Origin of the sequence: Caulobacter sp. BE254 (assembly GCF_031457295.1) — a bacterium.
Lineage (GTDB): Bacteria > Pseudomonadota > Alphaproteobacteria > Caulobacterales > Caulobacteraceae > Caulobacter.
Map to the genome: position 1 here is coordinate 55,553 of NZ_JAVDWJ010000016.1, position 57,671 is coordinate 113,223.

The 57,671-nt window shown below is 68.0% G+C and carries 48 protein-coding genes, 1 tRNA gene and 1 pseudogene (2 of these 50 running past the window's edge); 30 read left to right on the forward strand and 20 right to left on the reverse strand.

The annotated features are described in order from the left end of the window. From J2X41_RS21915 to mdoH, 14 genes and pseudogenes are all read left to right on the forward strand, one after another. Window positions 1-833, forward strand: the 3' portion of a protein-coding gene (locus J2X41_RS21915) for a DUF6624 domain-containing protein (protein ID WP_310085895.1). It extends 157 nt beyond the left edge of the window; the window shows 833 of its 990 coding nt (coding positions 158-990); its start codon lies beyond the left edge, outside the window; its stop codon occupies window positions 831-833. Window positions 834-954: 121 nt separating this feature from the next. Beyond that, on the forward strand, window positions 955-2,229 hold the full coding sequence (locus J2X41_RS21920) for a glutamate-5-semialdehyde dehydrogenase (protein ID WP_310085898.1): 1,275 nt from the start codon (window positions 955-957) through the stop codon (window positions 2,227-2,229). Continuing rightward, window positions 2,195-2,848 carry a nicotinate-nucleotide adenylyltransferase gene (locus J2X41_RS21925; RefSeq protein ID WP_310085903.1) on the forward strand — a complete coding sequence of 218 codons (654 nt, stop codon included), beginning with the start codon at window positions 2,195-2,197 and terminating at the stop codon, window positions 2,846-2,848. The genes J2X41_RS21920 and J2X41_RS21925 overlap by 35 nt, the downstream gene beginning before the upstream one ends. 71 nt (window positions 2,849-2,919) lie before the next feature. Then, complete coding sequence (locus J2X41_RS21930; protein ID WP_310085906.1) at window positions 2,920-3,420, forward strand: type II toxin-antitoxin system antitoxin SocA domain-containing protein; 501 nt, start codon at window positions 2,920-2,922, stop codon at window positions 3,418-3,420. Then, window positions 3,392-3,841 carry a hypothetical protein gene (locus tag J2X41_RS21935; protein ID WP_310085908.1) on the forward strand — a complete coding sequence of 150 codons (450 nt, stop codon included), beginning with the start codon at window positions 3,392-3,394 and terminating at the stop codon, window positions 3,839-3,841. Before J2X41_RS21930 ends, J2X41_RS21935 begins: the two co-directional genes overlap by 29 nt. Before the next feature lie 93 nt (window positions 3,842-3,934). Next, window positions 3,935-4,363 (forward strand): ribosome silencing factor, encoded by a 429-nt coding sequence (gene rsfS / locus J2X41_RS21940; RefSeq protein WP_310086008.1) that lies wholly within the window; start codon window positions 3,935-3,937, stop codon window positions 4,361-4,363. A 120-nt stretch (window positions 4,364-4,483) separates the two neighbouring features. Further along, window positions 4,484-4,948: a 23S rRNA (pseudouridine(1915)-N(3))-methyltransferase RlmH gene (gene rlmH, locus J2X41_RS21945; protein WP_310085911.1), complete on the forward strand. Its 465-nt coding sequence runs from the start codon at window positions 4,484-4,486 to the stop codon at window positions 4,946-4,948. 15 nt (window positions 4,949-4,963) lie between these two features. Next, the gene (locus J2X41_RS21950) at window positions 4,964-6,019 is read left to right on the forward strand and encodes a peptidoglycan DD-metalloendopeptidase family protein (protein ID WP_310085915.1); all 1,056 of its coding nucleotides are present in this window, start codon (window positions 4,964-4,966) and stop codon (window positions 6,017-6,019) included. A gap of 113 nt (window positions 6,020-6,132) precedes the next feature. Beyond that, entirely contained in the window at window positions 6,133-7,527 is a 1,395-nt protein-coding gene (locus J2X41_RS21955) for a S41 family peptidase (RefSeq protein WP_310085917.1), read from the forward strand. Window positions 7,528-8,021: 494 nt separating this feature from the next. Further along, a complete protein-coding gene (locus J2X41_RS21960) occupies window positions 8,022-9,203 on the forward strand; it encodes a divergent polysaccharide deacetylase family protein (protein ID WP_310085919.1) in 1,182 nt (393 codons plus the stop codon). Next, window positions 9,200-9,697, forward strand: a complete 498-nt coding sequence (locus J2X41_RS21965; protein ID WP_310085921.1) for an RNA pyrophosphohydrolase — start codon at window positions 9,200-9,202, stop codon at window positions 9,695-9,697. The genes J2X41_RS21960 and J2X41_RS21965 overlap by 4 nt, the downstream gene beginning before the upstream one ends. A gap of 26 nt (window positions 9,698-9,723) precedes the next feature. After that, window positions 9,724-11,268: an alpha/beta hydrolase gene (locus J2X41_RS21970; RefSeq protein WP_404979973.1), complete on the forward strand. Its 1,545-nt coding sequence runs from the start codon at window positions 9,724-9,726 to the stop codon at window positions 11,266-11,268. 43 nt (window positions 11,269-11,311) lie between these two features. Next, window positions 11,312-12,061, forward strand: coding sequence for an alpha/beta hydrolase (locus J2X41_RS21975; protein WP_310085924.1), 750 nt, complete (start codon window positions 11,312-11,314; stop codon window positions 12,059-12,061). 328 nt (window positions 12,062-12,389) lie between these two features. Next, window positions 12,390-14,105, forward strand: a pseudogene (gene mdoH, locus J2X41_RS21980) (glucans biosynthesis glucosyltransferase MdoH); the annotation flags it as partial. An 11-nt stretch (window positions 14,106-14,116) separates the two neighbouring features. Here the strand turns inward: mdoH and sugE are convergent. The 14 genes from sugE to J2X41_RS22050 form a co-directional block, all read right to left on the reverse strand. After that, a complete protein-coding gene (sugE, locus tag J2X41_RS21985; RefSeq protein WP_310085926.1) occupies window positions 14,117-14,440 on the reverse strand; it encodes a quaternary ammonium compound efflux SMR transporter SugE in 324 nt (107 codons plus the stop codon). 123 nt (window positions 14,441-14,563) lie between these two features. Next, window positions 14,564-15,268 (reverse strand): hypothetical protein, encoded by a 705-nt coding sequence (locus tag J2X41_RS21990; protein ID WP_310085929.1) that lies wholly within the window; start codon window positions 15,266-15,268, stop codon window positions 14,564-14,566. 169 nt (window positions 15,269-15,437) lie between these two features. Then, window positions 15,438-15,962 carry an NMCC_0638 family (lipo)protein gene (locus J2X41_RS21995; RefSeq protein ID WP_310085932.1) on the reverse strand — a complete coding sequence of 175 codons (525 nt, stop codon included), beginning with the start codon at window positions 15,960-15,962 and terminating at the stop codon, window positions 15,438-15,440. Window positions 15,963-16,034: 72 nt separating this feature from the next. Next, a complete protein-coding gene (locus J2X41_RS22000; RefSeq protein WP_310085935.1) occupies window positions 16,035-16,988 on the reverse strand; it encodes a metallophosphoesterase in 954 nt (317 codons plus the stop codon). An 8-nt stretch (window positions 16,989-16,996) separates the two neighbouring features. Then, entirely contained in the window at window positions 16,997-17,257 is a 261-nt protein-coding gene (locus J2X41_RS22005; RefSeq protein ID WP_028038864.1) for an ATP synthase F1 subunit epsilon, read from the reverse strand. Then, the gene (locus J2X41_RS22010; protein ID WP_029910885.1) at window positions 17,257-17,505 is read right to left on the reverse strand and encodes a hypothetical protein; all 249 of its coding nucleotides are present in this window, start codon (window positions 17,503-17,505) and stop codon (window positions 17,257-17,259) included. Before J2X41_RS22010 ends, J2X41_RS22005 begins: the two co-directional genes overlap by 1 nt. Beyond that, window positions 17,505-19,133, reverse strand: a complete 1,629-nt coding sequence (gene atpD, locus J2X41_RS22015; protein ID WP_310085939.1) for a F0F1 ATP synthase subunit beta — start codon at window positions 19,131-19,133, stop codon at window positions 17,505-17,507. Before atpD ends, J2X41_RS22010 begins: the two co-directional genes overlap by 1 nt. Before the next feature lie 57 nt (window positions 19,134-19,190). After that, window positions 19,191-20,066, reverse strand: a complete 876-nt coding sequence (locus tag J2X41_RS22020; protein ID WP_310085941.1) for a F0F1 ATP synthase subunit gamma — start codon at window positions 20,064-20,066, stop codon at window positions 19,191-19,193. 34 nt (window positions 20,067-20,100) lie between these two features. Next, entirely contained in the window at window positions 20,101-21,633 is a 1,533-nt protein-coding gene (gene atpA, locus J2X41_RS22025; protein ID WP_028038868.1) for a F0F1 ATP synthase subunit alpha, read from the reverse strand. A 50-nt stretch (window positions 21,634-21,683) separates the two neighbouring features. Next, entirely contained in the window at window positions 21,684-22,238 is a 555-nt protein-coding gene (locus tag J2X41_RS22030) for a F0F1 ATP synthase subunit delta (protein WP_310085944.1), read from the reverse strand. A gap of 280 nt (window positions 22,239-22,518) precedes the next feature. Further along, on the reverse strand, window positions 22,519-22,764 hold the full coding sequence (locus J2X41_RS22035; protein ID WP_310085946.1) for a hypothetical protein: 246 nt from the start codon (window positions 22,762-22,764) through the stop codon (window positions 22,519-22,521). Between the two features lie 138 nt (window positions 22,765-22,902). After that, the gene (locus tag J2X41_RS22040; RefSeq protein ID WP_310085948.1) at window positions 22,903-23,238 is read right to left on the reverse strand and encodes a CC_3452 family protein; all 336 of its coding nucleotides are present in this window, start codon (window positions 23,236-23,238) and stop codon (window positions 22,903-22,905) included. A 215-nt stretch (window positions 23,239-23,453) separates the two neighbouring features. After that, on the reverse strand, window positions 23,454-24,668 hold the full coding sequence (locus J2X41_RS22045; protein WP_310085951.1) for an FAD-dependent oxidoreductase: 1,215 nt from the start codon (window positions 24,666-24,668) through the stop codon (window positions 23,454-23,456). A 117-nt stretch (window positions 24,669-24,785) separates the two neighbouring features. Beyond that, window positions 24,786-25,211, reverse strand: a complete 426-nt coding sequence (locus J2X41_RS22050) for a hypothetical protein (RefSeq protein ID WP_310085954.1) — start codon at window positions 25,209-25,211, stop codon at window positions 24,786-24,788. Window positions 25,212-25,487: 276 nt separating this feature from the next. Between J2X41_RS22050 and J2X41_RS22055 the strand changes: the two genes are divergently transcribed. The 4 genes from J2X41_RS22055 to J2X41_RS22070 all read left to right on the forward strand — a co-directional run bounded on the left by J2X41_RS22055 (window position 25,488) and on the right by J2X41_RS22070 (window position 28,289). Next, window positions 25,488-26,132 (forward strand): LemA family protein, encoded by a 645-nt coding sequence (locus tag J2X41_RS22055; RefSeq protein WP_310085956.1) that lies wholly within the window; start codon window positions 25,488-25,490, stop codon window positions 26,130-26,132. A gap of 165 nt (window positions 26,133-26,297) precedes the next feature. Next, window positions 26,298-27,080, forward strand: a complete 783-nt coding sequence (locus J2X41_RS22060; RefSeq protein WP_310085958.1) for a TPM domain-containing protein — start codon at window positions 26,298-26,300, stop codon at window positions 27,078-27,080. A gap of 13 nt (window positions 27,081-27,093) precedes the next feature. Next, window positions 27,094-27,789, forward strand: coding sequence for a TPM domain-containing protein (locus J2X41_RS22065; RefSeq protein ID WP_310085961.1), 696 nt, complete (start codon window positions 27,094-27,096; stop codon window positions 27,787-27,789). A gap of 77 nt (window positions 27,790-27,866) precedes the next feature. Beyond that, on the forward strand, window positions 27,867-28,289 hold the full coding sequence (locus J2X41_RS22070) for a DUF4440 domain-containing protein (RefSeq protein WP_310085964.1): 423 nt from the start codon (window positions 27,867-27,869) through the stop codon (window positions 28,287-28,289). 51 nt (window positions 28,290-28,340) lie between these two features. On the opposite strand, the gene J2X41_RS22075 is transcribed toward J2X41_RS22070, so the two are convergent. Further along, a complete protein-coding gene (locus J2X41_RS22075; protein ID WP_310085967.1) occupies window positions 28,341-30,716 on the reverse strand; it encodes a TonB-dependent receptor domain-containing protein in 2,376 nt (791 codons plus the stop codon). A 331-nt stretch (window positions 30,717-31,047) separates the two neighbouring features. Here J2X41_RS22075 and J2X41_RS22080 point away from each other — a divergent pair, with 331 nt between their 5' ends. Continuing rightward, on the forward strand, window positions 31,048-32,235 hold the full coding sequence (locus tag J2X41_RS22080; RefSeq protein ID WP_028038878.1) for an acetyl-CoA C-acyltransferase: 1,188 nt from the start codon (window positions 31,048-31,050) through the stop codon (window positions 32,233-32,235). Window positions 32,236-32,289: 54 nt separating this feature from the next. On the opposite strand, the gene J2X41_RS22085 is transcribed toward J2X41_RS22080, so the two are convergent. Continuing rightward, window positions 32,290-33,516 (reverse strand): MFS transporter, encoded by a 1,227-nt coding sequence (locus tag J2X41_RS22085; RefSeq protein WP_310085970.1) that lies wholly within the window; start codon window positions 33,514-33,516, stop codon window positions 32,290-32,292. 104 nt (window positions 33,517-33,620) lie between these two features. After that, window positions 33,621-34,058 carry a hypothetical protein gene (locus tag J2X41_RS22090; protein ID WP_310085973.1) on the reverse strand — a complete coding sequence of 146 codons (438 nt, stop codon included), beginning with the start codon at window positions 34,056-34,058 and terminating at the stop codon, window positions 33,621-33,623. Between the two features lie 46 nt (window positions 34,059-34,104). Here J2X41_RS22090 and J2X41_RS22095 point away from each other — a divergent pair, with 46 nt between their 5' ends. The 3 genes from J2X41_RS22095 (at window position 34,105) to J2X41_RS22105 (ending at window position 36,817) form a co-directional block, all read left to right on the forward strand. Further along, window positions 34,105-35,247, forward strand: coding sequence for a DNA cytosine methyltransferase (locus J2X41_RS22095; protein ID WP_310085976.1), 1,143 nt, complete (start codon window positions 34,105-34,107; stop codon window positions 35,245-35,247). Window positions 35,248-35,325: 78 nt separating this feature from the next. Beyond that, a complete protein-coding gene (cysK, locus tag J2X41_RS22100) occupies window positions 35,326-36,312 on the forward strand; it encodes a cysteine synthase A (protein ID WP_310085977.1) in 987 nt (328 codons plus the stop codon). Between the two features lie 46 nt (window positions 36,313-36,358). Next, the gene (locus J2X41_RS22105; RefSeq protein ID WP_310085979.1) at window positions 36,359-36,817 is read left to right on the forward strand and encodes a DNA mismatch endonuclease Vsr; all 459 of its coding nucleotides are present in this window, start codon (window positions 36,359-36,361) and stop codon (window positions 36,815-36,817) included. A gap of 92 nt (window positions 36,818-36,909) precedes the next feature. Here the strand turns inward: J2X41_RS22105 and J2X41_RS22110 are convergent, their stop codons facing one another. From J2X41_RS22110 to J2X41_RS22120, 3 genes are all read right to left on the reverse strand, one after another. Continuing rightward, window positions 36,910-38,613 (reverse strand): ATP-binding protein, encoded by a 1,704-nt coding sequence (locus J2X41_RS22110; protein WP_310085982.1) that lies wholly within the window; start codon window positions 38,611-38,613, stop codon window positions 36,910-36,912. A gap of 239 nt (window positions 38,614-38,852) precedes the next feature. Then, window positions 38,853-39,155 (reverse strand): DUF167 family protein, encoded by a 303-nt coding sequence (locus tag J2X41_RS22115; RefSeq protein WP_310085984.1) that lies wholly within the window; start codon window positions 39,153-39,155, stop codon window positions 38,853-38,855. 7 nt (window positions 39,156-39,162) lie between these two features. Continuing rightward, on the reverse strand, window positions 39,163-39,489 hold the full coding sequence (locus J2X41_RS22120) for a YggT family protein (RefSeq protein ID WP_310085988.1): 327 nt from the start codon (window positions 39,487-39,489) through the stop codon (window positions 39,163-39,165). 124 nt (window positions 39,490-39,613) lie between these two features. Here J2X41_RS22120 and J2X41_RS22125 point away from each other — a divergent pair. From J2X41_RS22125 to J2X41_RS22160, 8 genes are all read left to right on the forward strand, one after another. After that, window positions 39,614-39,689, forward strand: a tRNA-Ala gene (locus tag J2X41_RS22125). Window positions 39,690-40,108: 419 nt separating this feature from the next. Beyond that, window positions 40,109-46,207 (forward strand): DUF3320 domain-containing protein, encoded by a 6,099-nt coding sequence (locus tag J2X41_RS22130; protein WP_310085991.1) that lies wholly within the window; start codon window positions 40,109-40,111, stop codon window positions 46,205-46,207. 29 nt (window positions 46,208-46,236) lie between these two features. Next, entirely contained in the window at window positions 46,237-46,842 is a 606-nt protein-coding gene (locus J2X41_RS22135) for a BRCT domain-containing protein (RefSeq protein ID WP_310085993.1), read from the forward strand. A 105-nt stretch (window positions 46,843-46,947) separates the two neighbouring features. Further along, window positions 46,948-48,198, forward strand: coding sequence for a DNA repair exonuclease (locus J2X41_RS22140; protein ID WP_310085996.1), 1,251 nt, complete (start codon window positions 46,948-46,950; stop codon window positions 48,196-48,198). Further along, window positions 48,198-51,659, forward strand: a complete 3,462-nt coding sequence (locus J2X41_RS22145; protein ID WP_310085997.1) for an AAA family ATPase — start codon at window positions 48,198-48,200, stop codon at window positions 51,657-51,659. Before J2X41_RS22140 ends, J2X41_RS22145 begins: the two co-directional genes overlap by 1 nt. Window positions 51,660-51,680: 21 nt before the next feature. Next, window positions 51,681-51,947 carry a hypothetical protein gene (locus tag J2X41_RS22150; RefSeq protein ID WP_310086000.1) on the forward strand — a complete coding sequence of 89 codons (267 nt, stop codon included), beginning with the start codon at window positions 51,681-51,683 and terminating at the stop codon, window positions 51,945-51,947. Between the two features lie 29 nt (window positions 51,948-51,976). Further along, the gene (locus J2X41_RS22155; protein WP_310086003.1) at window positions 51,977-52,525 is read left to right on the forward strand and encodes a hypothetical protein; all 549 of its coding nucleotides are present in this window, start codon (window positions 51,977-51,979) and stop codon (window positions 52,523-52,525) included. A gap of 950 nt (window positions 52,526-53,475) precedes the next feature. Next, window positions 53,476-57,671 carry part of the coding region annotated (locus J2X41_RS22160) for an FG-GAP-like repeat-containing protein (RefSeq protein ID WP_310086005.1) on the forward strand (this coding region is incomplete at its 3' end). Its footprint extends 1,536 nt past the window's final position, so 4,196 of the 5,732 annotated nt are shown.

Below are 57,671 nucleotides of genomic sequence, written 5' to 3' on the forward strand. Positions count from 1 at the left end.
GTCCCCAGGCGCTGCTTACCGCGACACGATCCGCCATCAAGCAACGTCACGGCGGCCAGGAAGAGAGTTGCCGGACGACAGCGGAGGTGTGGGTTGAACAGGGCCTGACCACGGCTTCGCGGGGCGACGACAGCGAAGGCTGGCGTCGCGATCGAACGGCGGCCGAGAAGCTCATGATGCGGTTTCAGACCTTACGCCAGACAGTCCTGGACGGCGGACAGACCGGCGACGCCGAGATGGATAGAGAGATGGCGGTCATCCAACGCGATGTCGCCGCCGCCCCTACCCCGCGCGCCAAAGCATTAGAGCGTCGCGTACTGTCCGATCAGTTCAACCGCCGTTTCGGCATGGGTCTACAAAAGGAATTCACAAAAACGCTTCCACCCACGACCCACAACCTTTTTGACGCGCTGCTCTTGTCCAATATCTGCGATGATGATCATAGAAATCTGGAGTGGATAAAAGATCAGATTGAACAAAGCGGCTGGTTCTCGATCTCTCGAGACGGACCTACCGCCGACCAGGACGCCTGGTTGCTGGTCCAGCACGCCGATGACGACGTCGCGTACCAGGAAAAAATTCTGTCCTTGCTGACCGACCTTAGGGCGCATGGCGACACCAGCGCCAAGGACTACGCCTATCTCTACGATCGTGTCGCGGTGAACCGTGAACGGCCGCAACGCTATGGAACCCAAGGCGGCTGCAAAAACGGCGAACGGTTCACAGCCCCTTTGGAGGACCCGACCAAGGTGGACGCGCTACGGGCCGAGGTCGGGTTAAAGCCCCTTGCCGAATACAACGCCCTGTTCAGATGCCGTAAGCCGACCGGCTGACACCGCCCCAGCCCCGCTAACACCGCCCGCACCCTTTCCCCATTCCCCCGCCGCCGCAAAGCGCCTAGGTAAGCCTCACTCTGAGCATATCGGGGGAGCATATCCGGGATCGGAGGATGGCATGGACGACGCGGGCATGAGCTTGCAGGCGACGATGACGGCGATGGGACAGGCGGCTCGGCAAGGGGCGCAGGCCCTGCGCGTGGCCACGCCAGCCCAGCGCACCGCCGCCCTGCACGCCATGGCCGCCGCCCTCCGCGCCGACGCCCCGGCCATCCTGGCCGCCAACGCCCGCGACCTGGACAAGGCCGGGGCCGGCGGCCTGACCGCGCCGATGGTTGAGCGGCTGATGCTGAACGCCGAGCGCCTGGAGGGCGTGGCCGCCGGGGTCGAGGCCGTGGCCGCCATCCCCGACCCGCTGGGCGTGGAGACCGCCCGCTGGACGCGTCCCAACGGCCTGGACATCGCCCGGGTCCGCACCCCGATCGGCGTGATCGCCATGATCTTCGAGAGCCGGCCCAACGTCACCGCCGACGCCGCCGCCCTGTGCGTGCGCTCGGGCAACGCGGTGATCCTGCGCGGCGGGTCCGAGTGCCTGCAGTCCAACCTCGCGATCCACGCGGCCATCGCCAAGGGGCTGAAGGCGGCGGGGATCTCGGCCGACGCGGTGCAGATCGTCCGCACCCCCGACCGCGACGCGGTGGGGGCGATCCTGTCGGGCCTGGACCGGACGATCGACCTGATCATCCCCCGGGGCGGCAAGAGCCTGGTGGCCCGGGTCCAGCAGGAGGCCCGGGTGGCGGTGCTGGGCCATCTGGAGGGCCTGAACCACGTGTTCGTCCACGCCGCCGCCGATCCGCGCAAGGCCGTCGACATCGTGCTGAACGCCAAGATGCGCCGGGTGTCGGTCTGCGGCTCGGCCGAGACGCTGCTCGTCGACCGCGCGGCGGCCGGCAAGCTGCTGCCGCCGATCGCCGACGCCCTGATCAGGGCCGGCTGCGAGCTGCGCGGCGACGGGCCCTCGCGGGCCATCGAGCCGACCATGAAGCCGGCGGTCGAGGCCGACTGGTCGACCGAGTACCTGGCGCCGGTGATCTCGGTGGCCGTGGTCGACGGGGTGGAGGGCGCGGCCGCCCACATCGCCGCCTATGGCTCGGGCCACACCGACGCGATCCTGACCGAGGACGCCGCGGCGGCCGAGCGGTTCATCGCGCTGGTCGACAGCGCCATCGTGCTGGTCAACGCCTCGACCCAGTTCGCCGACGGCGGCGAGTTCGGCTTCGGGGCCGAGATCGGCATCGCCACCGACAAGCTACACGCCCGCGGCCCGGTCGGGGCCGAGCAACTGACGACGTTCAAATATGTGGTTCGCGGGACCGGCCAGACTCGTCCCTGAAGCGGGCCGCCCTTCGGCGCAAAGGCTGGGCTTCCACCTGGAGCCCGGCATGCGCGTGGGCCTGTTCGGCGGCAGCTTCAACCCGGCGCACGAGGGCCACGCCCACGTCGCCGAGACGGCCCTGCGACGCCTGGAGCTGGACCGGGTGATCTGGCTGGTCTCGCCGCAGAACCCGCTGAAGTCGGCGCACGAGACGCGGCCGCTGGAAGAGCGCCTGGCCGGGGCCCGACAGTGGGCGCGCGGGGCCGACATGATCGTCTCCGACGCCGAGACCCGGCTGGGCTCGCAATACACCATCGACACCCTGCGGGTGCTGCGGGCGCGGTTCCCGGGCGTGAAGTTCGTCTGGATCATGGGGGCCGACAGCCTGGCCAGCTTCCACCGCTGGCGCGGCTGGACCCAGATCATGCGCGAGGTGCCGGTGGCTGTGATCTCGCGGCCCTGGGCGGCCCTGAAGGCCCGCACCTCGCCGGCCGCCCGCCGCTTCGCCTGGGCCCGCAAGCCGTCCAGCGCCGCGGCGATCCTGGCCGACGCCACCGCCCCGGCCTGGGTCTACCTGACTGGCCCGCTGAACTTCGCCTCGTCGACGGCTCTGCGCGGGCGGCAGACCAGGGGCTGAAACAGCAGCGCGGTTGCGGGTTTTCCTTCGCGCGTCGCGGGTGTATGGTCGGAACACAAGCGGAACAGCTCATGCCCTACAAGGCCGTTGAAATAGCGAACGAGTTCCTGCGCCTGCCCGGGGCGGCCGAGCGCCTGACCCAGATGCAGTTGCAGAAGCTCACCTATATCGCCCATGGCTGGAACTGGGCGATCAATGACGCGCCGCTCATCGTCGACGACATAGAGGCCTGGAGCTTTGGGCCTGTCGTCCGGGATCTCTACGAGCATACCAAGTTCTTTGGCAGCGAGCCGATTGGCCGGCTGATCAGCCCCGATGACAGCAAGATTTCCAGTTTCTTTGGCAAGACGGGAGAGGCCGCGCCCTATCGCGCCGATCTGACCCCTCGTGAGCGCGAAGTGATTGCTCAAGTCTGGTCGCGGTACGGCGACCTTAGCGCCGCTCGGCTCTCCGCATTGACTCACCAGCCGGACACGCCTTGGTTCAAGGCCTTTCAGCGAGGACGCAATACTCGGATCGAAGACGATGTGATCCGCACCTATTATGACGCGCTGGCTCAACGTGCCGCCTAGATCCAAGGGGCCGAGGCTTGATCCGTCCATTATCGGCGGGGCTCCGACCTTTCCGGACCCCCAGGACTTCGATGCCGCTCAGAGCCAGATCTATCTGGAAACGATCGCCGAACTATCGGCCGAGAATGAACGCCTCCGCGCCGAAAACGAAGGCCTCAAGGGTCAGCAAACCTACGACGACGTCCGCACGAGGATGATGGAACCGTATGCCGGCAAGGTGTTCCGTTTCCTGATCGGCTATTGCGCGTTCGTTGGCGTGATCATCCTGCTGAGCGGTTTCAAGATTGGTGGCTTTGCCATATCCGACACGGTGTTGGGGATCATCGCCGGCAGCACCGCCGCGTCCGCGATCGGTCTCGTCGGCTTCGTCGTCAGCGGACTTTTCGGAGCCGCAAAAGCAACGCGCACAGCGTCTCGCTGATCCCTGAATCGCCCATCTCCACGTTCCCCCTCATCTTTTCGGTTCATCCGTGCTATGGGAGCTATTGCGCGAACCCATCAAGGAGCATTTCCGCTGCGTAGCGACCCCGCGCCCCAGGCGCACGAGGGAACGGTTTCCCCCGATACCTCGACCAAGAACGAGTCCGAGCTGGACCTGAGTATCAAGGCCCTCGAGACCCTGATCCTGTCGCGTCTGGACGACGACAAGGCCCAGGACATCGTCCACATCGACCTGACGGACAAGAGCTCGGTCGCCGACAGCCTGATCGTGGCGTCGGGCCGGTCGCATCGTCACGTCGGCGCCCTGGCCGACCACATCATCCGGGCGCTCAAGGAGAGCGGCTTCGGCAAGGCGCGGGTCGAAGGCCTGCCGCACTGCGACTGGGTGCTGATCGACGCCGGCGACGTGGTGGTCCACCTGTTCCGCCCCGAAGTCCGCTCGTTCTACAACATCGAGAAGATCTGGGCCGTCGACGCGCCGCACCGGATGGCGTCGAACTAGGCTGTCTGCGGGTCCGCCCTCGTCCTTCGACAAGCTCAGGATGAGGGCTACTTTGCCCATTTTGCCATTGAAACCTCATCCTGAGCTTGTCGAAGGACGGGGTTTCAACGCGGGCCTCTGATGAAGATCACCCTCCTCACCGTCGGGAAGCTCGGCCGCATGGTCGAGGCGCAGCTGGCCGTAGACTACGCGTCTCGGGCCACGGCGTCCGGCCGCGCCCTGGCCCTTGGACCGGTCGAGATCGTCGAGGTCGAGGCCCGCAAGCCCGGCAAGGCCGCCGAGGCCGAGGTGCTGCGCCCGCACCTGGAGGGCGCCTACGTCATCGCCTGCGACGAGCACGGCAAGGTGCGGCCCAGCCGCGCCTTCGCCGAGCACATCGGCCGGCTGCGCGACGACGGCCATCGCAAGGTGGTGTTCCTGATCGGCGGGGCCGACGGGCTGGATCCCGCGATCCTCGCCGCGGCCGACGAGACCCTGGCCTTCGGTCCCCAGACCTGGCCGCACGCCCTGGCCCGGGCCATGCTGGCCGAGCAGGTCTATCGCGCGGTCACCATCCTGGCGGGCTCGCCGTATCATCGCGATTGAGGCATTGATCGGCATATGTCGCGCCGCGTCGTCCTGATCACCGCCAGCCTCCTGGTCGCCCTGCTGGGCGCGGGCGGCCTCGTCGCGGCCCAGGTCGGCCCGCGGGCCCCGCTCAGCCAGAAGGCCAAGGACCAGCAGGCCGCCGCCGACACCCGCCGCGAGATCGCCGACCTGCGCGGCGAGCTGGACGCCCTGGGCCGCCAGCGGGTCGACGCCGGCGACGACGTCTCGGCCAAGCGCGCCCGGCTGGAGGCCCTGCACCAGCGCGAGTCGGCCCTGGTCGGCGAGCTGGGCCGTGATCGCGGCCAGCTGGCCCGGCTGCTGTCGGCCCTGCAGCTCTTCCGCCGCGACCCGCCGCCGGCCCTGCTGGTCAGCCCCGACGACGCCCGCGACGCGGTGCGGGCCGCGATCCTGATCCGCGCCATGACCCCGGAGCTGCAGGCCCGGGCCGACGGCTACGCCCGCCAGGCCCGCGCCGTCTCGGCCCTGCGCCGCCAGGCCGCCGCCGCCTCCGAGGACCTGTTCACCGCCGAGAGCCTGGTCGCCGACCGCCGGGGCGACCTGGAGCGGATGATCGTCGAGAAGACCCAGCTGGAACGGGCCTACGCGCAAGAAGCGCTGACTGGAGACGACCAGGGCACGCTGGGCGCCTTGACCGACGGCCTGGCGCCGCGACCGGCCACCGGGCCGCTGGTCCTGGTCTCGCCCGCCCCCGGCCCGCTGGCGCGTCGCTTCGGCCAGGCCATGCCGGTCGGCGGCCGCGCCGCCGGCCTGACGATCCGCACGGAAAAGGGTCACACCGTGGCCAGTCCCGCCGCCGGCGTGGTCGAATACGCCGGACCGCTGAACGGCTGGGGCACGGTCTTGATCCTGCGCGCCCAGGGCGCCTACCATCTGGTGCTGGCCGGCCTGGACCAGGTTTCGGTGGCGCCCGGACAATCTGTCGCACCCGGCGCGACGGTTGGCCGGATGGCGGACCATGGCGCCTCGGAGCCAGAACTCTATTTCGAGGTTCGGGAAGACGGCGTTCCGGCCGATCCGGAGCGCTGGCTGAAACAGGGATCGCGATAGACGGCTTTTTCAGCGATGATGGCCGTCAAATGAACAAGGGTCCGCTCTAGTCAGGCGGAACGACGAGTTTTTAACGCGGCGCGACGGCGTCGTCAGGGAGCCATTTCGGCCACATGCGCAAGTATCTGCTCATCGGTGTTTCGGCCTTCGTCCTCGGCGCGGGGACCATGGCCTATGTCAGTCCCATCGCCCAGGCGACCAGCGCAAGCAAGGGCGAGACCTACAAGATGCTGGAGCTGTTCGGCGACGTCCTGCAGACGGTCGACAACCAGTACGTCTCCGAGGTCGACAACAAGAAGCTGATCGAGGCGGCCCTGGACGGCATGCTGACCAGCCTCGACCCGCATTCCGGCTACCTGTCGCCCGACAGCTTCGAGGACATGCAGGACACCACCCGCGGCGAGTACGGCGGGCTGGGCATCGAGGTGACCAGCGAGGACGGCGTGGTCAAGGTGATCTCGCCGATGGACGGCACGCCCGCCTCGCGCGCCGGCATCCAGGCCGGCGACTACATCACCGCGGTCAACGGCCAGTCGGTGCTGGGCCTGACCGTCAACGAGGCGGTCAAGCAGATGCGCGGCGCGGCCGGCGAGGTGGTCACCCTGACCATCGCCCGCGAGAAGACCGACCCGTTCGACGTCAAGCTGACGCGCGAGGTGATCAAGCCCAAGGCCGCCATCGCCCGGATGGAGGGCGACTACGGCTATGTCCGCCTGCCCGGCTTCAACGAGAAGGCCACCGACGCCCTGACCGCGTCGATCAACGAGCTGAAGGCCAAGAACCCCCAGATGAAGGGGCTGATCTTCGACCTGCGCAACAATCCCGGCGGCCTGCTCGACCAGGCCGTGGGCGTCTCCAGCGTGTTCCTGGACGGCGGCGAGGTGGTCAGTCAGCGCGGCCGCGACCCGCGCGACATCCAGCGCTACAACGCCAAGCCGGGCGGCGACATCCTGAAGGGCCTGCCGGTGGTGGTGCTGATCAACCAAGGCTCGGCCTCTGCCGCCGAAATCGTCGCCGGCGCCCTGCAGGACCGCCATCGGGCCGAACTGGTGGGCATCACCAGCTTCGGCAAGGGTTCGGTCCAGACCGTGATCCCGCTGCGCGGCGGGGCCGACGGCGCCCTGAAGCTGACCACGGCCCGCTACTTCACCCCGTCGGGCCGCTCGATCCAGAAGACCGGCATCGCGCCCGACCTGGAAGTGGCCCAGACCAAGGACCAGGCCCAGGACATCGCCAACCGCGTGTGGTTCAGCGAGGCCAGCTTCAAGAACGCGCTGAACGCCGACGAGGGCAAGAGCCGCCAGGGCGTCCACACCCCCGCCGAGGCCCCGCCCACCGGCTTCGACGACAAGAAGGGCGACTTCCAGCTGCAGCGCGCCATCGCCGTGCTGAAGGCCGGCTCGGTCGAGGCCGTGCCGAAACTGCCCAAGCCCCAGGCCAAGATCGCCGAAGTCACCGCCAAGGCCGCGGCGGCCGCCGGCAAGGGCCCGCCGGTCGAGAAGAAGTAAGGCTTTTCGCCCCGAACCTCTCCCTTATGACCGTCGTCATCCCGGGCCTTGTGCCCGGGACCCCTTTGTCCGCCGCAGGTGCGGAGGGGTGGCGCGCTAACGCGCCATTCCGCTTCACCGTCAACTGAATCAGGGGTCCCGGGCACAAGTGTTCAGTCCGGGGACATAGCTGACACTTGTTCGGGGACATAGCTGACACCTCTCTGCGAGCAAACCATTGCTCCAACAGGCGTCGCACATTGGTGACCCTAGCTGTATGTCTATGGATTTTCGGGCGATATGGCGAGGTCGTCCACGAATGTGTATGCCCCACGTCACCAGCCCAAGGGCTGGCTAGACTTAGCGAAGCAGGGGCCGAGGTGTCAGCTATGTCCCCGGACTGAACAACAAGGCCCGGGATGACGGCCTTATAGGTTGGGTTCGGCTCGCAGGCGCATTCCGCCGCACCCTCCATTAACCATATATTCGGCGCTTCCCGCCTAGGCTCGGACCCCATGGCCGTGACCTTCTCCCGCAAGCCCGCCTACAGCGCCGACGCGCCCGCGTCCGGCGGCGAGGACAGCGACCTGCGCGCCAGGATCCTGGCGGCGGCGGCCAATCCGTTCATCGGCGCCAGCGCCGCGGCCTTCCTGTTCCTGCTGAGCCTGGCCCTGCTGGTGCTGGTCACCGGCGACCCCAACAAGGGCTCGCCCCTGGTGCGGGTGGCCCTGGACCAGATCGGCACGACCCGGAACGTCCCGCCCGGCTGGCGCGAGGCCCTGGTCGGCGAGGGCGAGCAGGAAGCCCCGCTGCTGCCGGGGGCCCTGGACCTGTCCAACCTGCCGTTCGTCAGCCACGCCGCGGCCGACGACGCCGAGACCGGGACGATCGCCGCCCCCCCGCCCGTCGCCGCGGCCGACGGCCCGCTGCCGGCCGCGCCGATCGCCGGACTCTACGCCCCAGGCCCTGGCGGCGGCTCGCTGCCGGTGATCGCCCCCGATGGCCGCACGGCCGCCGAGGCCTATGCCCGCCCGTTCACCGCCGACGGCCGCCCCAAGGTGGCCCTGGTGATCGGCGGCCTGGGCCTCAATCCCCAGACCACCCGCGCGGCCATCGAGACCCTGCCGCCCGAGATCACCCTGTCGTTCGCCCCCTATGCGGAAGGGCTGCAAGGCTGGATCGACCTGGCCCGCAGCCATGGCCACGAGGTGCTGCTGGAAGCGCCGATGGAGCCGGTCGACTATCCGGCCAACGACCCAGGCCCCTACACCCTGATCACCGCCAACCGCCCCGAGGACACGGTGCGCAAGCTGGAATGGCTGATGTCGCGGGCCACCGGCTATTATGGCCTGACCAACTATCTGGGCTCGCGGTTCGTCACCAGCGACACGGCCATGACCACCTTCACCCTGGCCTTGAAGGCCCGGGGCCTGGCCTTCATCGACGATGGCCAAGCGTCCTTGCGCGGCGGCCCGATCCCCCGCGCCTCGGCCGATCGGATCATCGACGACGAACTGGCGGCCGGCTCGATCGACGGCCAGCTGAAGATGCTGGAGGCCGGCGCCGCCGGTCGCGGCCAGGCCCTGGGCTCGGGCTTCGCCTATCCGGTGACCATCAACCAGGTGCGGTTGTGGGCCGCCGGCCTGTCCGGGAGGGGCTTGCAACTGGCCCCCGCCTCGGCCATGGCCAAGCGATGAGCCCCAGCCAAACGCCCGATCCCTACCCCGATCACCGCCCCAATGTCGGCGTCGTGCTGTTCCACCCGGACGGCCGCGTCTGGCTGGGCAAGCGCCACAACCAGCCGCCGCCCCACAATTGGCAATTCCCGCAGGGCGGGGTCGACGACGGCGAGGACCTGCTGGCCGCGGCCCGCCGCGAACTGGCCGAGGAGACCGGCGTCACCTCGGTCGAATATCTGGGCCGCACCGAGAACTGGCTGATCTACGACTTCCCCGCCGACTTCGCCTCGTCGAAAAAGGCCCGTGGATTCAAGGGCCAGAAGCAGGTGTGGTTTGCCTTCCGCTTCCTGGGCGAGGAGTCCGAGATCGACCTGGAGGCCGACGCCCATGTCGAGTTCGACGCCTGGAAATGGGGCGCTCTCGACGAAACGCCCGAACTGATCGTACCCTTCAAGCGCGCGGTGTACGAACAGGTCGTCGCCGCGTTCGGTGGGTTCGCGCGCGGCGGCTGAAATCTCGCCGCGCTGGGGAGCATGGAATGGCGGATACGATCCTGCTGATCCACGGCTACGGTTGCGCTGGAGACGTCTGGGATCCCGTAGCCGCGCGGCTGCGGGCCGAGGGCTACCGCGTCGTGTCGCCGACCATCCGCTCGGCCGTGCGTACGGTCGACGGCCCCCGGGCGGGCCTGGCCGGCCTGACCCTGGCCGACTATGTCGCCGAGATGAGCGCCTTGACCCAGGCCCTGGCCAAGGAGGACGGCAGGAAGCCGATCGTCTTCGGCCACTCCATGGGCGGGCTGATCGCCCAGAAGATCGCCGAGGCCGGCCAGGCCGATCGCCTGGTGCTGTTCGCCCCCGCCTCGCCGGCCGACGCCCGCGGCAAGCCCAAGCTCTCGTCGGTCTTTACCTTCCTGAACATGGCCCTACAGTCCAAGCCCGAGACTAGGGCGGGCAAGATGTGGAAGACGGGCTTCAAGTTCGGCGTCATGAACGCCGTGCCGGCCGCGCGCCACGACACGCTGTACGCGACCATGGTCCACGACAGCGGACAGGTGCTGGCCGACCTCGCCTGGCCGCACAAGGATCCGAACCGGGCCGCCCATGTCGACGCCGCGAAGGTGACCGTCCCCGTGCTGGTCCTGGCCGGCGCCCTGGATCGCACCACGCCTCTCGAGGACGTACGGCGCGTCGGCCGAAAATATCCGGCCGCCGACCTCAAGATCTACCCCAACAACGCCCATTACCTGATAGACGAGCCAAACACGATGAGCATTCTCGACGACGTGATCGCCTGGCTGACGGGCAAACCGAAATCCGCTCCGGCCCCGCCTCCGGCTCCCGCCCCGGCGCCTGCGCCCGAACCCGTGAAGGCCGCGGAGCCCTCGCCGACGCCCGCCCCGGCTCCGATCGAACCCGCGCCGACGGCGATCACCCCCGAGCCAAAGCCCCCCAGAACCACAGCGAAGGCCCCTCCGGCGGCCCCGAAGGCCCCGGCCAAGCCGAAGGCCGCGGCCAAGCCCGCTCCGGCCAAGGCGGCCGCTCCCAAGGCGGCGCCGGCCTCCAAGGCCGCCAAGGCCGCGCCGGCCCCCAAGCCGGCGGTTGCGAAAGCCCCGGCCAAGACCACGGCGCCCAAACCGGCCGTCGAGAAACCCGCGGCCGAGGTCGCTCCGGCCGCCAAGGTGACCGCAAAGACCGCTCCGAAAGCCGCCGCGAAGCCCAAGGCGACAAAGACCGCGCCAGCCGCGGAGGCCAGCGCCCCGAAAGCCGCGCCCGCCCCGAAGGCCGCCAAGGCGTCGCCCGCCGCGAAGCCGCCGGCCAAAACCAAGGCCGAGGCCAAGCCCGCCGTCGCCAAGGCGCCGGCCAAGGCCGTCGCGCCCAAGCCGGCGGCCGAAAAGCCGGCGGCCAAAACCGCGCCGGCCGCGAAGGCGACCGCGAAGGCCGCTCCCAAAGCCGTTCCCGCAACGAAGCCGGCGGCCAAAACCGCCGCCGCCGCCAAGGCTCCGGCGCCTGCGAAAACGGCCAAAACGCCCGCAACAAAATCGACGGCCAAATCTTCGCCATCACCGAAGAAGAGCGTGTAGGCTGAACGCTCGGCGCTCCGGCCGACGAACAGGCGAGGCGTGCGTGGCGACTCCGGTGATCATGGTGCATGGCGCCTTCTGCGGCGGCTGGACGTTCGACGCGTTTCGCCGCCCGTTCGAGGCCGCTGGCCACGTCGTCCAGACCCCAGACCTGCTGGGGCACGGCGACGGCGCCCTGGTCGCCGGCCGCTCGATGGTCGACTACGCCAAGCAGATCGCCGCCCTGTGCGAGGCCTGCGACGAGCCGCCGATCCTGATCGGCCACTCGATGGGCGGGCTGGTGGCCCAGATGGCGGCCGCCCGCGCCAGCGTCTCGCGGCTGATCCTGCTGGCTCCATCCCCGCCCTGGGGCGTCACCGGTTCGTCCCTGGAGGAGGCGGCGTCGGCCGTCAGCCTCTATGCCCTTGGGCCCTATTGGCTGCAGGCCGTGGCGCCGGACTATGGTGTCGTCGAGAGCTACACCCTGGACCGCCTGCCCCGCGCCGAGCGCAAGCGTCTCTACGCCAAGATGCACGCCGAGAGCGGCCGGGCGCTGTGGGAGACGCTGAACTGGTTCATGGACCCGTTCATGACCACCGGCGCCAGCCCCGTGGGCGTGCCGACCCTGGCGATCGCCGGCGGCAAGGACGTGATCCATCCGCCCGCCACCGTCCGCCAGACCGCCGCGCGACTGGGCGGATCTTGCGAGGTCTTCCCGTCGATGAGCCACTGGCTGCCGGGTGAACCGGGGTGGGAAGAGGTCGCCGCCGCCTGCCTGGACTTCATCGCCGACGAGAGCCGCGCGGCCGCCTGACTCCGGTCCCGAGCCCGGTTTTGCGCCAGGACCTGGCTGCCGCCGAATTGCGGCCCTTTCACGGCCCTTCCTTGACTTGCGCGCGGCGAAATGACCGGCGCTTGACAGTATTCGGGGCCGATTTGCTCAGAAATTCGGCGTCAGAACACTAATGTAATAGAGTCGCTAAACTTCAGGAACCTTGACGCGTGCGGCGTGTTTCCGCGCCGAAGAGGTTTTCATGCACGCCTATACCCATCCGCTACAACAACGCGAATCGGAGCGTCGTTCCTTCGCCGGAACCGACGTCCGCGCGGAGCCCACGGCGCCGCCGCTGGCCCCCTTGGCCATGCCGGACCAGTCGCTGCATCGCCCCGCCGAGCCGCGCCGCTTCGCGCCGGTTCCGGGCCTGGGACAGCGGCGGGCGGCCCTGGCGGCCTTCTGCGCCCTGGCCACCGGCCTGGCGGTGTCGGCGGTGACGGCGGCCATGGCCGAGGACGGGCTGGATGCGCTGGAGGTCGCGCATGTCGGCCTGATCCTGGTGCTGTTCGGCTGGATGGCCTTCTCGTTCGCCGCCAGCCTGGGCGGGCTGTGGCTGTCGCGCCGGGCCGACACCTGGGAGCGGACCGTGGCCCAGGCGCCCCTGCGGCCCCTGACCACCCGCACCGCCCTGCTGGCCCCGATCTATCATGAGGACGTCGGGCCGTTCTTCGCCCGGCTGGCGACGATGCGGGCCGGACTGCACGCCCTGGGCCTGACGCCGATGTTCGACATCGTCGTGCTCAGCGACAGCCGCCGGCCCGAGGTGGTCGCCGACGAGCAGCGCGGCTTCGCCGCCTTCCGGCGCGGCGGCGTCGGTCCCCGGGCCTATTACCGCCATCGGCCGGAGAACCTCGACCGCAAGGCCGGCAACATCGCCGAATGGGTGCGCCGCCACGGCGGGGCCTACGACCATATGGTGGTGCTGGACGCCGACAGCCTGATGGACGCCCTGACCCTGTGGCGGCTGGCCGCGGCCATGGAGCGCGACCCGTCGCTGGGCCTGATCCAGACCGCCCCGACCATCGTCGGGCGCCGCACGGTGTTCGGCCGGCTGGAGCAGTTCGCCAATACCCTCTACGGCCCGCTGGCGGCCTGGGGCGTGGCCTGGTGGAGCGGCCATGACGGCAACTATTGGGGCCACAACGCCATCCTGCGGGTGAAGGCCTTCGCGCAGGCCGGCGGACTGCCGCACCTGAAAGGCAGAAAGCCGTTCGGCGGCCACATCATGAGCCACGACTTCGTCGAGGCCGCCTTCCTGCGCCGGGCAGGCTGGGGCGTTCGCCTCGCCCCGGCGCTGACCGGCAGTTTCGAAGAGAGCCCGCCGACCCTGATCGACCACCTGATCCGCGACCGGCGCTGGTGCCAGGGCAACCTGCAGCACCTGGGCGTGCTGGGCGCGCGCGGCCTGCATCCGGTCAGTCGGCTGCACCTGGCGCGGGGCGTGCTGAGCTACGCCCTGGCGCCGCTGTGGATCGCCCTGGTGGTGACCGGCGCCCTGCTGTCGGCGCCCGACACCCGAACCGGCGAGGCTGGCGGCTATCCGCTGGCGGGGGCCATCGTGCTGGCCGTCAGCCTGGCCTTCGTCCTGCTGCCCAAGCTTATGTCCTACGCCCTGATGCTGTCCGAGGGTCAGGCCAGCCGGTTCGGCGGCGCCTGGCGGGCCTTGGCCAGCGTCGGGCTGGAGACCCTGGCCTCGACCCTGACCGCGCCGGTGATCATGGCCGCCCACACCCGCGCCCTGCTGTCGGTGGCCCTGGGCCGCGACGCCGGCTGGTCGGCCCAGCAGCGCGACGAGGGCCGGCTGAGCGGCCGCGCGGCCCTGGCCTTCCACTGGCCCGAGATGCTGATCGGCGTCGCCCTGGCGGCCCTGGGCCCGCTGATGGGCGCGGGCCTGTCGCCGTGGCTGGCGGTGGCGGCGGCCAGCCTGGTCGCCGCGCCGTTCATCGTCTGGTGGACGGCCAGCATCGCCCGCGGCGTGCGGCTGCGCGACGCCGGCCTGCTGCTGACCCCGGGCGAGCGCGCGGCGGCGACCGTTCAGTGCGAAGGCGTGAACAGCTTCAGCCCCAGGATGCCCGAGACGATCAGCGCCAGGCAGACCAGCCGCCCGGCCGTGGCCGGCTCCTTGAACAGCAGGATGCCGACGATGGCCGTGCCGACCGCGCCCACGCCCGTCCAGACCGCATAGGCCGTGCCCAGCGGCAGGGACTTCACGGCCCAGCCCAGCAGGCCCATAGAGGCGACCAGGCTGATCGCGGTCAGCAGGGTGGGGATCGGCCGCGTGAAGCCTTGCGTGAACTTCAGGCCCACGGCCCAGCCGATCTCGAACAGACCGGCGACGAAAAGGATGATCCAGGCCATGACGGGCTCCCGGACTTCAGGGCGGGGCCGTCCCCCGAAACGCGAAAGGCGCGGGGTCGTCCCCGCGCCTTCGAAGAGATAGGACCACCGGACCGGGGGACAAGCCCCCGATCCGCCAGATGCTTAGCGGCTGGTGGTGCTGTACAGGATCCGGGCCTGCTCGTAGTTCTTGCCGATCGAGCTGTCGTCCAGCTTCTTCAGGCGCATGTAGACCAGGCCCGCGTGGCCGTCGGCCCAGGCGTCGTCCCACGAGACCGTCAGGCGCTTGACGTCGCTGACCGTCAGGTCGTTGCGGATCAGGCGCAGCTGCGGCTTGTTCTCCCAGGTGGCCCAGTCGTGCAGGGCGTTGGCCAGGGCCTGGGCCTGGGCGTCGCCCTGGGCGTACTGAATGGTGACGGTGCAGACGTTCTTGTTGCTGCCGGGGTTGTCGACGGCGATCAGATACGGCTTGCCGATATCCATCACCCACTGCTCTTTCTTCTTCTTCATCCCGGCGGCCTTGGCCAGGGACGGCATGTCGCCGCCGACGACGGCCGGCTTGCAGACCTTGTCGAGCACGCCGAGCAGCTGCAGCGAAACCGGGTCGGTGGTGGGCGGACCACGGGTCGGGGCGACATAGTCCGGCGCCTGGCCGGCGGCCGGAGCGGCCACGGTGGGCGTGGCCGTCATCGGGTCGGCCGGCGCGGCGGGGGTCTGGGCCGCCGGATCGGCGGGCGCCGGAGCAGCGGCCGGAGCCGGAGCGGTCGGAGCAGTCGGAGCGGTTTGCTCCTGGGCGACGGCGGTCGAAACCGCGCCGAGAGCAAAGAGGCTGGCGAGCGCAAGGCGCATGGTCGAGTTATCCCCGTTAGGCAAGAGGTCGGCATTAAAACCGACAGGCGTTCCCTCGCAACCCTTATGGTGGCCGATTAAGGCGGAGAATGGGTCACAGGTGTAATTTTCTCGCCGCGAGCCTGCGGCGTGACGTCTCAGGGGCGAAGGCGAGGCGCCATCGTCGGCCTCAGGGCTTGGCGGTGCTCAGCACGAAGGTCGCCGCGTCGGGGAAGTTGGCGACGACCACGTACATCTTCAGGCCCGGATAGGCCGGCGAGAGGTACGTCCCCTTCTGCATCAGCTGGTTGTCCTCTGCGGTCTTCACGAAGCCCGAGCCGACGGCGATGCCGGCATGGATCATGATGTTGCGCATCAGGGTGGCGAAGGCGACCGGGTCGGTCGGCGGCTGGGCCCCGCCATAGTAGCCGACCTGGCAGAAACCGTCCTGCGGGGCCTGGGCCAGGTAGAACCGCGCCGTCGTTGGCGACACCCAGACCTTGGTCGCCGGGCCCTGCCACAGCGCCTTGATCGACGCCGGCGCCGGCTTCCAGCCCAGCTTGGCGGCCGCGACCCCGACCGCCGCGGCGTTGGTTCCGGCCGGCAGGCAGACGCTCTTGAAGACGTCGACCACCTCCTGGCGATAGGTGGGCGCGGCCTGGGCCGCGCTGGCGGCCAGAAGGGCCGTGATCAGAACCGTCGTCGCGATCCGCATCGCGTTCTCCCCGACGCCGGCATGGCGCGCGTCAGGCTACCCGATATCGAGGCTGTGCATAACGACGTTCTTCTATCGGGGCGCACGGAGGGTGACGATGACGATCTCGGGCGGCGCGCGAAAGCGGACCGGCAGGATCGAGACGCCGAGGCCGCCGGTGACGAACAGATGCCGTCCCCGATCGACATAGGCGCCGCAGCCCCAGCGGCGCGAGGCCCGCGACGCATGGACCAGGCGTCCCAGCAGCGGCAGGTCGACCTGGCCGCAATGGGTGTGGCCCGCCACCGTCAGGGCGACACGGTCCGGCGCCTGGGCGAACGGGTCGGGCCAGTGGCTCATGACCACGACCGGCGCGGCCGGCGGAACGCCCGCCAGCGCGCGGGGGTAGGACGGTTCGGCGCGGAAGGAGTCGAGGTCGGCCAGGCCGGCGATCCAGAAGGCGCCTTCCGGCCGCGGCGCGAGCACCGCGCGGTTCTCCAGCACCACGGCGCCGCTGGCCATCAAGGCCCGCTCGATCGCCGGACCGTCGTACCACCAATCGTGATTGCCGAGCACGGCGTAGACGCCCAGCCGCGCCCGCAGTCCCTTGAAGGCGGCGACCCCGCGCAGGATCTCCGACCGGGCGGGAACGGCCCGGGTCGCGGCCGGCTCATGGCCGCCGGCGTAGTCGCCCAGCAGCAGGACGGCGTCGGGATGCTGGGCGTTCATCCGCGCCACCACCCGCGCGACCCGGGCCGGATCGACATGGGGCGCGGCGACATGGGTGTCGCCGATCAGGCCCAGGCGCACGGGCGGACCGCGCCAAGCCGGCGACTCGATCGTCACCTGGCGCACGACCAACAGACGCGGCTCGATCAGGAAGGCCCAGACCCCAAGGCCATAGGCGACCAGCGCCAGCCCCGCCAAGGTCCAGGCCAGACGCAAACGGCCCGAGCGCCGCACCAGCGCCCAGGCCGTCAGGATGATCAAAGGTCCGGCGAAGGCGCCGATCCAGGCCAGCAGCAGGACACCGCCGGGCCCGGCCATCGAAGGACTTACGCCGCCTCGACCGCGTGTTCGGCCAGGATCGTGAAGCCATCCGGGCCGACGTCGGCGAAGCCGCCCTGGATGTCGAACAGGCGCACGGACGAGCCGTCGCGGACCGTGACCCGGCCTTCGCGCAGGGTGGTCATGAACGGCGCGTGGTTCGGCAGAACGCCGAAATCGCCTTCCGTGCCCGGGGCGTCGACCTGGTCGACCTCGGCCGAGAACAGTTCGCGCTCTGGCGCGACGAGGGAGAAGTGCAGCTTAGCCATCAGTCGTGTGTCTCCACGGCGCCCAGGGCCGCTTCGATGTCTTCGTCGGTCTGGATCTCGGTCCCGCAGAACGGGCAGAAGCGGATGGTGGCCAGCACGACGCCGGTCTCACCCCCCTCTTCCCGATGACCCAGATTGAGCAGGATCAACCCGCTGTCGTGCTCGATCAGCGCGTCTTCGGGATCCGAAGACACCGCATCCTCGAGCTCTTCGCAGCAGAAGTTGATCAGCTCGTGCTCGTCGGTCATCAGGCTTCGCCGGCCAGCTTCTCAGCCTTGGCCACCGCTTCCTCGATCGGGCCGACCATGTAGAAGGCGGCTTCGGGCAGGTGGTCGTACTCGCCGTCCACGATGCCCTTGAACGAGCGGATGGTGTCCTTCAGCTGGACGAAGGCGCCGGGCGTGTTGGTGAACTGCTCGGCGACGTGGAACGGCTGGCTGAGGAAGCGCTGGATCTTGCGGGCGCGGGCGACCGTCAGCTTGTCCTCTTCCGACAGCTCGTCCATGCCCAGGATGGCGATGATGTCCTTCAGGGCCTTGTACTGCTGCAGCACTTCCTGGACCGAACGGGCCACGTTGTAGTGCTCTTCGCCGATGACCAGCGGGTCCATGATCCGCGAGGTCGAGTCCAGCGGATCGACGGCGGGGAAGATGGCCTGGGCGGCGATGTCGCGCGACAGCACGGTGGTGGCGTCCAGGTGGGCGAACGAGGCGGCGGGCGCCGGGTCGGTCAGGTCGTCGGCGGGCACGTAGATGGCCTGGACCGAGGTGATCGAGCCCTTGTTGGTCGAGGTGATGCGCTCCTGCAGGTTGCCCATCTCGGTGGCCAGGGTGGGCTGGTAGCCCACGGCCGAGGGGATGCGGCCCAGCAGAGCCGACACTTCGGCGCCGGCCTGGGTGAAGCGGAAGATGTTGTCGACGAACAGCAGCACGTCCTTGCCTTCTTCATCGCGGAAGTACTCAGCGATGGAGAGGCCGGTCAGGGCCACGCGGGCGCGGGCGCCCGGGGGTTCGTTCATCTGGCCGTAGACCAGGGCGCAACGGCTGCCTTCGGTCGAGCCATTGTTGGCCTTCGGGTCGACGTTGACGTTCGACTCGATCATCTCGTGATAGAGGTCGTTGCCTTCGCGGGTGCGCTCGCCCACGCCGGCCAGGACCGAGTAACCGCCGTAAGCCTTGGCGATGTTGTTGATCAGTTCCTGCATCGTCACGGTCTTGCCGACGCCGGCGCCGCCGAACAGGCCGATCTTGCCGCCCTTGGTGTAGGGGCACATCAGGTCGATGACCTTGATGCCGGTGACCAGCACTTCGGCGGTGTTGGTCTGGTCGGCGAACGACGGGGCGTCGCGGTGGATGGTGCGGAAGATGTCCGACTTGATCGGGCCCTGCTCGTCGATCGGCTCGCCGATGACGTTCATGATGCGGCCCAGGGTGCCCGGACCGACCGGAACGCGGATCGACTCGCCGGTGTCGCGCACGGCCTGGCCGCGGACCAGGCCCTCGGTGGCGTCCATGGCGATGGCCCGGACGGTGTTCTGGCCCAGGTGCTGGGCGACTTCGAACACCAGGCGCTGGCCCGAGGCGGTGTTGACCGTCTCCAGGGCGTTCAGGATGGCCGGCAGCGGGCCTTCGAACTCGACGTCGACGACGGCGCCGATGACCTGCACCAGCTTGCCGGTGGCGGCGCCGATGGTGGCCGGGGCGGCCTGGGTCGCCTTCGGCGCCGCGGCCTTGGGGGCGGCGGGCTTCTTGGCGGCCGGAGCCTTGGCGGCGACGGCGGGAGCGGCGGCCGCGGCGGCGGCCTTCGGAGCGGCGGGCTTCTTCACGGCGGCCGGCTTGGCGACGGCGGCGGGAGCCTTAGCGGGGGTCTTGGCCATGGCGTTCAGGGTCTTTCGTGCGTGCTCGTGCGTGCGTTTTTTACGTTAGGCTTTTGATCAGACGGCTTCGGCGCCGGAGATGATCTCGATCAGCTCCTTGGTGATCTGGGCCTGGCGGGAACGGTTGTATTCGAGGGTGTAGCGCTTGATCATGTCGCCGGCGTTGCGCGTGGCGTTGTCCATCGCCGTCATCTGGCTGGCGTAGAAGCCAGCCATGTTGTCGAGCAGGGCCGACAGGATCTGGACCGTCAGGTTGCGCGGCAGCAGGGTCTCGAGGATGGCCTCTTCCGAGGGCTCGTACTCGTAGACGGCGGCCGGGCCCGAGACGGCTTCGGCGCCCTCGACCACGGCCGGGATCAGCTGCAGCGCGGTCGGGATCTGCTGCACCACCGACTTGAAGCGGCTGTAGAACAGGGTGACCACATCGACGTCGCCGGCTTCATACAGGCGGGTGACGACGTCGGCGATCGGCTGAGCCACCGACAGGGTGAACTGGCGATAGGCCGACAGGTCGAAGTTCTCGACGATGCGGTCGCCATACAGGCGGCGCAGCTGGGCGGTCGCCTTCTTGCCGACGCAGACGATCTTCACGTCCTTGTCTTCGCGCACCAGGGTGTCGATCCGCTCGCGCGCGGCGCGGACGATCGACGAGGTGAAGCCGCCGGCCAGGCCGCGGTCGGCGGCGGCGACGATGATCAGGTGACGATCGTCGCGGCCGGTGCCGGCCAGCAGGGCCGGAGCCCCGTCGCCCGACACGCCGGCCGCCAGGTTGGCGATGACGTTCGACAGCCGGCGCGCATAGGGGCGCGCGGCTTCGGCCGCGTCCTGGCTGCGGCGGAGCTTGGCCGCCGCCACCATCTGCATCGCTTTCGTGATCTTCTGCGTCGCCTTGACGCTCGAGATCCGATTGCGCATTTCCTTCAAGCTGGCCATTCGGCGCTACTCTCTCCGAGCGTTCCGAGGGGGCTTAGGCGAAGGTCGCCGAGAAGCTGTCGAGCACGCTCTTCAGCGTGTTCTCCAAGTCCTTGTCGAGGGCCTTCTTGGTGCGGATGCCGTCCAGCAGGTCCTTGTGCTGGCTGTGCAGGCGGGCCAGCAGCTCGCTTTCGAAGCGGCGGACCGACGAGGTCGGGATCTTGTCCAGGTAGCCGCGGGTGCCGGCGTAGATCACGCAGACCTGCTCCTCGACCGCTTGCGGCGCGTATTGCGGCTGCTTCAGCAGCTCGGTCAGGCGCTCGCCACGGGCCAGCAGCTTCTGGGTGGAAGCGTCCAGGTCCGAGCCGAACTTGGCGAAGGCGGCCATTTCGCGATACTGGGCCAGCTCGCCCTTGATCGCGCCGGCGACCTGCTTCATCGCCTTGATCTGGGCCGACGAGCCGACGCGCGACACCGAGATGCCGACGTTCACGGCCGGGCGGATGCCCTGGTAGAACAGGTCGGTTTCCAGGAAGATCTGGCCGTCGGTGATCGAGATCACGTTGGTCGGGATGTAGGCCGACACGTCGTTGGCCTGGGTTTCGATGATCGGCAGGGCCGTCAGCGAGCCCGAGCCGTTGTCCTCGTTCAGCTTGGCGGCGCGTTCCAGCAGGCGCGAGTGCAGATAGAACACGTCGCCCGGATAGGCTTCGCGGCCCGGCGGACGGCGCAGCAGCAGCGACATCTGGCGGTAGGCGACGGCCTGCTTGGAAAGGTCGTCATAGATGATCAGGCCGTGCAGGCCGTTGTCGCGGAACCACTCGCCCATGGCGCAGCCCGAGAACGGGGCCAGGTACTGCAGCGGGGCGGGCTCGGAGGCCGAGGCCACCACGACGATGGTGTATTCCAGGGCGCCGTGCTCTTCGAGCGTCTTGACGATCTGGGCGACGGTCGAACGCTTCTGGCCGATGGCGACATAGACGCAATAGAGCTTGGCGCTCTCGTCCTTGCCGGCGTTGGCGGCCTTCTGGTTCAGGATGGTGTCGATGGCGACGGCGGTCTTGCCGGTCTGACGGTCACCGATGATCAGCTCGCGTTGGCCGCGGCCGACGGGGATCAGGGTGTCGATCGACTTCAGGCCGGTCTGCACGGGCTCGTGCACCGACTTGCGCGGGATGATGCCCGGGGCCTTGACGTCGACGCGGCGGCGCTCGGTCGAGACGATCGGGCCCTTGCCGTCGATCGGCTCGCCCAGCGGGTTGACGACACGGCCCAGCAGGCCACGACCGACCGGCACGTCGACGATCTCACCCAGGCGGCGGACTTCGTCGCCTTCCTTGATGGCCTGGTCCTGGCCGAAGATCACGGCGCCGACATTGTCGCGCTCGAGGTTCAGGGCCATGCCCTTCACGCCGGCCTTCGGGAACTCGACCATCTCGCCGGCCTGGACGTTGTCCAGACCGTAGATGCGGGCGATGCCGTCACCGACGGACAGCACCTGGCCGACGTCCGAGACGGCGGCTTCTTCGCCGAAATTGGCGATCTGCGACTTGAGGATGGCCGAAATCTCGGCGGCGCGGATGTCCATGGCTGTCTTGGGCTCTCTGCGTTTTATCTTTAGGGCGCGCTTATAAAGCTTTAGGCGCGCTTCAGGGCGAATTTCAGGGAATCGAGCTTCGAACGGAGCGAAGCGTCGAAGAGGCGGGAGCCGACGCGCACCTTGATGCCGCCCAGGATGGACGGATCGACGCGGGTCGAGATTTCGGGGGTCTTGCCGACGGCCGTGGCGACGGCGGCCGACACGCCCTTCAGTTGGGCGGCGGTCAGGGCCTTGGCGGTGGTGACTTCGGCGGTCACGACGCCACGGTGCTGGGCCGACAGCTCGATGAAGGCGCTGATGGCGCCCAGCAGGTCGCCGGCCCGGCCGTTGCTGGCCACCAGACCCAGGAACTTGGCGGTCAGCAGCTGGAACTTGGCCTTGGCGGCCACGGCGGTCAGGCCCTTGGCCTTGTCCTCGGCCGAGAAGGCCGGGCTGTCGATCAGGCGGCGCAGGTCGGCGCTCTCGGCCGCCATGGTCCGCAGCGACTTCAGGTCGGCTTCGACCTGGGTCAGCTGGTTGCTCTCGATCGTCAGTTCGAACAGGGACTGCGCATAGCGCTGACCCGCATCCGTCGCCTTGGTTTCGTCCGCCACTTGTTCCGCCCGGTGCGTTGCAATCGCCGCGGACAAGAAGATTAACCCTCGTCCCGGCTTAAAGGCTTGAGCGCGCTCTAGAAAAGCACATGGACGGCCGGCGCTGACGCGCTGCCCTGTCCGAAGCCGCGCGCCTGATAACACGCAGCCTTCGCGGTCGCAACCAAGGCCAATGCGTAAGGACCGGCGCCGTTTCGTAAAACAGGTGTGGGCGCGCGCGATCCGCCGACGCGTGGTTCGGTCCGGCGAGCCGATCGAAGCGAAACGGCCAACCTCGGTCCTAGGCGACCCTGCGGAACACCGCCGAGGCGGCCGCGACCAGGACGCCGTCGGCGGCGCGGAGTTCGGCCTGGGCGAAGACCAGGCTGCGGGTCGAGCGCTCGACCCAGGCCTTGGCGGCCGGCGCCCCCAGCGCGTCCGCATGGGCCAGGGCCCCATAGTCGATGGTGATCGAGGTCGGCAGGGTCGCTGGGCCGGCGATCTCGCACAGGGCGGTTTCCAGCAAGGAGGCGGTCGAAGCGGTCATCGGCGATGCCATAGCCCTAACCCGCCCGAAGAAAAAGGGCGGCGAGACCGGCTCGCCGCCCTTCAGGCGAATGTTCGAGGAAACAGCCGGACGGGGCGGAGGGGCCCAGGATGTCCGGGTACTAATAGAGTGCGTCGTCTACTTCTCGGCGGTCTGCACGCCGGCCTTGGCCGTGGCGTTGCAGCGGGTCAGGTCGTCGGCGTCCAGCGACTTGGTCTCGCCGCCGAAGGCCGCCACGCGGCCGACTTCCTTGGCCAGGGCCTTGCACGAGACGGCGGTCAGGGCCCGCGACGGGGCGGCGGTCGAGACGCACTCGGCGCCTTCGCAGACGAAGACCGCGCCGCCGGCGACGACCTTGGTCTTGGCGGCCAGCGGGTTTTCCAGGGCGACGGCGATGCGGCCGTCGGCGAAGGCCGAACCGGCGAACAGGCAGGTGGTCAGGGCGGCGACGGCCGCCAGGGATTGGAGCTTCATCAGAGAGCCCTCCAGCGTAGTCAGGGAGTTGGATCGAATGATCGGTGAAAAGCTGTACTGGGCGTTCCGAGCCGGGGATGTCGGCGCCGGTATCCCCACCGGCGCGTCGGATCAGAACTAAGCACTGCTTAGATATCAGTGTTCGGAAATAGCGCAAGCGGAATCTATTTCGCATGAGCATTTTTTATTGAAACGCTTGTTTCGCGCCGAGATTGTCAGGCGGCGCTCGACGCCCTGGCGTAGAGTTCAGCGATCGTCGCCACCGCGGCCTCCGCCTCCGCCCGGTCCGGCCGCTCGTCGTCGACGCCGTATCCCCACTGGTCGCTGTCGCCGACCTGCTGCACCACGATGCCGTCCGGCCGCGGCAGCACCGAGACGTGCTTGTAGTAGACGCCGTAGCGAACCTCGGGCTGGGGGGCGAGCCAGGCGATCTGGCCGCGCACCGGGGTGATGGTCTCGTCCTTCCACAGGGCCCGGGCGCCATAGCCGGTGCAGTTGACCACCACCGGCTCCTTCAGCCGCGCCAGGTCGGCGGGGGTGTCGAAGGTCATGGCGACGATCTTGCCGCCCTCGGCCAGGAAGTCGCTGGTCAGCATGTGGGCGAGGTCGGTGACGTTGAATTGCATCGAGGTCGCGTGCCGCACGCGCGGCACGGGGAACGGATGCGAGCCGGCCGGCAACTCCTGGGAGACGGGCACGATGTCGCGCAGCCGCTCGCCATATTCGGCGAAGTGGACCGCGCCGCCGGGGCGCGGCGCGGGCGGGCCGACGCCCGCGCGGTCGAACAGGGTGTAGCGGTCGCTCCACGACACCGGCTCGCCGGGCAGGCCCAGCAGGGTCTGGTAGGTGGCGTACGACGTGCGGGCCATCTCTTCCCACAGGGCCGGGAAGCCGGGCGCGACCTTGTCGGCCTCGGCGACGCGCGAGTCCGGCGACCAGGTGCCGGTGGCGCGGAACGAGCGGGTCTGGGGCGTGCGCTCCTTGGCGTAGATCGTCACCTTGGCGCCGGCCCGCTGCAGCAGCAGGGCCGAGGTCAGGCCCAGGGCGCCGCAGCCGATCACCGCCACCTCCTTGGTCCCGCCCTCCAGCGCCTTGCCGGCGGCGATCGTGCTGGAGCCCCACGACAGCGACCAGCCGCTGCCGCCGTGGCCGTAGTTGTGGACCACGCGTTTGCCGTTGACGTCCTCGACGTCCAGCCTCGGTCCCGCGGCGCGGAACGGCCGCAGGCAGACGGTGATCCTGGTGATGCGGTCGGCGCTCATCCGCAGCGGGGCCAGGGGCGGGACGACGAAGGCGGGGGGGGCGGGCGCGATCAGGCCGGGGGTGCGGCGAGCCGGGGCCCCGCCCTGGGTCACGCATCCGGCCAGGCTGGTCGCGCCCAGACCGCTCAAGCCGGCCAGCACGGCCCGTCGGCTGCTTGTCGTGATCATCTGCGGCGCATCCCCTCGAAAGCTTTACGGGGGGACCCTAGCCCTGGCGCCGCGAGCGCGCCAAGGCTCCATGTCTCCGCGCCCGACCTGCGCGAAGACGTGCGGATAAAAAGAGCTCTAGGGGCCGAGGATCGAGTCGAAACGGCTCTTGGCGGCGGTCTGGACGGATCGCTCCTGGACCATGCCGTCCAGTCGGGCGTAGCGGCCGTCCTTGCCGGCCTTGCGGCGGATGTCGTCGGCGTTGATCACCACGGTGCGGCTTTCGCGCTCCAGGACCTTGCCCATGATCGCCGCAAAGACCGCGCCGGCCACGGCCGCGGCCATTGGCCCGACGATATCGAGCCAGCCCTCGCCGAACAGCGCCCGCAGATGCTCGATCAGCCGCTCGCGATTGGGCTGGTCGTCGATCAGGGCGATGAACAGCCGCTCGACGCCGAAGGCGCCGGCGACCAGCACCAGGGCCATGAGCACGCCCAGCCAGGCCGGCCTGGCGTAGAGGCCCAGCACGGCTCCCAGTACGGCGCAGACGGCCATCGTGATCATGGGAGGATCCTGGCCCGTCCAGGTGAGCTTGTAATTAAGACGAGGCCATAACGGCCCGCCGAGTCTGGCGACCAATCGTCGCAAGGCGTGTTCGCCGAGCTTCCCGCGTCCGACCGCCGGCCCGACGATTCCGGAACGACAAGGACGCATGGCGGCGGAATGCGCGCCCAGGTCGTCATCGCGTTTGCATCGGCGCGAAGCTGGCCCTTAGTGTGCGTCCGACCGGAAACGACACACGGCGTTACGCCGGATCCAATCAGGCCCGAAGGGACTCCCATGCGGATGCTCAGAACCCTCACCCGACTCGTCCCCGTCCTCGCCGCCACGGTCCTGCTGGCCGGCTGCGGGATCAACACCATCCCCACCCAGGACGAGGCGACCAAGACCGCCTGGGCCGAGGTGCAGAACCAGTACCAGCGGCGCGCCGACCTGATCCCCAACCTGGTCAATACGGTCAAGGGCTACGCCGCCCAGGAGAAGGGCGTGCTGGTCGAGGTCACCCAGGCTCGGGCTAGCGCCACCCAGGTCAAGGTCGACGCCTCGACGATCACCGACCCGGCCCAGTTCCAGCAGTACGCCGCCGCCCAGGACAAGCTGTCGGGCGTGCTGGGCCGGCTGATGATGATCCAGGAAAGCTATCCGGAGCTGAAGTCGAACCAGAACTTCCTGGCCCTGCAGAGCCAGCTGGAGGGCACCGAAAACCGCATCGCCATCGCCCGGCGCGACTACAACCAGACGGCCCAGGTCTACAACACCACCCTGCGGACCTTTCCGAGCGTGATCTGGGCCAAGACCCTGTATGGCAGCCAGAAGCCGGCCCAGCTGTTCCAGGCCACGGCCAGCGCCCAGTCGGCGCCGACGGTGGATTTCGGCGCCCCGCCGGCCCCGACGGTCAATACTCAGCCCGGCCCGGCGCAGTAGGTGGCGGTCACGCTCTCTCTTCTCCTCCCCCGCAAGGCGGGGGAGGTGGCGCGGCGCCATCAGCGACGTGACGGAGGGGGCGTCCCAGCCGTCGCGAAGCGTCCCCTCCGTCGCGACGCGTATTCGCATCACGCCACCTCCCCCGTTTCACGGGGGAGGAGCTATGTGCTCGCCTTCCTGGCGCTCTGGATCTTCGCGCTTCCCGCCCTGGCCGCTGGCCCCGCCTTCCCGCCCCTGACCGGACGCGTCGTCGACGGCGCCAACATTCTCTCGCCGCAGGTCGAGACCGACCTGACCGCCAAGCTGGAAAACCTGGAGAGGACCACCGGCCGCCAGCTGGTGGTGGCCACCGTGCCCAGCCTGCAGGGCTACGAGATCGAGGACTACGGCTACCAGCTGGGCCGGACCTGGGGGATCGGCCAGAAGGGGACCAACACCGGCGCCCTGCTGATCGTCGCCCCGACCGAGCGCAAGGTGCGCATCGAGGTCGGCTATGGCCTGGAGCCGATCCTCACCGACGCCCTGTCCAGCGTGATCATCCAGACCGCCATCCTGCCGAAGTTCAAGGCCGGCGACCTGGAGGGCGGGGTCACGGCCGGGACCGACGCGATCATCGCCCAGCTGGCCCTGCCGGACGAGGCGGCCAAGGCCAAGGCGGCCCAGGCCTTCCAGGTCTCCGACCAGGCCGAGCGCGGCGCGGGCGCGTCGCCGATCCTGGCCTTGCTGGTCCTGTTCGTCGTCATCGTGGTGCTGAGCCAGGTGTTCGGCCGGCGCGGAGGGCGGAGCGGCGGCCTGGGCGCGGCCCTGCCCTGGATCATCCTGAACGGCCTGCTCAGCGGCGGTCGCGGCGGCGGTGGCGGCGGCGGATGGAGCGACGGCGGCGGAGGCGGCGGCTTTTCCGGCGGCGGCGGTTCGTTCGGCGGCGGCGGCTCCTCGGGCAGCTGGTAGAGAGAAGCGGGTGATGAAGACGTTGTCCCAGGCCGACCAGGATCGCATCGCCCAGGCGGTGGCCCAGGCCGAGAAGACCACCGCCGGCGAGATCTATTGCGTGCTGGCCCCCGAGGTCGGCGACGATCGGGCGGTCCCGCTGATCTGGGCGGCCGGCGCGGCCCTGCTGCTGCCGGCCCTGGCCCTGCTGGCCGGCTTCCGGCCCGAGATGCTGAGCCGGCTGTTCGGCGGCTGGAGCATCGGCCACGCCGCGGCCCAGGACGTGGCCATCCTCTCGGCCCTCCTGACCTATGTCGGCCTGCAGGCGGCGATCTTCGCGGTCGTCGCGGCCCTGGTCTCGATCCCCGCCGTGCGCCGGGCCCTGATCCCCGCCGCCGTCAAGAAAGCCCGGGTCCGCCAGGCGGCGCTGGACTATTTCCTGGCCAAGGACCTGCACCTGACCCGCGAGCGCACCGGGGTGCTGATCTTCGCCGCCCTGGCTGAGCACCGGGTCGAGGTGATCGCCGACGACGGCGTCCACGCCGCCGCCCCCAGCGGCGTCTGGGACGAGGTGGTGGCCGACCTGGTCGCCGGCCTCAAGCGCGGGGCCGTGGCCGACGGCTTCGTGGCCGCCATCGCCCGGACCGGCGCCATCCTGGCCGCCCACGCCCCGCCCCGCCCCGACGACCGCAACGAACTGCCGGACGGGCTGACGGTGCTGCCAGAATAGAGAACCCTGTCCCATAGGGAGGGAGGGTGCGTTTGGCGCCCTCGCGCGTTCTGGGCGTGACGCTTCAGGAGGCTCTCATGACCGACCAGGACGACTTCACCGCCTTCCTCGACCAGCGCCGGCGCATCGCCCAGGCCTATGTCAACGGCGAGGCCGGACCGCTGGGCGAGATCGCCGCCCAGGCCAATCCGGCCACCTTCTTCCCGCCCAACGGCGGGCGCGAGGAGGGCGCGGGCCATGTGACCGCCGTCAACGCCCGCGGGGCCAAGAGCTTCGCGGCCGGCGGCGAGACCCAGCTCGAGATCCTGCACAGCCAGGCCAGCGGCGAGCTGGCCTACTGGACCGGCCTGCAGCACGCCACGGTGCGGTTCGCCGGTCAGGACCAGCCGGTCGAGATGCACCTGCGGATCACCGAGATCTTCCGCCGCGAGGACGGCGCCTGGAAGCTGATCCACCGCCACGCCGACCCGCTGGCCGAAGCCAGGCCACCGGGACAATAGAATAAGAGAGAGAAAGGCGGCCGGTCTCCCGGCCGCCTCCCGCGTCGCAACCTAGAACGACTTGCGGATCGTCAGGCCCGCCGTGCGCGGCTGGCCGATCGAATAGCCCAGCCGGGCCCGGCCGCCGCGTTCGCGGTCGAACGACAGCAGGGCGTTCTCGTCGGCCACGTTGTTGACGTAGGCGATGATGTCCAGGCCGTCGTCCATCTGCACGCCGGCGCTGAGGTTGATGATGTCGTAGCTGGGCAGCTGCAGGTTCAGCACCGTGGCGTCATTGCCCGAGGCCCCGCCGAACGGCAGGCCCGAGACGAACGAGCGCGGGTTGTTCTCCTGGTCGCTGGCCTGGGTGTAGCGGTTGCCCACGTGCTGGAACGAGGCGGTGACGTAGCCGTCCATGGTCGCGGTCAGGGTCCGCGTATAGGTGGCGCTGACCGAGATCTGGAACTTGGGCACCGACGGCAGGCGGTTGCCTTCGCGGATGCCGCCGATCACCGCCCCCGTGCCGTCGCGCACCGTGGAGTCGAACTCGGCCTCCAGCAGGCTGCCCGAGACCTTGAGGTCGAAGCCCGGCGCCAGGCGGGCCGACAGCTCGCCCTCGACGCCCTTGGTGTGGGCCTTGGGCACGTTGAACACCACGCGCGACGAGCACGAGCCGGCGTCCAGCGTGGTCTGCAGGTTCTTGATGTCGGTATAGAACACCGCGCCGTTGAAGGTGACCCCGCCCAGCCGGGCCTTCACCCCGCCCTCGTAGTTCCACAGCGTCTCGTCGTCATAGGACTGGAAGCCGCCGAAGATCGCCGCGTCCTGCGGGGTGCACAGCGGCAGGTTCAGCGGGTCGTTGACCCCGCCCAGCCGGAAGCCCTTGGACGCCTGGGCGTTGAAGGTCAGGCCGGGGTGGGCCTTGTAGCTGAGCAGCACGCGAGGGGTGAAGCCGTCGGACGAGGTCTTGTCGACCTGATCGTCGCCATTGGCGAACAGGCCGCCGGAGGTGAAGCGGCGGTTCTCGCTGAAGTCGTAATAGCGGCCGCCGGCGGTGATCGTCAGCTTCTGGATCTCGTAGCTGGCCTCGCCGAACACCGCCTTCTGCTTGATCTTGTAGGGCAGCGCGGCGTTGTAGGGCGAGTCGGCCGGGAAGCCGTTGGCCACGGCGGCCGAGGTCCCCGCCCCCAGGGTGGCGTCGGTATAGGCGTCGTAGCCCGGGGTCGGCAGGCGCTGGTCGTAGACCCTGTCGACCTTCGAGTAGAACGCCCCGATCAGCCACTGGAACGGGCTGTCGTTGTCGGAGCTGAGGCGCACCTCCTGGGTGAACTGCTCCAGGTCGGTGGTGTCCACCAGCTTGGACGGCAGGGTGACCGCCGCCGCCGGGAAGCCCAGGTCCACCGACACGCTGCCGGTCAGGGCGCTGGCGTCGCGGTTCACGGCGATCTTGCGGTCGATATAGCTGGTCACCGAGGTCAGCTCGACGCCGTCGAAGCCGAACGAGGCGGTCAGGTCGGCCAGGAAGGTCTTGTCGTCGAAGCTCTCGTCCAGCAGCAGGTACTGCTCGCGCTCGCCCAAGGTGATGGCCGGGCGGGTGGTGGTGAACGGGTTGGCGAACAGGTTGAAGGCCTCCTGGCGGTTGAAGCCGCCGGCGTGGATCTTCTGGTAGACGACGCGCGGGGTGATGCTGATGTCTTCGGTCGGCCGGAACAGCAGTGAAGCCCGGCCGCCGCGCCGATAGCCGTCGTTGACGTTGTTCTTGCGCGTACCGCCCTCGCCCAGAGCGTCGACGAAGCCGCCGTATTCGGTGTCGTAGCCCACCACCCGGAGGGCCGCCTTGTCCGACAGCGGCAGGTTGACGGCGCCCTTCACATAGCCGCCGACGTCGCCGCCTTTCAGGGTGTTGAAGTTGGCCTCGACCGTGCCGTCATAGGCGCCCAGCTTGGGCTGGTTGGTGATGTAGCGGATCGTGCCGCCGACCGAGCCCGAGCCGAACAGGGTGCCCTGCGGCCCGCGCAGGGTCTCGACCCGATTCAGGTCGAACAGGTCGATGTCCGGGGTGAACAGCGACAGCGAGATCACCGACTCGTCGAGATAGACCCCGACCTGTTCCTTGACGCCGGGCTGGTCGCGGACCACCTGCCCGGCCGAGACGCCGCGCACCGACACCTGGCTCTGGCCGGGGCCGAGGTTCTGGATCGTCAGGCCGGCGACGTTGCGCGACAGGTCCTCCAGGGTCACCGCCCCGGACTTCTGGATGTCGGCCTCGGTCTGGGCGTTGATCGAGAACGGCACGTCCAGGATCGTGGCGTCGCGCTTGGTGGCGGTGACGATCAGCTCCTCGACGGTGTCGACCTGCTGGGCGAAGGCCGCCGCCGGCAGGGCGATCGACGCCGCCAGGGCGGTCGCGGCCAGCAGCGCGAGCCGGCGTTGGGTAACAGGGCGCATGAATTCCTCCCGCTCAAGTTTTCCAGCGGCCTTGGATTATAATTATCGGCCACAACCTGAGCGTTCTTGGGGGAATCAGTGAAAGTCAACGCCAAACCAGAACATGGCGTCGACGCGGTGATCTTTCCGAGAGCGAGTGGACTGGGGGCAACAAAAACCCGCGTTTTCTTCAGCGAGACACCGCGCAATGGTCAAGCTCTAGAGCTGTTCCTGGAGACTGTTAGCGCTAACAAGACTCCGCCTGCTTTACGTTCGCGTGACCTTTCGCGGACGGAAATCCCGGTCTAGGGTGGCCGCCAATTCAAACTAACGTTTAAAGGGGAGTGCGCCCATGCGCGAAGCGGTCATCGTCTCTTACGCCCGGACCGGCCTGGCCAAGTCCAACCGCGGCGGGTTCAACAACACCCACGGCGCGGCCATGGCCGGCCACGCCATCCAGCACGCGGTGTCGCGCGCCAAGCTGGACGGTCCGGAAGTCGAGGACGTGATCCTCGGCTGCGGCGGTCCCGAAGGCGCCACCGGCATGAACGTCGCCCGCAACGCCGCCATCTGGGCCGGCCTGCCGGTCACCACCTCGGGCCAGACCGTCAACCGCTTCTGCTCCTCGGGCCTGCAGGCCATCGCCACGGCCGCCAACTACGTCCGCAACGACGGCGCCCCGGTGGCCATCGGCGGCGGGGTGGAGTCGATCTCGCTGGTGCAGGGGGGCGGCCACATGAACCGCTTCCACATCACCGAGGAAAAGCTGATGCGCGAGAAGCCGGCCTTGTGGATGGCGATGATCGACACCGCCGACATCGTCGCCAAGCGCTACAACATCAGCCGCGAATACCAGGACGAGTATTCGCTGCGCAGCCAGCAGCGGATCGCCGCCGCTCAGGCCGCCGGCCTGTTCGACAACGAGATCGTGCCGATGGCCACCCAGATGAAGGTGGTCAACAAGGAGACCAAGGAAGAGAGCCTGGTCGACTACGTGGTCACCAAGGACGAGTGCAACCGTCCCGAAACCACCCTGGAAGGCCTGGCCAAGCTGGAGCCGGTCAAGGGCCCCGGCAACTTCGTCACCGCCGGCAACGCCAGCCAGCTGTCGGACGGCGCGGCCGCCGTAGTGGTGATGGAGGCCAAGGAGGCCGAGCGTCGCGGCCTGGAGCCCTTGGGCCTGTTCAAGGGCTTCGCCATCGCCGGCTGCGAGCCCGACGAGATGGGCATCGGCCCGGTGTTCGCCGTGCCGCGCCTGCTGGAACGCCACGGCCTGAAGGTCGACGACATCGACCTGTGGGAGTTGAACGAGGCCTTCGCCAGCCAGTGCCTCTACAGCCGCGACCGGCTGGGCATCGATCCGGAGAAGTACAACGTCAACGGCGGCTCGATCGCCATCGGCCACCCGTTCGGCATGACCGGCGCCCGCTGCGCCGGCCACCTGCTGCTGGAGGGCAAGCGCCGCAAGGCCAAGCTGGGCGTGGTGACCATGTGCATCGGCGGCGGCATGGGCGCGGCGGGGCTGTTCGAGATCTTCTAGGACCACGACAGGGGACAGGCGCATGCGCCTGTCCCCACCCTTGTCCGACCGTCGTTAGGACAAGCGGTGCCCGGACGTCGCGGCCGCCGCCGGCGTGCAGCGTGCGGTCAGCCCTATGGCCCCAGCCGCCGTGATCGCCAGGGCCGCCGTGATCCCGACGGCGGGCCAGCCGAAGCTCGAGACCAGCGGGCCGCCAACCGCTGTGCCCAGGCTCCCGCCGACAAAATAGGTGACCATGTAGACGCTGTTGAACGGAGCCGGCCGCCGTGGATCGAGACTCAGGACCCGACGCTGGTTGGCGACCTGAGCTGAAAACAGACTCGTGTCGAACAGGGCGAGCGCCAGCAGCATCAGGGGCGCGACGCCCAGGATCAGCGGCATGACCAAGGCGCAGAGCAGCGCCAGCACCAGGCCGGCGAGCACGACCCGCGGGCTCCCGAACCGGTCGGCGAGCTGTCCGGCGACGCGGGTGGCGACTATGCCGGCCGCCCCGGCGAGCGAGTACAGGCCGATGACCGTCGGCGATAGGCGCAGCGGCGGCAGGGCCAGCGCCAGCGACAGGCCCATCCACACCAGGCTGAAGGCGAAGAACCACAGCGCGCCCGCCAGGGCCGCCGCCCGAAGCGCGGCGTGGGTGAGCAGCAGTCGCGGCATGGACGCCAGCGTGGCGAAATAGGTCCCTTCGCGATGCGGGGTGGTTCGTGGAAGCAGGACGCGGCTTCCCAGGGCGCAGACCAGGCAAAGGCAGGCGACGATCAGCAGCATCGCGCGCCACCCCACCGCGTCCGCCAGCCCGCCGCCCACCAGACGGCCCAGCAGCACCCCGGCCGATATTCCCGCGGTGACGGCTCCAAGGGCGCGGCCGCGCCGGCTGGCGGGCGAGTGCTTGCCCGCTAAGGTGCTCATCTGCGCGCCGGTGCTCGCGCAAACTCCGGAGACCAGCAGCGCCGCCCCGAAAGCCGCGACGTTCGTGGCGATCGCGACGAGCCCCAGCGACAGGCTCAGAAGCGCGAGCTGGGCGGATACAAGCCGTCGCGCCGGCACGTGGTCGACGAGCGGCACCAGGAGCGCCAAGCCGACCATGTAGCCGAGAATGGGCAGGCCCGCCGCCGCGCTGGTGGCCGCCAGGGAAGCGCCGAGGTCCTGCGCGATGCGGCCCAGTTCGGGTTGAACCGTGTAGCTGGTCGAGGTCGCCACGCCGGCCGCCGCCGCGAGAAACAGGACCTGGGTCCCGCCGAGCGTTTGGGAAAGCGGGTTTGGATTGTTATTCGCTGAGGTCATGGCCGCGAGGCTAGACGCGGCGCGTTTCGCTGGCTGGCGGAATCCGGACGCGGCCAGAAACCCGTCATGTTCCCAGGTATCGGCGCGGCTGCTCGCCCGCAGCTCTAAGGCCTGGGCTGGCCCGCCAGGTCTTCCGGCCTCGCCGCGCAGCCCTTCAGGACCTGGCCGTTGATCGTCGCCTCGACCCGGTAGCCGTACCGCCGGTCCGACATGCCGTCCGAGCAGGGTTCGGGCCGCAGCCTGAACACCAGGCCACCCACGCCCCAGACGCCGGCGTCGCCCTCGACGCGCACGCCGGTGTTGGCCGCGCTGACATCCGGCTGGCCGGCCCGCGACAGGGTCAGGCCGTCGGCCTGGATCCGCCCGCCCCAGAACGGCTCGGTCCCGACCAGCTGGAAATCGCCGGAGAAGTCCGGTCCCGGCGGCGCCGAGGCCGGCGCGTCGGCCGGCGCGCTCGACGCCCCCTCGGAGGCGCCCATCGGCGCCTGCCCGCACGCGGCGAGAGCGAAGATCAGGCAAAGGGCGGCGGCGGAACGAAGCATGGCGGCGCTATCCTCGGATGGGCGGCTCACGCTAGACTCCCCGCCGATGAATCGGAACGCCTCCCCGTCCTTCTACGAATTCTTCGCCGGCGGCGGGATGGCGCGCCTGGGCCTGGGCGAGGCCTGGACCTGCGCCTTCGCCAACGACTTCGACCCGGTCAAGGCCGCGACCTACCGCGCCAACTTCGCCGACGCGGGCGCCGCCAACGGCGAAGGACACTTCCACGAGGGCGACGTCTGGAAGATCGCGCCGGCCGACCTGCCCGGACGCGCCGACCTGGCCTGGGCCTCCAGCCCCTGCCAGGACTTCAGCCTGGCCGGGGCCCGGGCCGGCCTCCAAGGCGGACGCTCCTCGGCCTTCTTCGGCTTCTGGAAGCTGATGGAGGCCCTGGCCGGCGAAGGCCGCGCGCCGGACACGGTGGTGGTCGAGAACGTCGTGGGCCTGCTGACCTCGCACGGCGGGGCCGACTTCACGGCCCTGTGCCGCGCCCTGGCCGACCAGGGCTATCGCTTCGGCGCCCTGGAGATCGACGCCGCCCGCTTCGTCCCGCAGTCGCGGCCCCGGGTGTTCGTGGTCGCCACCCGCCTGCCGGTCGAGGGCCTGTCCGGCCCCAGCCCGTTCCACACCCGCGCCGTGCGCGAGGCCCAGGCCCGCCTGCCGGCCGACCTGCAAGGTCTGTGGACCTGGTGGGGCCTGGACGCGCCGCCGGCCCGCAACACCGACCTGACCGCCCTGCTCGAACCCGACGACCAGGCAAGCTGGCGGACCGACGAGGCCACCCAGACCCTGCTCGACCTGATGGCCCCCGCCCACCGCGCCGCGGTCGACGCCCGCCTGGCCTCGGGCGAACGCGCGGTCGGCGCGGTGTTCCGCCGGATGCGCGGCGGCGAGCAGCGAGCCGAGGTGCGGTTCGACGGCCTGGCCGGCTGCCTGCGCACGCCGCGCGGCGGCTCGTCCCGCCAGACCTTGCTGGTCATCGACCAAGGCCGGGTTCGCTCGCGCCTGCTTGGCCCGCGCGAGGGCGCCCGGCTGATGGGCCTGCCAGAGGCCTACCGCCTGCCCCGCAGCGCCACCGCCGGCCTGCACGTGATCGGCGACGGCGTGGCCGCCCCGGTGGTGCGCTGGCTGGCCGAAGGCCTGCTGGCTCCGCTCGCCCTCAGGAAAACTGCGCCGCTCGCCGCCGAATGAGCCGCTGACACGTCAAAACCCACGGCCTAAGGTGCCCCAGGCCCCCGGCTGCAAACGCCACACCAAGCGAGACTTCCCATGGACGACGCCTCCTCGATCTACGACGCCGCGCGGTTCAAGCGCGCCGGGCGCGGCAAGATCTTCGATTCGATCCTCGACACGGTCGGCGACACGCCGCTGGTCCGCCTGCCCAACCTGACCGCCGAGCTGAAGCCCAAGGGCACGGTCGTGGCCAAGCTGGAGTTCTTCAACCCGCTGGCCTCGGTCAAGGACCGCATCGGCGTGGCGATGATCGAATATCTGGAGGCCAAGGGCCTGCTGAAGCCGGGCGGCGTGATCGTCGAGCCGACCAGCGGCAACACCGGCATCGCCCTGGCCTTCGTGGCCGCGGCCAAGGGCTACAAGCTGACCCTGGTCATGCCCGAGAGCATGTCTATCGAGCGCCGCAAGATGCTGCTGCTGCTGGGCGCCAAGCTGGAGCTGACCCCGGCCGAGAAGGGCATGCGCGGCGCCGTGGCCCGCGCCCAGGAGATCATCGAGGCCACCCCCGGCGCGGTGATGCCCCAGCAGTTCGAGAACACCGCCAACCCGCTGATCCACCGCGTCTCGACGGCCGAGGAGATCTGGAACGACACGGCCGGCGCCGTGGACGCCGTGGTCTCGGGGGTCGGCACCGGCGGCACCATCTCGGGCGTCGGTCAGGTGCTGAAGGCCCGCAAGCCCGGCCTGAAGATGGTGGCGGTCGAACCGGAGGCCTCGGCCGTGCTGTCGGGCGGCGCGCCCGGTCCGCACAAGATCCAGGGCATCGGGGCCGGCTTCGTGCCGGGCATCCTCGACCGCGGGGTGATCGACGAGATCATCCAGGTGTCGAACGACGACAGCTTCGCCATGGCCCGCAAGGCGGCCTCGACCGAGGGCTTGCCGGTGGGCATCAGCTCGGGCGCGGCCCTGACCGCCGCCTTCGACCTGGCCATGCGCGACGAGTACGCCGGCAAGCTGGTGGTGGCGATCATCCCCAGCTTCGCCGAGCGCTACCTGTCGACGGCCTTGTTCGAGGGGCTCTGAGTTCGAGGACTCTGATCCAGCACAGCGGCGGGGACGTTAGGACGTCATGAGCGACGTCTTCGACCCCGCCAAGCGCTCGGCCGTGATGGCCCGGGTCAAGAGCAAGGACACCAGGCCCGAGTTGCTGCTGCGCCGCCTGCTGACGGGGCTGGGCGCGCGCTATCGCCTGCACCGCAAGGACCTGCCCGGCTCGCCCGACGTGGCGATGCCGGGTCGGCGGCTGGCGATCTTCGTCCACGGCTGCTTCTGGCATGGCCACGACTGCCCCCGGGGCGCGCGCGTGCCCAAGGCCAACCGCGACTACTGGCTGGCCAAGGTGGCCCGCAACGTCGCCCGCGACGCCCGCAACCGCGCCGACCTCGCCGCCGCCGGCTGGCGGGTGGAGACGGTGTGGGAGTGCGAGATGAGGGACCAGGAAGCGTTGAAAGAGCGGCTGGGCGGGTTGCTCAGCGAAACGTCCCCCTTGCCCCCACCTGGCGGCTGCGCGGTCTGTCCGCCCCCATAGGGGGCGGAGCCGCACGGCGCCAACTTCAGCGCTCTTCCCCCTTTGGGGGAAGACGACCGCGAAGCGGTCCGTAGGGGGCAAGTCTCCCCGCCCTAAGCCGCCGCCCTAGACGCCCCCGCCGACAGCACCTCGCTCAGCGCCGCGTGCAGCTGGCTGGGGTCGATCGGCTTGGCGACGTGGGCGTCCATGCCGGCCACGCGGCAAGCGTCCCAATCCTTGGCGGTGGCCGAGGCGGTGACGGCGATCACCGGGATGTGGCGGTTGGGCCCCTCGGTCGCACGCAGCTGGCGCGTGGCGTCGCGGCCGTCCATGCCGGGCATGTAGACGTCCATCAGCATGACGTCGAACACCTCGGACGACAGCAGCTCCAGGGCCCGCTCGCCGGACTCGGCCAGGGTCGGCTGGATGCCGAACGACTGCAGCACCAGCTCCAGGGCCCGGCGGTTGACCATGTGGTCGTCGACCACCAGCACCCGCGCGCCGTCGATCATGGCGCCGCCGGCCCTGGCGTCCGGCGCCTGGGCGGCCTCGAGCCGGACCTCGAGCCGGAAGCGCGAGCCCTTGCCGGGCTTACTGGTCACCGTCAGGTCGCCGCCCATCAGCCGGGCCAGCTCGCGGCTGATCACCAGGCCTAGGCCCGAGCCGCCATGCTCGCGCGCCACGTTGGACGCCAGCTGGTCGAACGGGGTGAACAGCCGCGCCACCTGCTCGTCGGTCAGGCCCCGGCCGGTGTCGGCGACGACGGCCTCGAACACCAGGTGGTCGCCGGCCTCGCGCGCGGCCAGCCGCACGGTGACCGCGCCGCGCCCCGTGAACTTGATGGCGTTGGACAGCAGGTTGTTGAGCACCTGGCGCAGCCGCAGCGAGTCGCCGGCCACCCAGCGCGGCAGGCGGGCCGCGCCCTCGACCCGCAGGCGCAGGCCCTTCTTCTGGGCGTCCGGCCGCCACAGGCGCAGGGTGTCGGCCATGGCCTGGCGCAGGTCGAACGGCGCCTGCTCGACCGCCATCCGCCCGGCGTCCAGGCGCGACAGGTCCAGCAGGTCGTTGAGCAGCGTGCGCATCATCGCGCCGGCGTCGCCGATCAGCTGGGCGTGGGTCCTGGAGACGGCGTCGGGCGCGTCGCCGTGCAGGCGGGCGGCCCCGGCCAGGATCGCGCTGATCGGCGTGCGCAGCTCGTGGCTGATCATGGCCACGAAGGCCGACTTGGCGGCGACGGCCTCCTCGGCCTCGTGGCGGCGGCGCTCGGCCTCCTCCTTGGCGGCGGCCTCGGCGCGCAGGGCCCGCTCCAGGGTGCGGGCGGCCACGAACACCGAGACGATCAGCAGCAGCACCCCGAACCACAGGGCGTTGGCCAGGGGCGCCTGAGGATTGGCCGCCCGGGCCACGAACGGCGCGGCCAGCAGATAGACCACGTGCGGCGTCGCGGCCGAGATCGTCGCCGACCTCAGGCTGGCGTTGACGACGATGACGTTCAGCAGGGCCCCGGCCAGCAGCAGCCCGCCCAGGGTCGGGGCGAAGCGCACGCTCGAGGCGAACAGCGGCAGCGACAGGAAGCCGAAGATGATCGAGGTGATCGCCGGCATGGCGGCCACGGCGAACCGCAGGACGCGGCCGGGATGGGGCTGGCGCAGCAGCCGGCGGATCAGGACCAGCTCGACCAGCTGGGCCGCCGCATAGGTCCCCACCCACAGCCAGGCCCAGCCGGCGTTCATGAAGACGTGCAGGATGAACGCGATCATCACCGTGGCGACGACGCGCAGATAGAGGTTGCCGCGCCGCGCGCGCGCCGCGCTCATCTCTCCCGACCAATGCCGTTCGTCGCTCACACAGCCCCCCGTGCCCCGCGGCCCCCGCCACGCGTTGCAGAGCCCATAGCATGAAACATCGTCGCTAAGAGGGAGTGAAAAACCGGGGTTCGCTGACGCCCTTTCGGTCCGAAATGCCGCAATTCGCGCTGATTTCGCGTCGCATCCGGGGATTTTTGCGCCTCGGTCAAGGCTAGGCTGGGATTTCCCGGCGCTCTTGCCCGGGCGTGTCAGGACGCGCGGTCGGGCGGGCGTCCCAGGGCGCGCTCCAGCGACAACAGGTCGCAACCGGCGATGTCGATCAACTTCAGCCGCGCCCCGGCCCCCGCGGCGAGGGTCACCGACGACTTGGGAACGCCCAGCGTCTTGGCCAGGAAGGCGATCAGCGCCGCGTTGGCCGCGCCCTCGACCGGCGGCGCGGCGACCCGCACCTTCAGATAGGGCCGGCCGTCGCCGTCGACCGCCCAGCCGTCGATCGCCTCGCGCCCGCCGCGCGGGGTGAGGCGGACGGCCAGGCGGGTCGTCGAGGACATTTGGGCGCTAGTAGTAGCCGCCGCCGACTAGGCCGATCAGCGCCTGATGCAGGGCCGGCAACAGGATGGCCCGCACGCCGGTGATGATCAGCAGCACGATGATCGGGCTGATGTCGACGCCGCCCAGCGGCGGGATGATCCGCTGGAACGGCCGCAGGATCGGCCCGGTCACCCGGTCGAGGAAGGTGCTGATCTGGTAGATCGCCCGGTTGCGCAGGTTGATGATGTCGAAGGCCACCAGCCAGCTCAGCACGGCCGAGATGATGATCGCCCACCACAGCAGGCTCAGCAGCGCGCCGGCGATGAAGAAGACGAAGTTGAGGATGGCGACCATGAGCTTCCCGTCCAGTGACATCGCTTCTTGCCGCGCCGCGACAGCCCTGGCAAGCGACCGCCGTCACGACAGCCAACCGAGCGCTTGACGAGGCCGCCGCCCCAACGTATCTCCGCGCTTCCTTGGGGCCGTAGCTCAGATGGTAGAGCGCCTCGTTCGCAATGAGGAGGTCAGGGGTTCGATTCCCCTCGGCTCCACCAAGGACTTTTAAAAACAATCACTTATCATGAATCCCGCATTCCAGCGCTTTCCGGATCGCTCCCGATAAGCGCTGGATGAGCACCCGACACCTCCATTCCAGCAAATCCCAGAACTGGCCTCGGCAGCCCAAATCTCGATCGTCAGGTAGCGCCTGTATCGATCGATCCGATGGTCTAGCCTTTCATGATCAAGGCGAGTTTTTGGGGGTGTAGCGCTGAGCGCTCCTTGCGCTTTTGAGCAGGCCCCGCAACCGACAATTGACCCTTTTCGGACCGTGAAAAGGTCTGCCTACGGCGGGATGAAGAGGCTCGTACGCAAGCGAACGTCGTGTAGGGCGCCGCGTCAGGGAGGGGATCCGCACCAGATATCTCTAGACGAACTTCCTGACCCTCGTAGATTGAACTCAACGGGGGCGAAAATGACAGACACGATCACAACCGACGCGAGCGAACCGCGGTCGGTTTTCGAGAGCGATTTACCGCTCGATATGAAGCTCGAACGCGCACGGACGGAGCTTCTCGACCTCTCCGCGCGCAATCGTCTGCTCAATATTCCCCGTTCCGCGAAGAGCGCGAAGACGCTTGAAATCATCGACGAGCGTGGGACGGAAGTCTTTCGCCTGTTGGTTCGCGAGGGAAAGGCCTTCACCTTCCTGCCTGGCAAGGGAGCGGCGGTCGAGGTCGATGAAGACGAGATCGAAATCGCGGAGCTGGCGCAGCCGGAGGATGACAGCGTCGACGCACGTGGCGTCGCCAATCGCCATGCCGATACGCGTTTACAGACCCGACTGACTCCTGCCGGGCTCCAGAAGAAACTGCTCGACCTGTACTACGACGCCAGGACCCTGGAGGAAGAGCAGGGCGTCAACATCCTGTTCCTGGCGCTGGGCACGCTGAAGTGGGTCGATCCCAACAACCCCGCCGCAGTTCGCTACGCGCCGCTCATACTGGTTCCTGTCGAACTGGAACGCGGCAATGCGGCCGAAAAATTCAAATTGCGGGCGCGATTGGAGGACTTCGCGGCGAACCTGTCGCTCGAGGCTTATCTGGAGCGTGTTCATGGCTTGAAGCTGCCGACGTTCGAAGCTAGCGACGACTTTGATCCCTCCACCTATGCCGCCTCGGTCGCAGAGGCGGTGTCGTCCAAGGCCGGCTGGTCGGTCGAACAAGACGACATGGTCCTGGGCTTTTTCTCCTTCGCCAAGTTCCTGATGTATCGCGACCTGGATCCGCAGACATGGCCGGCTGGTGCGAAGCTGGCTGACCATCCGCTGATCCGACCTCTGGTTTCCGACGGCTTCCCTGAGGGCGAGCCCTTGTTGTCAGAAGACGAGTCGATCGACGCCAACATATCGCCATCCGAGATGATCCATATCGTCGATAGCGACAGTTCCCAGACCTTGGCGGTGGAGGAGGTGCGCCGAGGCCGAGATCTAGTTATCCAGGGCCCGCCGGGCACCGGCAAGTCGCAGACGATCGCCAATGTGATCGCTTCGGCGGTCGCCGACGGCAAGACAGTGCTGTTCGTCGCCGAGAAGATGGCGGCGCTTGAGGTCGTCAAGCGCCGGCTGGACTCGACGGGCGTGGGCGACGCCTGCCTCGAATTGCATAGCAACAAGGCCAACAAGCGCGCGGTGTTGGAGGAACTTCGCCGGACCTGGGAACTCGGCGCGCCAAAGACCGAAAACCTGGATGCGCTGAACGCGCGTCTGACGGACGCGCGAGACCAGTTGAACACCCACGCCGAACGGCTTCACGCACCGTTGGGAACTTCGCAACAGACCCCCTACGACATTGTTGGCCAACTGGTTCGGCTGCGACAAGCCGGGGTTAAGCCGGGTTATCTGCGCCTCGATGGCGTGGATGGCTGGACTAAGGCGGCGTTCGATCAGCGTTCGCGGTTGCTGAGTGAACTGGCCGAGCGTGTCCTGGACCTTGGCGCGCCGGGCGAGCACCTTTGGCGGGGCATCGAGTTGGATCGCGCCATGCCCACGGACGTCGCGCGTCTGGAGGACAGGCTGGCGACACTGTGTTCGCGGCTGGCCGCCATGCGGGATGGCCACGCCGAGATCGCGGCGGTTCTGGAATTGGGCGAACCCGAAGCGCTTGCCGGACTCGATCCGCTGGCGGTTCTGGCGTGTCGGCTCGCCGAGGCTCCTCAACTCGACGCCGAGGCCTTGGCGGCCGACATCTGGACGACACCGGACGCGGTGCGCGATCTTCTGACGGCGGGCGCCGAATACACGGCCCTGCGAACACAACTTGCCTCGGTCTTCACGAATGAGGCCTGGTCCGTCGACCTGGAGCCGTTGCGTTCGGAGCTCGCGCGCCTCGACCCGGCGACGCCGATCGAAGCCTTCGACCGCGCGGGAGGGATCGCCGAACAGGTCCCGTCGCTCATGGAGCAAGGGCGTCGACTTGCCGAGGCGCTCGGTCGTGAAGCGCCTCCGACGGACATCAAGGGATTGGCGAGCCTGGCCCAGATCGGCGAGCGCGTGGCGTCGGCGCCAGATGCCGATCCGGCGGCCTTCGCTCAGGAACTCTGGGACAACGGCGTTGAAAGGGCGGCCGACCTCGCCGTTGCGGTCAAGGTTCTCGAAGAGTCTCGCCTCGAAATCGGCACAGCCCTGGGCGACTCTGCCTGGTCCGTCGACCTGTCGGCCGCGCGCGGCGTGCTTGCCGCCCATGGCGCCTCCTTCCTCCGGCTGTTCAGCGGCGAATGGCGCGGGGCGGACCGCCTCGTGCGCTCGTTTCTGGCCGACCCCAAGACACCGCTGCCGCGTCGATTGACTCTGCTGGATACGCTGGGTCGAGGGCAGGGCGCGCTGAAGCTCATCCGGGACGATGCGGAGTTTGGACGGTCCGCCTTCGCTGGCGACTGGCGTGGCGAGCGATCCGTCTCGGCGCCGCTGCTGGCGCTCGTCGAATGGATGCGGAGCCTGCGAGGACTCGGCGCCGAGCCTCGCCTCATCGTGGGCTCCAGCCCGGACCGGAGGCGGATCGCCGACCTGACACTCGCCCTAACCCGGGAGCTCGATGCTATCCGGACCGAGATCAACCGGCTCTGGGACGATGTGCGAGACGGCCGCGGGGCGGTCTTCGACTCTGCCGAAGAGCCGAGCGTGGCCAAGCTGTCGGATTTGGGCGATGCCTGCGCCGCCATGGCCAGCGCACATCGCGCTGTGACGGTGCTAAGCCTCCAGGTCGAGCCCTCCCTGGCCGTCCGCCGGCAAGCGCTTGACGATCTGGCAAAAGGTCAGGCCCGCGGGGCGGCCTTGATCGCAGGCGGACCGCAGGGGCGGGCGGCCTTTGGATCGGAATGGCGCGACCTCCAATCGGATTGGGCCGGCTTGTCCGAGGCGGCAACCTGGCTTGAGACGAACGGAGACATCCGCGCCTTGGCTTCGCGGATCGCCGACCGAGCGGGTCTGGCGGCGCGATGGAGGGGCGCCCTGATCACTCGTGATCAATGGATCGTCGACGTCCAGGCGATGCTCGTGGATCTGAGGGCTGGCGCGGAAGCGGCGCTGGTGGCTGGCCATCTGACGACGGCGCCGGTCGCGACTCTGGCCGCTCGCTTGGCGGCATGGCGCGACGGCGGCGAGGCGCTGACCTCTTGGGTCAATTATCGCGCTCGCGCCAAGGAGGCCACCGCTCTTGGACTGAACGACGTTGTGACCCGTCTGCACGATGGGCGGCTCGCGCCCGTCGCGGCGCATGACGACTTCGAACAAGCCTTCTTTGAGGCCGTCCTGGAGCAGCAGGTCGAGGCCGAACCGGAACTCGCCACCTTCGATGGGGAAATCCATGGGCGCCGCGTGCGTGAGTTCGTCGATCTGGACCAACAGCGAATCCGCGCCGCCGCCATGCAGGTGGCGCGCGCGCACCATCGCAAGATCCCGCCCCTGGTCGGCGGCGCCGTGGGGCCGCTCGGCGTTCTGAAGGGCGAGATGGCGCGCCGTCGCGGCCACATGCCCATTCGTCAGCTTATGCAGAAGGCGGCGCCAGCGGTGCAGGCGTTGAAGCCGGTGTTCATGATGAGCCCGCTGTCCGTAGCCCAGTTCCTGCCGGCGGGAGAACTCACCTTCGACCTCCTGGTGATGGACGAAGCCAGCCAGATCCAGCCGGTGGACGCCCTAGGCGCCATCGCGCGCTGTCGGCAGGTAGTGGTGGTCGGGGATCCACAGCAACTGCCGCCGACGGCCTTCTTCTCGAAGATGACGGGCCAGACCGACAGTGATGACGATGACGGCGCCGCCAAGGTCGCCGACATCGAGAGCATCCTGGGCCTCTTCACGGCGCGCGGCCTGCCGATGCGCATGCTGCGCTGGCACTACCGGAGTCGGCACGAGTCGCTGATCGCAATTTCCAACCGACAGTTCTACGAGAACAAGCTGGTGATCGTGCCCAGCCCCTACACGGCGCAGTCAGGACTGGGTCTGCGTTTTCACCACATCAAGGACGGGGTGTTCGAGACCGGCGCAACGCGCACCAATCCGACGGAGGCGAAAGCCGTCGCCCGCGCCATCATCCACCATGCCAGGACCACGCCCGAGTTGTCTCTAGGCGTGGTCGCGTTCTCCGTGGCCCAGCGCAAGGCGATCATGGAGCAACTGGAGCTCCTGCGCCGCCAACTGACGCCGGCCGAGGAGGCGTTCTTCCAGCTTCATCCGACCGAGCCGTTCTTCGTCAAAAATCTGGAAAACGTCCAGGGCGACGAACGGGACGTGATCCTGATCTCGATCGGCTACGGCCCCGCCGCGATCGGCGCCGGGCCGCCGATGCGCTTCGGGCCGGTGGGGCAGGAGGGAGGCGAGCGCCGGCTCAACGTGCTGATCAGCCGGGCCAAGCGTCGATGCGAGGTCTTCGCCTCCTTGACCGACGAGGATATCGAGCCGGACTTCGCCTCTACCCGCAAGGGCGTGTTCGCGCTGAAACTGTTCATGCATTTCGCCCGAACAGGGCGCATGTCGCTGGCGGAATCCATTGGCCGCGACCACCATTCCGTGTTCGAGGCCCAGGTGGCTCAGGCGCTGCATGATCGCGGCTACCAGGTGCATCAGGACGTGGGGGTGTCCGGCCTGTTTGTCGATATTGCAGTCGCCTCGCCCGATCATCCGGATCGCTATCTGCTGGCCATCGAATGCGATGGAGCCTCCTATCGAAGCGCGCGCTCGGCCCGCGATCGCGACCGTCTGCGCCGCAGCGTCCTGGAAAATCAGGGCTGGATCGTTCATCGCATCTGGAGCGGTGACTGGTTCAAACGCCCCCAGGAACAGCTTGAGCGCACCATCGCCGCGATAGAGGCCGCCAAGGTAGAGCTGATACGGGACGGTGTTGCCGCCGCGCGCCTGACGCCCTATGAGATCGTCTCCGTCGAGCGCGAAGACGTCACGGAAATGGGGCTGGCGGGCGTTGCCGAAGCCGACATCGCGCTGTCGCGACCCTATGCGGAAGCCCTCGTGACGCGGCCGTCCCACATCGTCGCCGACATCCATGAGACGCCAACCGGGGTGCTGTCCCAGTTGGCCGAGGCCGTCGTTCAAGACGAGGGACCGATCCACTTCGACGAGATCGTCGTTCGGATTCGCACCGCCTGGGGGGCCGGTCGTGCGGGCGGCCGGATTCGCGACGCGGTTCGCCGCGCGGTCGAGACTTCGGCCCGACAAGGACGGATCGTTTCAGAAGGAGAGTTCTTCTCCGCCCCAGGCGCTGACGTGGTCGTGCGCGATCGTAGCGAGGCGACGTCGCCCACCTTGCGCAGACCCGATATGCTGCCGCCCATCGAGATCGAGACGGCGTTGATCGACGTGGTGTCTCGAAACTTCGGCGCCACCGAGGATCAGGCCGTACAGGCCGTGGCGCGAGCGTTCGGCTTCAAGGCCACCAGCGCTCAGCTCCGCGACGTGTTGGGCGGCGTGCTTGAAAGCGCTCTTGAGCGGGGCGTCCTGGCTCGTCGGGACCTGTTGATCGAGGCCGGTCCCAATGCGCCTCGTCCGCAAAAGGAGCCCGAAAGACCGGTCTTGGACATGCTGATCGCCGAGGGCGAAGGTGAGCGGCTGGAGTTCAAGGAGACGTTGCGCTGGGATTTGCGGCTGGGGCTGGTGAACAAGAAGCTGGAGGATGGGGCGATGAAGGCGATCGCCGCCTTCAGCAACCATCGGGGCGGAACTCTGCTGATTGGCGTACGGGATGATGGCGCCGTGCAGGGTCTCGAACCGGATCTGAGCAGCCTCGGCGGTATCCGTGATCGTTTCGAACTGCATCTGACGAACCTCATCAAGGACCGTTTTTCCGAGAGCTTCAGGGCGGGATGCGTGTCGGTCAGCTATCCGATTCTGGGCGACAAGCTTGTCTGCCGGGTCGACGTTAAACGTTCCCGCACGCCGGTCTATCTGGCCTTGTCGGAAGGCAACTCCCCCGCCACCGAGCGCTTGATTGTCCGCGCCGGCGCGTCGTCGCCGGAAATTCCGCTGGGCCAGGTCGCCGCCTATGTGCGGGATCATTTCACGCCATGAACATTCGGGATCAAAAGGGGGAAACTGTGATGGATGATGATCTGCTCAATCATCTCGGCGGCGACAGGATAACGTCCAGGCAGATCGACGAGTTGGTCGGCCTGGCGCGCGGCGTGGCGGCCGACGGCGACATCAACCAGGCCGAGGTCGAGTTTCTGCAGAAATGGCTGGCCGTTAACGTCGCCGTCAGCCAGCAGCCGCTCATCCGCACGCTCTACCGGCGGATCAATGAGATCCTGGAAGACGGCGTTCTGGATGCGGAGGAGAAGGCAAGCCTGTTGGAGACCCTGAACAGCTTTTCCAGCCGCGATTTCGAGCTGGGAGAGGTTCTGAAGTCGTCGACGTTGCCGCTTTGCGATCCGGCCCCCACGCTCTCATTTGCGGGCAGGACATATTGCTTCACGGGAACGTTCATCTATGGCCAGCGAAAGCATTGTGAAAGCGCTGTAGCGGAACGTGGCGGCGTCTGCGGCGGGCTGAGCCGCAAGACCGAGGTGCTTGTAATCGGCGCCTATGCCACCGAGTCCTGGAAACATTCGACCTTCGGCAACAAAATACTGCAGGCCAGCGAATGGCGCGATGAGGGAAGATCGATCGCTATCGTCTCCGAGCAGCACTGGACACATCACCTTTGACGCGGATGGCTGGCGAACCGCCCGAGGTCGCCGACTGCGCGTTTGGGCCGGTGTTGTCAGGATCGCGGTTTCAGGTTGTGCTTCGGTAGCTTGAGGTCTTGGCACATGTCGACTTTCCGGTTTCTGCACGCGGCTGATATCCATCTGGATAGTCCGTTGCGTGGCCTCTCGGTCTACGAAGGCCTGCCGGCCGAACGCCTGCGTCGCGCGACGCGGGACGCCTTCGATAATCTCGTTCAGGCGGCGCTCTCAGAGCAGGTCGACTTCCTGGTTATCGCCGGCGACCTCTTCGACGGGGATTGGCGCGATATGTCGACAGGGCTTTATTTCGCCCGGGCCATGGGGCGCTTGGCTGAGGCCGGCGTGCGCGTCTTTATCCTGAAGGGCAACCATGATGCCGATTCTGCGGTGACCAAGAGCCTGCCCCTGCCAGAGACGGTGAAGGTCTTCGGAAGTCGGACACCCGAGACCTTTGATTGGCCGGAGCTTGGCGTGGCGCTGCACGGTCAGAGTTTCCCCACGGTTCAGGTGCGAGAGGATCTGACGGGATCCTATCCGCCGTTCCTGCCTGGCCGCTTCAACATCGGGGTGCTGCACACCGCGCTCGGCGGATATGCGCAGCATGAGACTTACGCGCCCTGCACGGTTCAGGGCCTTTCAGCCAAGGGCTACGACTATTGGGCGCTCGGGCACGTGCATGAGCGCCAGGTGCTCTGCGACGATCCGTGGATCGTGTTTCCCGGCAATCTGCAAGGTCGGCATGCGCGGGAAACGGGGGCGAAGGGCGCGACCTTGGTCGAGGTGACCGACGGGCACGTGGCGGCCGTCCGATCTCTCAATCTTGATGTCCTGAGATGGATGCGCGTGAGCGTGGATTGCAGCGGCGCCTCGACACTTGACGAGGTGCATGGGCGCGTCCGCGAAGCCCTTGCGAACGCGCGCCGCGAGATCGCCGGCGATGGTGCGGCCGTGGCGCGGGTGATCCTCATCGGCGACACCGTCACAGCGCCGGCGCTATCCGACCGCCGAGCCCTGCTGCGAGAGGAGATCCGCTCCATAGCCCAGGCATCGGAAGACCTCTGGATCGAGAAGGTGATCCTTGAGACACGGGTCCCCATCCAAGGGGCGACAGCCGGAGCGGAAGAAGAGATCGCGGCCCTTCTGGACGAAGCCATGGAGGACCCTGCGCTGGTGAATGGGCTGGCTTCGGACCTGAAACCTTTTCTGGACGCTGTCCCCGCGGACGCTTGCGAGCCCGATGGCCTGCAAGCCGCCGCCCGCGCAGAGCGTTGGTCTGAACTCCTGACGATGGCTTCCACCGCCTTGCGCGAACGCCTCGCGCGTGGGGGCGCCTGATGCGTCTCTCCGAGCTTCATCTCGAGCGCTATGGACGGTTCGAGGACCATAAGCTTTCGTTTCCCGCCGCCGAGCGCGATTTCCATCTGATCTACGGCCCGAACGAGGCCGGCAAGTCCACGACCTTGGCAGCGATTTCGGACCTCCTATTCGGGTTCGAGCACGCGGTCGCCCAGGACTATCGGTTCGCTGCGGGCTTGCTTCGCGTGGGCGCCGTGCTCGAAGAGGGCGATCAGCGCCTTACCTGCCGCCGCCGCCGCGGCCGGCAAGGGACCCTGATTGATCTGGCTGACCAGCCGCTGGACGAGGGGGCGCTGTTCGCGATGCTGCATGGGCAAGGCAGAGATGCCTTCCTGGTGGCCTCCAGCCTCGACCACACCCGCCTGCGCCGCGGCGGGCAAGCCATGGCCGAGAGCAAGGACGACCTGGGCCAGATGCTCTTCGCCGCCGGTTCCGGCCTGACCGGGGTGCGATCCGTGCTGGCGGGGCTCGACGGCGAACTCGACGAGATTTGGGGTCCCCGGCGTTCCGACAAGCGGTCCTTCACGCGCGCTGAGCGGACGGCGACGGAGGCGCGGGGCGCGCTTCGTGACGCCGCTGTGAAACCCGCGGAATGGGTCAAGGCGCGGGATGCGTGCGAGCAGCTGCGCACCGACCATCACGCGGCGGAAGCGGCGCGTAGCGAGGCTGTCGCCGGTCTGGCCGCGGTGGAGCGCCTACGACGGGTGCTGACGCCGCTTGCGCGGCGGTCCACCCTCCTGGGGGAATTGAACAGCGATACGAGCACCGCCGTACCTGAAGCTGTCGAAGCCGCTGCACGGGAGGCATTGCGGACTGTCAGCGCCCAGACCCAGGCGCGTGATGCGGCGCGCGCTTTGCTGACCGCCGTTTCGCGCCGATTGGAGGCTGAGCCGGCCGACACCGAGACCCTCGCCTTCGCCGCACGGATTGACGCCCTGGTGCAGATGGTCGGGGCCGAGGCCGATCGGCGCGAGCAGACGCCGCGCCGAGTTCGGGAACTACAGGTGCGTCGTACGGCGGCCGAGGCGGCGGCCCGGCGGCTGGGCTTGGTGATTGACGAGCGCCTGGAGGTCGCCCTTCCAACCGAAGCCGAGATCACGCGATTGCGCGAGCTTGCCAGCCGAAGAGTCCAACTCCTCGCCGTCCAGGAAACGGCGGTCATGACGGCGAAAGCCGCACGCAGCGATCTGGATCGGGCGATCGCCGCGCGCGCGGCCTTGCAGGCTCCCGAGAGCCTGGATGCGCTGCAGTCCGCGGTCGTGTCGGCGCGGCGCGCGGGAGACCTGGATGGGCAGGCGGCCGAGCGGGCCGCGACGCAGGCTCGGGCGCAAACCCGGCTTTCGGAAGCGCTCGCCGCGCTTGCGCCCTGGTCGGGCGACATCAACGCTCTCGCGCGACTGGCGCCCCCGTCTGACGCGCTTCTAGACAAGGCGAAGTTCGAGCTCGATCAGGCCGATCGCGATGTGGCTGACGCCCGTCGTCTCGCGGGCGAACGCGCTGAGGCGCTCGCTCTCGCGGAGGCCCGGCTTGCCGCGCTAAGCGCCGGTGGCGCGGCGATCTCCCTTGAACGTCTGGACCACGCCCGTAAAGCGCGTGATGAGGTGGTCGCCGCCCTCGGCGGCCATCTGAAGGGCGACGCGCCGATCGCGAACCCGGCCCAGGTGCTTGATCAGTTGGAAGCGGTGATCGCTTCAGCCGACGACCTTGCCGATCGCCGCTTCGCAGCGGCCGACGCCTCGGCGCGTCTCGCCCAGGCCGAGCTGGAGATGACGGAACAGCGTTTGAGGCATGTTCAGGCTCAGGCTCGCGTCACGGCTGCGACCGCCGAAGGCGTCGAACGCATGGCCGCTTGGCGCGACGAACTTGGCGGTGGGAACTTGCCCCTGTTGGCGCCGGAGGATCTGCGAGCGTGGCTTGGCCGGCGCGCGCGGGCGCTTGAGCGACGCGATGAATGTGAAGCGGCGGACGCCGCCGTCCGCAGCCTGACCGTTCAACGCATTTCGATCGGCAAGGCCCTGGCCGGAGTCCTTGGGTCGCCGGCGCCCGCGGAAGAGGCGCTTGCCCCACTTTTAGCCCTGGCGGAAGGACGGCTGACGAGCCTGGAGGGGCAAGCCCGCGCCATCCTGGACGCAGAGCGGGAACGTCAAGCGGCCGAACAGCGCCACGAAGTGGCCGACGCCGCCTGCGATCGGGCGAAGCGGGAACTGACGGCCTGGTCGACCGCCTGGGACGCGGCGCTCTCGGAGGCTGGGCTCGCCCTCTCTCCCGAGGCCGCCGAGACCCGGCTTGGCGTGTTCGAGACTCTGCGCGGAGAACTCGACCAGGCGCGGGGCCTGAAACGGCGCATCGACACCATGGCGAACGACGCCGACGCCTTCCAAGCCGAGGCGGCGGCGGTCAGCTCGGCGCTTCAGATGACCGATGAAACCGATGCGATCGAGCAAGTGCGAAAGGCCAAGGCCCGGCTGGAAATCGCCCAGGCGATCCAGGCGCGTCATCTCGCCTTGAAAGAGGAAGAGGCGGCTCGGCATGACGAAATCGATGAGGCTCAGGCACGACTCGCCGCGGCCGAGGCGGCGCTGTTCGACGTCAAGGCGCTGACCGGCCTGTCGGAGCATGTCGCCCTCGCCGGCGCCTTGGACGCGGCCCGTGGCCGGCGCGAGCGCGAGGCGCAACTCGGTGACCTGGAACGGGAAATCGCGGAACACGGCGATGGTCGCCCCTTAGCCGAACTAGAAGCATCTTGCGCCGGCGAAACCGCCGAAGGGCTCGCGGCCCGCGCCGCGGAACTAGCGCACGCCGCTGAGGGTGCGGCGACGGAGGCCGGGGCGCTGGGCAAGGCGCGAGCTGAAGCCGATCTTCGTTTCCAACAGTTGGATGCCGGTCCCGCCGCGGCCGACGCCGCGGCCGAGGTAGAGCACGCCCGCGCGGAGATGGAGGCATTGGCCGAGGTTTACATCCTCAAGCGGATTCAGCGCGTGCTCCTGGATCATGCCGTCCGCTGGCAGGCGGCCCAGCGGCGCAACCCTCTGCTGGCGCGCGCCAGCACGCTCTTCCAGGCGCTGACCCGTGGCGGCTATAGCGAACTGCGCGCCGACCACGAGGCCGATCGACCGCGGCTGCTGGGGTTGAAGGCCGATGCCGAGACCGTTGTTCCGGTTTCGCTGATGAGCGAAGGGACGCAGGACCAGCTTTTCCTGGCGCTGCGGCTCGCCGCCGTGGAGCAGAGCCACAGGGCCGGGGTCAGGGGGCCGTTCCTGGCCGACGACCTCTTCATGACGTTTGACGATGACCGCGCACGCGCTGGCCTCCAGGTCCTGGGTGAGCTTTCACGCTCGACCCAGGTGCTATTCTTCACCCACCACGATCATCTTCGTGCCCTAGCCGCCGAGGTTTTCGGCGACGGTCTCTCGCGGTTGGAGTTATCCGAGGTAACTTGATGCAGCGGTCTGACGCTCTCCATGGGCGGGACGATGCTACCAGCCATATCCTCCAACCAGGCTCCCCCCGGTCTTGAGTTCGGCAAAGCTGAGACCTTCAAGCGCGGGCTCGTCTTTCCCGTGCGTGTGAAGCTGTCGCAAGCGCATCTTACGGTTGACGTCCGCCAAGCTTTGCTGTCGGCTGGCATGAGCGCTTCGGTCGAGATCGTGACGGGGAAACGGCGGGTGATCGAGTTTGTGTGGTCGCCGGTGGCGAAGGCGGTTTCCGAGGCGGGGAGAGAGCTGTGATAATATCAATTTGTGCAGCCGATCAGACTTTGGCCGCCGAACACTCCACCTGCATCAGTCAGCGCCTTGAGTCACCAGAGGACCATTTTCTAAATTACGTAAATGATCGATATATTTACAACCCTAAATATGAATATTTCATATTGAATAACATTATGGAAACTGACGGTATAGGATACATTGTAGATCGTTTTGACGGAAACTATTTAACTATAGAGAAATGGTCAAATCATGGGGATCGAATTGCGAGCTTTATAATGGCAATGCGCGCTCGGCAAAATGGTCGGGAACATGAGGTTGAAAAATTTCTTCGTGTCGCGATTAGGCCTGACGAGAGCGAGGGAAAAGCGGCTCAGCGCCTTGGCATCGATCGACATGGGTTGGCGATAGCTCATATGTGGCTGGGTGAGATCCTTTACTCCAAAAGAGGAAAGAAATTTCATCGAGAAGCCGATCAACACATGACGGTAGCAGCTAGAGCTGGAATAAAAAGGGCTTGTCGCAATTTAAATCTTAAAGTCATCCCTGATGGATGCCCAGAATACCCAGCCCCATCCATGGTGGAGGGGAAATTGTAATGCCAAATATACCACAATATCTCGTCAACCAGACGGTCCCTGGCGGAAGAGTAACGGTCACGCGCGGGTCAACCTCGGTTTTACCGAAAATAACCTACGTTGGCAGAAGCGCCGATGTGAATAGATTAAAATTGTTTTATGAAAATTTTGTCTCGAAGAACCCGTCTACATATGTGAATAGCTATTCGTGGCTAAAGGATTTGAAGAATTCCGGTGCCAGAGTGGCAGCGGTATTTGAATACGATCTACCCGGACGCGAAATGGACGTATATGCGTCGAGCAATACGAATCGCTACGTCCCGGATACGACAAATCGATATTATGGATATTCGATTGTAGCTCGCGACGGGAGTGGCAATGTCTTGCTGGACGCTCGCGGCCGCGGCTCTTTAACACCCAATGAATCCTATGATTATATAATGGTATTCGACGTCCACGACATGGTAGATAACTATTTAGGTCCAGGAGAAAAGGCAAATTCGGCGTTTTTCGATACCGCTGATCATGAGCCAGCGCATTATAATTACAATCGACCTCATGATGGGCAAGGCGGCATATTTTATTCGGTTGCTCAGGATCTTTTCCTTTCCGGATTCAAGGTTAGAGCAAAAAATGGAAAACTAATAGATAAGAATAACGCGACCGTCCAAGAATGGTGGGAAGCCTACTATTCTGACAGAAAAGGAAGCCCCGCTTCAGGCCTGCCACAAAGCGATATCGGCCTGCCCGAAATGGCCGGCCCCGAGGGCCCCCAACTCGATTGGAAGGCCTTATACCCAGATATAGGAGGCGTCGTTGGATCGACGCTAGGCCAGTTTTTGGCCGGCGATGACGCCATAAAAGGCGTCGTCTATTCATCGGTTCTCGGCGAAATCGGGGAGCGTCTCGGCGAAGCTATCGAGGCCGGAAATTTAACTGAATCCTTTATGCCTATAGCCACGAGTCAAGGCTTGGCTGCGTTTGGCGAGCAGATCGCCGTTCGCGCCGGCCAAGCCGCGATCGGCTCTGTCAGCACCTGGCTCTCGATGGAACTCGGCGAGGCGCTCGGCCTGAAGGGTTTCGGCGCCGAGCTGTTCACGACGGTCGGCGCGCATGTCACGACCCAAGCGATCAATAATCTGCTCAATAATACCAACATCTGGAGCGGATTCCTCACCAAGGTCACCGGCGGTCAAACGCCAAGCTCGTCCGGAGGCGGGCTGGCCAACGCCGTCGGTTCGTTCCTCGGTGCGAAACTCGGCGCGCTCGTCGTTAGCCCGCAGACCCAAGCCGGCGTGGCGCTGTCCTCGATCGGCTCGGCCGTGGGCTCGTTCGTCGCCAGCAAGCTCATCGGCAACGCCGCCGGGATGGTGTTGAACGCCTTCGCGCCAGGTATCGGATCATTCGTCGGCTTCGTGCTGGGCGCGCTGATCGGCAACCTGTTCGGCAGGAAGAAGCCCAAGGTCCCGACCGCCAGCGCCTATACCGAGCTGCAGATCCCCTACGCCCGCTACGAGCTGGGCGCGGTGACGGTGACCAACAACGGCAACCGCGAGCTGGTCACCTCGATGGCCACCACGGCGCGCGACACGCTCAACGGCCTGATCGCCATGGTCGCCTACACCAACACCACGGCCTATGTGTCCAACCTCAACGGGGCCAGCACCACCCAGGCCTATGGCCACGACAAGAACCAGGCCACCGGCCAGAACGAAATCTACGCCACGATCAACGGCCTAAAGCGCTACTTCGCCTCGGCCGACCAGGCCGTGGAGTTCGGCAGTCTGGCGGCGATCCGCAACACCAAGATCGTCGGCGGCGACATCTTCGCCAAGCGGGCCATCGCCCGCTCGCCGGCCGCCGACCTGACCTCGCTGACCGGCGACCTGCAGATCGCCAGCGACTACCGCTTCTACGCCAGCAACCGCGAGCTGGTGAACAGCTTCATCACCGGCGCCTACGCCGTCCTGAGCGAGGCCGAGCAGAGCTACTACGCCGCCAACAAGGCCCTGATCGACAAGGCCCAGACGCAGGGGACGGCGGCCCTGACCGCCGGCGAACTCTCCACCTACAACGCCAACAAGCCCACGATCGACAAGATCATCGGCGCCCTGGAAAACCAGGCCCTGGCCAATCCCTGGATCATCACCCTGCAGCGGGTCAGCGAACTGGGTCTGGACAAGTGGACCCCGTCCGACTTCTACGGCGGCCTGCAAGGCTTCCTGAGCAGCTTCGACCTGGCCGGGCATGGCACGGCGTTCGAGAATGTCAGGATCGCCTCGTCCGGCGTTGGCGCTGTCGTCTCCCTCCGTGGCGCGTCGGCGTTGGCGCCGTTCGCGGCGTCTACAAAGGCCCATGTTGGCTTTGGAACGGACGCCGCGTCCGGCGGATGGACCAGTCAGGACGCCTATCCCCGCTTCCTGGCCGATGTGAACGGCGACGGTCGGCAGGACATGGTCGGCATCGGCAATAGCCGGGTTGTCGTGGAACTAGGCCAGACCAACGGAACGTTCGGCGGAGGCGTCACGGCGAGCACCAACCTGACATCGGCCGTGGGTTGGACGAGCCAAAACGCCTCGCCGCGCATGGCTGGAGACATCAATGGCGATGGCCGCGCCGACATCGTCGGATTCGGCGGCGATGGAGCCTATGTGATGCTCGGCCAGGTCGATGGTACGTTCGGCCCGGTGTTCAAGGCCAGTGCGGGTTATGGGAGCACCGCCGTCGCTGGCGGCTGGAGCAACCAGGACGCCTATCCCCGATTCCTGGGCGACGTAAACGGCGACGGCCGGGCGGATGTCATCGGAATTGGCCAGAGCGGCGCCATAGTGTCCCTGGGCCAGGCCAATGGTATGTTTGGTGGTGGCTTCGTCGCCACCTCGCAGTTCAGCGCGGCCACGGGTTGGGCCAGCCAAGATCGCAACCCCTGCACCGCCGCCGACGTCAATGGCGACGGCCGCGCCGATCTGGTGGGCTTCGGCGATGACGGCGTCTATGTCGCCCTGGGCCAGGCCAACGGCACGTTCGCCGCCGCCTACAAGGCGTTGAACGACTACGGCTACACCGCCGGCGTCGGGGGCTGGAACAGCTTCGCTGCCTATCCACGCTATCTGAAGGACATGAACGGCGATGGCCGCGCCGACATCGTCGGTTTTGGCAACAGCGCAGCGCATATCGCGTTAGCCCAGGCCGATGGGACGTTCGCGCCGCGCCAGGCCTTCTCGACACCCTTTGTCTTGGGACAGGGTTGGGGAACCCAGGCGACACAGCCCCGGATGATTGGCGATATCGACGGCGACGGCGCTGTCGACCTCGTCGCCGTCGCGGCAGACGGTGTCTATGTCCAACGCGGCCAGGACGCGGCGGCGGGATTGTTTTCGATCCTGCCCTCGTCGGGCCAGGATGGGCGATCGGTGACGGTCGATAGCCTGGCCAGCGTCGGTTACGTGGCCGCCGCGCCTAGCGCGGCCACGTCCGGCAACGACCTGATCGACCAGCGCCTGGCGATCGGCGGCGTGACCCTCGACGACAACCATCAGGAGTGGGTCGAGAGCGGCTACTATCAGAACAACGGCTGGGACAACGAGTGGGTCGACACCTCAAGCTGGGAGACCCGGGAGGGCGGCGACGACATTTTCGTCGGCGGCGCGGGCAATGACACGCTCTACGGGCGCACCGGATGGGATTGGCTGGACGGCGGCGCCGGCAACGACACCCTAGACGGCGGCGATCAGAACGACACGCTGATCGGCGGCGCCGGGATCGACCAGATCTGGGGCGGAGCGGGCGACGACTACATCGCGGCCGGCGATGGCGACGACACCGTGCTCGATTGGAGCAATCCCTGGTACGCGCCCGGCGGCGGTTTTGTCCGCGCCGGCGACGGCGCCGACACCATCGTCGATGGCGCGGGGACAGACCAAGCCTGGGGAGAGGGCGGCGACGACGTCTATGTCGCCAACCAGGACGGTGGCGGCGTCTACGACTTCTTCGACGGCGGCGCCGGCTCCAACACCATCTCCTATGAACGGTTCACCGCGGCCATGGGCGTCGATATGGCCGTGCGCTCCACAAGCGACGCCAATCTGCACGTCTGGTACGGCGATCAATTCTACAATGTCCAAAATGTCACCGGCACGGCGTTCAACGACGTGGTGCAGGGCGACAGCGCCGACAACCTGCTAAAGGGGGGTGCCGGCGACGACGCCATGGCCGGCCACGACGGCGCCGACATCCTGGAAGGTGGCGCGGGCGCAGACCAACTGTGGGGCGACGCTGGCTACGACTGGATCAGCTACGCCGGCTCGTCCGCAGGCGTCTATATCGACATGTCGACGAGCGAGGCGTTCGGCGGCGACGCCGACGGCGACGGTTTCTACGGCTTCGAAGCGGTCAAGGGCTCCAAGCTCGCCGACCAGCTGAAAGGCTATGACGGCGGCGACAACTGGCTGGACGGCGGCGCTGGCGACGACTGGCTGGTGGCCACCACCGGGGCGGACGTCTATGTCGGCGGCGAGGGCAAGGACTTCGTCGACTATTCGGTGGCCACGGCGGGCGTGACGTTGAACCTGGGGGCCTATACGCCGACCGGCCAGACCACGGGCTCCGGCTATGGCGGCTTGGCGGCCGGCCAGGCCTACATCACCGTCGAGGGCGTGGTGGGCACGGCCTATGCCGACAGCCTGTCGGCCGGCGACGGCGACCAGACCTTCATCGGCGGGGCGGGCAATGACTCTCTTTCGGGCGGAGCGGGGACCGACACCTATGTCCTCAATCTCGGCGACGGCGCCGACACCATCGTCGAGGACAACGGCGGCTGGAACGTCCTGTCGCTGGGGGAGGGGATCAAGGCTTCGGACCTGATCATCGGCACGCTGGGCGGCGCCGGCGGCAAGCTTGAGGTGACGGTGCGCGGCGGTAATGCCTCGGCCTATGTCGGCGGCAACTTCGCGCAACTGACCAACGCCCGGGTCAAGACTATCGACTTCAATGGTGGCGGCCAACTGGACATTGGCAGCGTCGAGTACGGGGTCAGCGGCGTCACCGATGGTAATGATACGCTCATTGGTCTCGGCGGTGATTGGGGTGATCTGATCATCGGGCTCAACGGTAGCGACACGATCTGGGGCCGGGCGTCCGGCCAGCTGGAGTGGAAGGGTAACGTCAT

Coding starts and splice junctions, on each gene's coding strand:
- J2X41_RS21950 (WP_310085915.1), top strand. CDS start 4,964: ATGTCGCGCCGCGTCGTCCTGATCACCGCCAGCCTCCTGGTCGCCCTG.
- J2X41_RS22010 (WP_029910885.1), bottom strand. CDS start 17,505: ATGACCGACGAGCACGAGCTGATCAACTTCTGCTGCGAAGAGCTCGAG.
- J2X41_RS22035 (WP_310085946.1), bottom strand. CDS start 22,764: ATGACCGCTTCGACCGCCTCCTTGCTGGAAACCGCCCTGTGCGAGATC.
- J2X41_RS22090 (WP_310085973.1), bottom strand. CDS start 34,058: ATGCTTCGTTCCGCCGCCGCCCTTTGCCTGATCTTCGCTCTCGCCGCG.
- J2X41_RS22075 (WP_310085967.1), bottom strand. CDS start 30,716: ATGCGCCCTGTTACCCAACGCCGGCTCGCGCTGCTGGCCGCGACCGCC.
- J2X41_RS22120 (WP_310085988.1), bottom strand. CDS start 39,489: ATGGTCGCCATCCTCAACTTCGTCTTCTTCATCGCCGGCGCGCTGCTG.
- J2X41_RS22110 (WP_310085982.1), bottom strand. CDS start 38,613: ATGAGCGCGGCGCGCGCGCGGCGCGGCAACCTCTATCTGCGCGTCGTC.
- J2X41_RS22085 (WP_310085970.1), bottom strand. CDS start 33,516: ATGACCTCAGCGAATAACAATCCAAACCCGCTTTCCCAAACGCTCGGC.
- J2X41_RS21930 (WP_310085906.1), top strand. CDS start 2,920: ATGCCCTACAAGGCCGTTGAAATAGCGAACGAGTTCCTGCGCCTGCCC.
- J2X41_RS22000 (WP_310085935.1), bottom strand. CDS start 16,988: ATGGCCGGGCCCGGCGGTGTCCTGCTGCTGGCCTGGATCGGCGCCTTC.
- rlmH (WP_310085911.1), top strand. CDS start 4,484: ATGAAGATCACCCTCCTCACCGTCGGGAAGCTCGGCCGCATGGTCGAG.
- J2X41_RS21995 (WP_310085932.1), bottom strand. CDS start 15,962: ATGCGGATCGCGACGACGGTTCTGATCACGGCCCTTCTGGCCGCCAGC.
- cysK (WP_310085977.1), top strand. CDS start 35,326: ATGGACGACGCCTCCTCGATCTACGACGCCGCGCGGTTCAAGCGCGCC.
- J2X41_RS22055 (WP_310085956.1), top strand. CDS start 25,488: ATGCGGATGCTCAGAACCCTCACCCGACTCGTCCCCGTCCTCGCCGCC.
- J2X41_RS21920 (WP_310085898.1), top strand. CDS start 955: ATGGACGACGCGGGCATGAGCTTGCAGGCGACGATGACGGCGATGGGA.
- J2X41_RS21965 (WP_310085921.1), top strand. CDS start 9,200: ATGAGCCCCAGCCAAACGCCCGATCCCTACCCCGATCACCGCCCCAAT.
- J2X41_RS22065 (WP_310085961.1), top strand. CDS start 27,094: ATGAAGACGTTGTCCCAGGCCGACCAGGATCGCATCGCCCAGGCGGTG.
- atpA (WP_028038868.1), bottom strand. CDS start 21,633: ATGGACATCCGCGCCGCCGAGATTTCGGCCATCCTCAAGTCGCAGATC.
- J2X41_RS21955 (WP_310085917.1), top strand. CDS start 6,133: ATGCGCAAGTATCTGCTCATCGGTGTTTCGGCCTTCGTCCTCGGCGCG.
- J2X41_RS21935 (WP_310085908.1), top strand. CDS start 3,392: ATGACGCGCTGGCTCAACGTGCCGCCTAGATCCAAGGGGCCGAGGCTT.
- J2X41_RS22050 (WP_310085954.1), bottom strand. CDS start 25,211: ATGATCACGATGGCCGTCTGCGCCGTACTGGGAGCCGTGCTGGGCCTC.
- sugE (WP_310085926.1), bottom strand. CDS start 14,440: ATGGCCTGGATCATCCTTTTCGTCGCCGGTCTGTTCGAGATCGGCTGG.
- J2X41_RS21925 (WP_310085903.1), top strand. CDS start 2,195: ATGTGGTTCGCGGGACCGGCCAGACTCGTCCCTGAAGCGGGCCGCCCT.
- J2X41_RS22130 (WP_310085991.1), top strand. CDS start 40,109: ATGACAGACACGATCACAACCGACGCGAGCGAACCGCGGTCGGTTTTC.
- J2X41_RS22020 (WP_310085941.1), bottom strand. CDS start 20,066: ATGGCCAGCTTGAAGGAAATGCGCAATCGGATCTCGAGCGTCAAGGCG.
- J2X41_RS21970 (WP_404979973.1), top strand. CDS start 9,724: ATGGCGGATACGATCCTGCTGATCCACGGCTACGGTTGCGCTGGAGAC.
- J2X41_RS22115 (WP_310085984.1), bottom strand. CDS start 39,155: ATGTCCTCGACGACCCGCCTGGCCGTCCGCCTCACCCCGCGCGGCGGG.
- J2X41_RS21960 (WP_310085919.1), top strand. CDS start 8,022: ATGGCCGTGACCTTCTCCCGCAAGCCCGCCTACAGCGCCGACGCGCCC.
- J2X41_RS22095 (WP_310085976.1), top strand. CDS start 34,105: ATGAATCGGAACGCCTCCCCGTCCTTCTACGAATTCTTCGCCGGCGGC.
- J2X41_RS22140 (WP_310085996.1), top strand. CDS start 46,948: ATGTCGACTTTCCGGTTTCTGCACGCGGCTGATATCCATCTGGATAGT.
- J2X41_RS22135 (WP_310085993.1), top strand. CDS start 46,237: ATGGATGATGATCTGCTCAATCATCTCGGCGGCGACAGGATAACGTCC.
- J2X41_RS21990 (WP_310085929.1), bottom strand. CDS start 15,268: ATGCGCCTTGCGCTCGCCAGCCTCTTTGCTCTCGGCGCGGTTTCGACC.
- J2X41_RS22005 (WP_028038864.1), bottom strand. CDS start 17,257: ATGGCTAAGCTGCACTTCTCCCTCGTCGCGCCAGAGCGCGAACTGTTC.
- J2X41_RS22040 (WP_310085948.1), bottom strand. CDS start 23,238: ATGAAGCTCCAATCCCTGGCGGCCGTCGCCGCCCTGACCACCTGCCTG.
- J2X41_RS22080 (WP_028038878.1), top strand. CDS start 31,048: ATGCGCGAAGCGGTCATCGTCTCTTACGCCCGGACCGGCCTGGCCAAG.
- atpD (WP_310085939.1), bottom strand. CDS start 19,133: ATGGCCAAGACCCCCGCTAAGGCTCCCGCCGCCGTCGCCAAGCCGGCC.
- J2X41_RS22145 (WP_310085997.1), top strand. CDS start 48,198: ATGCGTCTCTCCGAGCTTCATCTCGAGCGCTATGGACGGTTCGAGGAC.
- J2X41_RS22105 (WP_310085979.1), top strand. CDS start 36,359: ATGAGCGACGTCTTCGACCCCGCCAAGCGCTCGGCCGTGATGGCCCGG.
- J2X41_RS22070 (WP_310085964.1), top strand. CDS start 27,867: ATGACCGACCAGGACGACTTCACCGCCTTCCTCGACCAGCGCCGGCGC.
- J2X41_RS22150 (WP_310086000.1), top strand. CDS start 51,681: ATGGGCGGGACGATGCTACCAGCCATATCCTCCAACCAGGCTCCCCCC.
- J2X41_RS22045 (WP_310085951.1), bottom strand. CDS start 24,668: ATGATCACGACAAGCAGCCGACGGGCCGTGCTGGCCGGCTTGAGCGGT.